The following is a 57,671-nucleotide window of genomic DNA, read 5'->3' on the forward strand; positions in this document are numbered from 1 at the left end:
ATGCTATCAGGTTTTTTGTGATAGGCTAACAATTGTCCTATGGCTACTGCTGTACAACCTACAGGAGGTTCGTCTGTTCTTGACTCACAATATAAAGGAAGAGCATCGTTATAACTACCATTTTGTCCCCATAGTGTTTTAATTAAAGGTGCTTTAACCTCCTTCGTTTCCCATTCGCCATAAACAATTCTTCTTTCTTGACCATCTCCAGGATCCTCTATGCTATCAAAATAACAGATTCTTCTTGGTCTTTTGCCTTTGCTCTTTATTTTCTTTCCGTTCTCATCAAAGTAGCCCTCAGCAATGAGTTCTGCTTGTTGTTCCTTAGAAAGTTGCTTAAAAATAGCTTCTTCGGCTTTGGTAACGAGTTTTTCTTTATTGGCTTCAAAGGCTTCGCGCTGTTCTTCTATATATGCTTGCATATAGCTAAACAGGATTGCCTGTCCGGGGTTAGAAATGGTGTCGCCGAGATGTCCGTAGGAATTGTAAGCTAACACGCTGGGAACACGCCTATCGGCTGAGGTAACTACATAACCTTGGTTATTAGCAAAGTTTACAATGTACACATCGGCTTGTTCGGGTTTTGCGTTGCCTTTGGTGGGTACGTAAGGCTTGCGAGTGTTGCCCTTTACTACCTCAATTGAGCCAATTTTTAAGGGAGCTTTGGTAACGATACCCTCTACTTCACGCATTTGCATAGCGGTAGCAAGAGCGGTTTCTTGGGCTTCCTCCGTCGAAATATGGGTTTGCCCTGTGAGAGCCACCCAACCTAAAAGTCCATCGTTGGAAGCCTTCGTTTCAGTACTGGGTAATACTGAAATATCGGTGTCGGTTGCGAACGGGGCGTCTGCCTCTTCGCGTTGGCAGGAAAAGAAGAGTCCTGCAATGGTAAAAATAAATAGATGTTTTTTCATATAGGGTTAGTTTTTAGGATTGCGCGACAAAGGTAGAAAATAATTAGCAAATTAGCAAATTTGAGAATTAGAAAATTATACAAAATATAGAAAAGGCAGATTTTTCTACTAAAAGTGAGAATTTAGTATTTTTCTATAAGCTTTATTGCTTTTTATTTGGATATGTATTGATGATGATTTCGAAGTATTTAGGGTTGTAAAGAGTCGTCATAGTGGTGAAAAGTTGTTGGCGTTGGGTTTTATCGGTAGGGAAAGCGACGAAATGAAGGTCGTTGTCTAAAATTTGGTAGATGAGTTCGGTGCAATAAAGTTGAGAAGGCTCATCGATAGTGCCTAAATGGTCGAAAGGGATTTGAGCTTTGAGGTAGTATTCGGCGCGTTGCACTACAGCACGACCTTGATCGGGGGTGCTGTGCAAAGGGCGCACGATCAAGATTTTCTCGGGCATTGAGTATTTAAGAAAAGCGTTTAAGGGCTGTTCTTGCATACCATCGATGTTGCTTACATCGGAAGAGAGGGAGTGAATTACCCACCAATTGCCATTTTTGCGGCAGAGAATACCACAGTGAGTAACATCAAAACGACCGTCGTTAAGACGTTTAGCAATCAGATCGCTGAATATACCATAACCACGCCTAAGAATGATATCGCCCTCTTGTAGAGAATTGAGTTGGGAAGGGGTAAGACGGAGGGAATGCTCATTCTCGGCAACTTGTTTTTCTTCACTTCGATGGTCGATATAGAAAAAAATGCGAAAAGCAGCGTAGGAGAGGAGCAGGAAGACTGCGAGAAAAAAGAGAAGTTTTTTCATTGTCAGAAGGTTAGGTATAAAAAGAACTTTGCCAAAGGTGCGAGCCGCACGGGCAATGCGAGCCGTAGGGGCAGGGAACTTTGGCAAAGTTGTAGTTTAAAAGTGTTGTAATCTTACTTGTTAGTAGGGGTAGTGGTTTGTGTTTCTACATCAGCAGGCATATCGGGGGCATCGGGGTCGATATTAGGCTGCATTTCTGGCATATTGTGGTCGTGACCATCGCTGTGGTCGTGAGCGCCACCGCCGTTTTCTTTATTTTCTTTGTTCATAGAAACAATCCATTTGCCGTCTACTTTTTTGAGGTCGAGGGCGTTTTCTTTGCCGTTGCTATCTTCGGTAGTGTAGAATACTTTAGCTGTATCGCCGTTTTCTTCAACTTTGGTAATTTTAAAACCTTTGAACAATTGTTCGTTTTTAGCATCGGATGAAGGTACGGATTTCATAAACTCGCTGAATGATTTGAGCAATTGAGAGGTTTGAGCATCGCAATATTTGCCAGCTTCATCAAAATTGTTAGCGTTTACAGCTGTCATAAATTTCTCGGCAACGGTTTTAGGGGAGTTGCCAGAACAAGAGGTAAGCATTAGACTTCCGATAAGGAAGAGAGATAAGAAAAGTTTTTTCATTTTATGAGTGTTTTTAATTTTTTAAATTTAAGCGATGACTAAAACATCCTCTTCTTTCTCTTTATCTTCACTATAAAAAGAGAAAGTTTCAGAATTATGCATTGTTTCTTCATCTTTGTCTCCAATTTCTTGAAATCCATAACGGAGAGACAAATCGTACAACTCTTGTGGGGTAGTACGATCGAAAAAATCATCTATTTTTTCTTTTACATCTGATAGTTTCATTTGATAACTCCTTTATTTATTACTTTTGTTGATTTGATATTTTTATGAGGGTTGTAAACAGCACATATAGTACAGTTACAAGTTCTTAAATTAACCCTATATTTTCTTTCTTTTTCAAATTTAATATAGAAATTTCCTTTGACAACATCAATGTCAAAAACTCTTTCACCTCTCATTAGGTTAATCAGCAGTCCATCATAAAAATTTAATCCTTTACCTAATTCTTTTAGTTTCCCAAAATATTTATCTAGAAAATAGAGTAATATACTTATTCCTTCTTCTGTTGTGAGGTCTAAAAAGCGTTCTCTCTGAACCTTTATTTGAGATTCTAGCACTACATATTTAGTGTATTTATTTGTTTTATTATCTTTATCCCAAGAAGCTGCTATAGCCCATTTTTCTGCTAAATCTATTGTTTTTGAAGAAACTCCTTTGACAAAAAAGTAAACACCATCACCTAACCAATGTTCATCTCCTTTTGAAATTTGATAGTTAGATTTTAGTATTTTATTACAATTTTCAAAATTTGTACCATGGTGACCTATCATACAAATATCTTCCATAATTTTATAAAGTGGTAATGTTTTTTTTAATTGATGGGGCAAAGGTAATAAAAAAATACGAATTACGAGTTACAAATGACGAAAAAAATAGGCTGTCTTTTTATGAGACAGCCTATTTTATACGGAATTATATCGTTAGTTAAACGTTTATTTTACTTTTTCTACAATAGCTTTGAACGCTTCGGGGTGGTTCATTGCCAAATCGGCAAGAACTTTACGGTTGAGCTGGATATCAGCTGCTTTAAGTTTACCCATAAATTGAGAGTAAGACAATCCGTGCAAGCGAGCCCCTGCGTTGATACGCACAATCCACAAAGCGCGGAAGGTTCTCTTCTTGTTACGGCGGTCGCGGTAAGCGTACTGCATTGCTTTCTCAACAGCGTTTTTGGCTACCGTCCAAACGTTTTTTCTGCGGCCAAAGAAACCTTTGGCTTGCTTCATTATTTTTTTTCTACGAGCTCTACGAGCTACAGCATTTACTGATCTTGGCATAAATTCCTTTTTTTTTAATTTTTGTAGCAGGTGGTTTGTGCTTAAAACAAACTCTTAGGGGTACCTACTCCACGGTTATTAATTTCCTACTATTTAAACAATTATTTTAAGCCTAATTGTTTCTTCACGCTTGCTTCGTCGTTAGAGTGAACGAGCGTAGCGTGGGTGAGTGCTAACTTGCGTTTTTTAGCTTTCTTAGTTAAGATGTGGCTTTTGAACGCGTGTTTTCTCTTGATTTTACCAGAGCCGGTGAGCTTGAAGCGCTTTTTAGCTCCAGATTTAGTTTTAATTTTTGGCATTTGCTTAGATTTTTATTGATATAATTCCGTCCTCCCCCTGCCCCTCCCAAGGAGGGGAGTTATGGGAGTTTATTTTTGCCCTCATTTTTATCCTCCCCTTGGGGGAGGGTTAGGGAGGGGATTACTTTTTCTTGGGTAAGGGTGCGAGGAACATCGTCATACGTTTTCCTTCGAGTTTAGGCATTTGTTCTACTTTGCCATAGTCTTCGAGGTCGGTGGCGAGGCGCAAGAGGAGGATTTCCCCTTGGTCTTTATAGATGATAGAGCGACCTTTGAAGAATACGTAGGCTTTTACTTTAGAACCTTCTTTGAGGAACTTTTCGCCGTGTTTTTTCTTAAACTCATAGTCGTGGTCGTCGGTTTGAGGGCCGAAGCGAATTTCTTTGATCACTACCTTAGTAGCTTTCGCTTTTAGCTCTTTATCACGCTTCTTTTGTTCGTAAAGGAATTTCTTATAATCGATTACCTTACAAACAGGAGGCGTGGCGTTTGGTGAAATTTCCACCAAATCGAGTTCTAATTCATTAGCAATTTCTAATGCTTTGCGAGTGGGGTATACGCCTCCTTCGACGTTTTCCCCTACCAAACGCACCTCAGGAACGCGGATGTCGCGATTGATACGATGAGGTTGTTTGTCATCTCTGCCCGGTGTGTTACTTTTTTTTATGATGGCTATTTAAATTTTATCCCCACCCCAACCCTCCCCCGAGGGGAGGGAGAAGGGCTATTGGAATTGTTTAATACTCTTGTTAACTTCGTCGTTGATGAGTTTAGCAAAGGCTTCTACGCTCATACTGCCTAAATCTTCACCACCGCGTTTGCGCACTGATACGGTGCCTTCTTTCTCTTCATTCTCGCCGACAATGAGCATATACGGAATTTTTTGGGTCTCAGCTTCGCGTATTTTTTTGCCCATAGTTTCAGCACGATTGTCTATCAGGGTGCGAATATCGGAATTTTCTAACAATCTCAAAACTTTTTGAGCATAATTTTCATATTTTTCACTCAATGATAGTACAATAGCTTGATTTGGGTTGAGCCATAATGGGAAGTTTCCAGCGGTGTGTTCCAATAAAATGGCTACAAAACGCTCCATACTTCCGAAAGGCGCACGGTGAATCATTACAGGGCGGTGCATCTCGTTATCAGCGCCTTTATACCAAAGGTCGAAACGCTCTGGGAGGTTGTAATCTACCTGAATGGTACCGAGTTGCCAGCTTCTGCCTAAGGCATCTTTCACCATAAAGTCGAGTTTAGGGCCATAGAAAGCAGCTTCGCCTGTTTCGATTACATAGCTCAAGCCTTTTTCTTTCGCAGCGTTGATGATGGCATTTTCGGCTTTTGCCCAATTCTCATCACTACCGATGTACTTGGTAGGGTTTTCGGGGTCGCGCAACGATACTTGTGCGGTAAAATTGTCGAATCCAAGAGAACCAAATACATAGAGCACCAAATCAATTACGTGTTTGAACTCGTCGTCTAACTGTTCAGGAGTACAGAAGATGTGTGCATCGTCTTGGGTAAAGCAACGCACACGGGTTAAGCCGTGTAACTCGCCACTTTGCTCGTAGCGGTATACTGTACCAAACTCGGCGAAACGCTTTGGCAAATCTTTATAACTCCAAGGGTGTGAATTGTATATCTCGCAGTGATGCGGACAGTTCATCGGTTTTAGTAAATACTCCTCGCCTTCGTTAGGGGTAGCAATGGGTTGGAAACTATCTTTCCCATATTTATCCCAGTGACCTGAGGTTACATACAAATTCTTATGACCGATATGCGGGGTAACTACCTGCTCGTAACCGGCTTGTTTTTGGGCTTTGCGCAAGAAGGCTTCGAGGCGTTCGCGCAAGGCAGCTCCTTTGGGTAACCAGAGCGGTAAGCCTTGTCCTACCTTGTTAGAGAAGGTAAAGAGTTCGAGTTCTTTACCGAGCTTGCGGTGGTCGCGTTTTTTAGCTTCTTCAAGCAGTTCGAGGTATTCGGTGAGTTCTTTTTGTTTAGGGAATGAGATACCATACACACGGGTGAGCTGTGGGTTATGCTCATCACCACGCCAATAAGCCCCAGCTGCGCTGAGTACTTTTACGGCTTTTACAAAACCTGTGTTGGGGATATGCCCCCCACGACAAAGGTCGGTGAAGGTGCTGTGGTCGCAGAAGGTGATAGTACCGTCTTCGAGGGCTTCGATAAGTTCGGTTTTATACTCATTTTTGCCTGCGTAGTACGACAAGGCTTCGGCTTTGCTCACGGGGCGCATTTTAAATTCGTGTTTACCACGAGCAATTTCCAAGAATTTAGCTTCGATAGCAGGGAAATCTTTTTCGGAAATAGGTTTGCCGTTGAAATCGACATCGTAATAGAAACCATTAGCGATGGCAGGCCCTATGGTGAGCTTGATACCGGGGTAAAGTTCTTCGAGCGCTTGTGCCAAGATATGCGCTGAAGAGTGCCAGAAAGCTCTTTTACCTTCGGGGTTATCCCAAGTGTATAGGGTGAGACTACCGTCCGTCGTCAGTGGGGTAACGGTTTCTACAGTCTTGCCGTTGAAAGAGGCAGAGAGTACGTTACGCGCCAACCCCTCGCTGATGCTTTGTGCTACTTGAGCAGGGGTGATACCACTTTGGTATTCTTTTACTGAACCGTCGGGTAGTGTAATTTTAATCATTTTTATCGTTGATTTTTAGTATTGTTGAGTTTGAAAGTGCAAAAGTACGAAATAATTATGAATTACGAGGTATGAATGAGGAAAAAAAATTAGAATACTATAAACTCATCACCTTTTGCTAAAGCGTCGTATCGCGTTTGGTTAAAGCGATACAAAAAAGGCGAACGGTGTTTGCCTATATTTCTCTTCTCGTCCAATTTTTCTATCAGTCCTATATTAGTCATTTTCTTTACAAAATTCCGGTTGTCTAACTTCTTTCCTAAAATTGTTTCGTACAGTGATTGCAGCTCTGGAATGGTAAACTTTTCAGGAAGCATCTCCTTTCCTATGGGGCTAACGTGTGAAAAGAAACGCAAGCTCAACAGCGCTTGGTCTATAATTTCTCGGTGGTCAAAAGCCATTTCGGGGAGGTTGGTAATGTCCCACCATTGGCATTCTTCGGCATAGAAACTACCTGTAGGTTTTACTTCGTAGTAATCTACTAAAGTAAAGAAAGCTACGGATATAAAATTATCTAACAACCAATGGTCAGTAGTTACCTTTTGTCCGGTAATAGTTGTTAAGAGTTCTGGGGTAAAGTGAGTATTTTTATTTCTTTCGGGGTTGCTAAAGGCAAAAAATTGATGTAAATGAAGTTTTTTTAAGTTTGTACGGTAGCGCACTACCCTATGAGCTGCTTTCTCTAAAGTTTCATCTTTTTTTACATATCCCCCAGGTAATAACCATTTTTCTTGAGAGGTGTTTTTAAAAAGGAGTACTTTTAATTCTCTTTCGTGGTAACCAAATATTACGTTGTCTACGCTTATATTTCTATAAAAAATCTTATCGCCGTTGAGGATATCATCTAAGATAATGCGTTCTTTTCTATCCATTGTTTATTTTTTTTAGGTTGCAAAGGTATGAATAATTTGCTAATTTGCCAATTTGTAGATTAGCCAATAATCGCTGTGTTATTCAGATAAGTTTTTATTTGTTTCTGTTGAAAAATTAATTTTAACACATTACAATTCCATAAAAAAACAAAAAGAAACTATATATTACGTATTTTTTACGTAAAATAATTTCATTGTAAATAATTGATATATAATTTATTAAATTACACATGTTATAGATTTAACAAAATAAATATATTGCGTATATTGTACGTAATAAATTCTTTTATACCTTTGCATCGAAATTAAACAATAACAAATATAAACAAACAAAAAGGTATTTTATTTATCACACGAAAAATCTCATAACGAATTAATACATTACCGATATGAAAACGCTCATAACAAACTTTACTTCGCTTTGCCTTTTGGCTGTTACCTCAGCCTTTGCGCAAGAGCCCGTCACTCAGCCAACGGATACTATAGTACCTGTGGTTACTATGGATACCGTGCCTCCCGCGCCTAAAGTAGATTCTTTACCTTCTACTTCTCCTGTTGCACCTAAAAAAGATATTTTAGGTAAAGATGTGAAAGAACGCGATACCGAAAACCGCAACGTAATGCTCAACGCCAGTAGTGCTACCACTCCTCGTCAGTTGAACATAGGCTTGCCTTTTAACGGCGATATTCTTATCCTTGAGAACGACATTCCTGTAGTATACACCTTTTGGACACAAATACCTACCACCGCGTGGCGCTATGATAGCACCGTAGGGCGCATCGGGATGATGTCGTTCCAAGATGGTGCTCTTACTTATGGTAAAGTGGGTTATATCGTTACCTCTTGGGACAGAGAACCTGGTCGCAAGTTGCAAGGTTATGCTTCTACTTATTTTACCAATTATGGTAGTAGTCATCTCGACGCTTCGGTAACAGCACCTATCGGCAAAAAAGGTTGGGGCTTTATGGCAGGCTTCAACGAAACTTTTGAACGTGGTAGTGGTGGTAATTACCAATTCACTCCTTTCCAAGACCGTTTTGAAATGTTTAAAATAGGAGTCTCTAAAAAGTACAACAAAGGTTTTGTGCGTGCTTACTACAAACACGCAACCGATATACCGATGCTCGGTGCTTATAGTCCTTTTGTGTACGAAGGTAAAGGTAAAACTAAAGCTATAGATGGTTTTGATTTAGGTAGAGATGTGTATATGCCTAATGATGGTCTGTTTCCATATAAAGACTACAACACAGGTGAAACCAAACTTGGCAACCTCAATTCAGATGAAGCCTCTAAAAACATCACCAATGCTATCTACCTCACTGGTGAACACCACTTTAATAATGGTTGGAAACTCAACTACGCCAATATGTATATGAATTCCAAAGCTGCCTTTACTATTCTATACCCTTTGAGTATGTTTATTACCGACCCCGACCAACAAGCACAACAAGGTATGACTTTTAAATACGTAGGTACCAATAAAGAGTACAACGGTGCGGTACAACTCAATTCAGTGCAATACTACCCTCAGGTAGAAATCAACACTTGGATTACTCGTTTAGAGGCTACTAAAAAATTTGACAAACACAGTCTGAGATTAGGAACTACTTACCAATATTACCGTGCTCCTGAGATACAACACAATGGTTTGTTCTATCAAACGGTAGAAGCGAATCCTAAACGCTTAGATGCTTATGTAGGGGGAGGAATGGTTAATATTACCCCTCAATATGGTATTTTAGGAGACTCTTATGGAGGTTATAGAGTAACAAGTGATAAAAAGTTAGCTTTCTATGCTTCTGATGATATCAAACTGAACGACCGTTTTGATATTGGTTTTGGCGCTCGCATTGAGAGATATTACGACTATAGTACTCGCGATCCTTATACAAATCAATACGTACAAAACCGTGATCTTATAAAGAAGAAATTCAAGGACTGGAACAAAGTAGGCTATTTCAACTTTGTAGCCAAAGTGTCTAACGAGTTCGGTTTCTTGGGTGATATTACTTATAACGATTGGGCTGCACGCTATTGGGATAATGCTAATAACGAAAAAGACACTAATGGTAATAATATCTTTGCAACTCCTCATACTACTACCCAAAGCGTACTGAACTACGGTGGAGGAGTGTATTGGAATCACGGTGATCTCATCAGTTTGGTATCCAAAGTAACTCGTATCTATAAAAAGAACAATATCGCCTCTGAGTCTATCGTAAATCCAGCTAATCCCCGCGAACAAAAAACTTTCTATCCTTTGTTTTACGATATTGCTACCCTTGGTTGGACTACCGATATCGTCTCTAAGCCATTTAAGAATTTCAACTTGCACTTCCTGCTCACACTCCAAAAACCAGAGTATAAAGACTATGAGTACAGTGCCTACGGGGTAAGCTATAGCTATAACGATAAAATCATTCCTGAGCTTTCAAAAACTCTTATAGAAATAGACCCCAGCTACTTTATGCTCAAAGGCGACCTCCGCTTGTGGCTCAGTTTCCGTTACTTTGGCAAGCAGTACGGTAACCCTACCAATGCGATTTCGTACAACGGCTGGTGGGAAAGCTTTGGAGGAGTAGATTACAAGCTTAACCGCAATATTGACCTCAAATTCCAAGTAGTAAATATTTTGAACGAAACAGGTATCAAAGGTGCCCTTGTGGGTGCTAATCAAATTCTCGACGATACTAATTACATAGGTCGTAAAATTGTAGCAGGTGCTATTCGCCCTCGTACTTACGAACTCACTCTTAATTTCAAATTCTAAAACAGTAACATTTTTAATATTTTATCATTATGAAAAACATTCAAAAACTTTTAATCGTAGCAGTCCTCTTTTTTGCAGGATTTGCAGCTGCACAAGCACAATCTGAAGCCGAAAAATTTTTTGTAGGCAAATGGAAACTGATGGTCTATGGACTTCCTAACGGCGACAGCGAGATGGTTCTCAATATCACCAAAAATAGCGATGGTACTCTTGGTGGTACTATCGGTGGTGACGATGCCAATGCTAACAAACTCACTAAGGCTGAGATTGAAGGCAATACCTTCTATGCCAATTTCATCGGCAACGGTTATAACGTTCCTCTTTATATAGAGAAGAAAGGCGATAAAAAAGTAGAAGGCAGTATGAACGATATGTTTGATATCGAAGGTACTAAAATCAAGTAGTCTTTCTTAAACTAAAGGAGGCGCTTGCCTGCGCCTCCTTTTTTACCTCTTATTTCTTAGCTTATGAAACGCTTATTTCCTTTAATACTCTTGGCAATCACCCCACTCAAGGCACAAACTCAAGCCGAGAAATACTGGTTGCCGTCGGTAACTTTCTCTGCTGAAAGCTTTGCACATCCGGCACCTCAGTTTGCTCCTTTTACTCGTTGGTGGCTACCAGGGAACGATATCACTCCCGAAGAGCTAAAACGGGAAATCAATCTCTTTGCCGACAATCACTTCGGAGGAGTCGAAATCCAACCTTTCGCTTTAGTAATGCCCACGCGTGGCAAAGGTCGTGCCGACCGTATAATGAGCTACGATACTCCTGCTTATTACGAGAATATCAAGCAAATGCTCGCTGAAGCTCAAAAACGCAACCTTATCGTCGATTTCACCAACGGCAGTGGCTGGCCTCCTGGTGGGCCACATATCGCTAAAGAAGAAGGTAATCTTACTCTTGAATTTGGCATTGCTAATCTGGGTGCGCAACCTATTGCTCTGCCAAGAGCATCACATTTAGATGACCCTACTGCTAAATTGGTAGCTGTATTGGCTGGTAAATTTCTAAATGATACTACTGCTACCGATAAGACCTTCCGTATAGACCCTAAAACGCTCATCAATATTACCGATAAAGTAAAAAACAACACTATACAATACAGCGCTCCCAAAGGGTGGAAAGCCATCGCCTTTTGGTCGGTGCCTACTCAGGAAACGCCTATGCTCATCGCCAAACGCGAAGCGGGCTACGTGTTCAATCATTTCGATTCACTACAAGTAAAGAAAAATTACGACTATCTCTTTGGTGAACGCACAGGCTTAGCTCCTTATTTTGGCAAACCCGTACGTGCGATTTTCAACGATAGTTACGAGTTCAAAGCCAACAGACATTTCTCTGATGATTTTATCCGCTTTTTCAAACAACAACGCGGTTACGACCCTACCCCTTACCTGCCTGCTAATATGTGGCGTGGTTATAACAATATGTACGAACGTATGGCACACCCAGCTAATGCTCCCTATTTTAGTTTAGGAGCCGACGATTGGCGCTTGCGTTACGACTACGATCTTACCCTTAGCGACTTATTGCAAAAGCACTTTTTAAATAGCTCTAAACATTGGGCAAATGCTCGCAACCTCTTGCACCGCACTCAAACTTACGGATTTAATATGGATATAATGGCAGCGGCAGGCTTGGCTTCTATCCCCGAAGTAGAAACTATGCTTTTTTCCAAAGGTTCTGAAAATGGTTATAAACTCATTACTTCAGGGGCACACTTGTACAATCGCCCTATCATTAGTTGTGAAACAGCCGTTTATTTTAAACGCGCTTATATGACCACCCCTCACAAACTCAAGCTCACTTTCGATAAACTCTTCAGTAGTGGGGTAAACCAAATTATCTATCACGGTACTCCCTATCGATATTTCCCTGAGGGCTACCCAAAAGAAGGGTGGTATCCGTTCTACAATTCAGCCTTAGGTATTGACTTTTCATCGAATATCAACGAAAACAATCCTTTCTGGAAATATATTAGCCAAATCAACCAATACGCACAGCGCGCTCAATACGTATTGCGTTCTGGCAAACCTCACGCCGATGTGCTGATATACTATCCTTTCTTAAACTACAGCGAAGAAGTTGCCAACCCGCGCGAGGTAATGATAGCAGGTGAGTTGAAGGGTACTGAGCCTCCACTTCCTGCCGAAAACAAAAATGTAGCCTACAGTCGTGCTATCGATACTGAATGGTTAAAACAGATAATGCCCCTTATTGATGAACTCAACCAGCTTGGCGTCACTTGGGATTGGATCAACGATGCTTCTTTGCAAGAACTTTCATTGTTACACAACAAACGCCTCAACATACGAGGCAATGAGTACCAATCGCTCATATTGTTTCAGTTGCCATATATCCAACTCAAGAGTGCTGAAAACTTACAAAAGTTAGCTAAAAAAGGAGCAAATATATTGTTGATAGGCGATGTGCCTACCCAGCAACCTAACTATTTCAATTATCAGAAAAACGATATAAAAACCCAAAAAGCAATGCAGACACTCGCTAAAACTATTGGCAGCCATCATATCAAAGAGCAAGCAGAAATGCTAAACAATTGGTATCCATCTATTCAGTTGCCTATTACATATATGCAGCCTAACCCCGCCTTGCGTCAGCAACGCCGTAAGCTCTCAGAAGGCAGTTATGCACAATTCATCTGGAACGAAAGCGACAGTTGGCAAGAGGTACACATTCAAACTGAAAAAGGGTTGGAATACGCTTATTGGCTCGATGCTACCGATGGCAGTATCCGCGTTGCCAATCTCGAAAAAGGTGCTTACCGCTATCAGTTGCCACCTTATAGCAGTATTTTCTTTATGGCCTCCAAGCAGACGACCGAGATGCCACTCAGCTCAAAAGTGCTTTACAATCCATCAGTTGCCAAAGCTATAGCTACTCCTGAAAAGTGGCATATACAAGCAGGGACTATAAAAGTGGAAAACACCGCTCTTTTCGATTGGAAAACTCATCCACAGCTGAAGTACAACAGCGCTCCTGCTGTTTATACTACTGAGTTTGTAATCAACTCACTCAGCCCTTCCAAACACTATTTCCTCAGCTTAGGCAAAGTATATTACGCTGCCGATATAGTAGTGAATGGTAAAAAAGTGAGCCCAGAAGTGTTTATGCCTTTTGTAAGCGATATTACTCCTTATCTTCAACAAGGTAGCAATACTCTCGAAATTACTATTACGAATGCCGCTTACAACGATTTTGTAGGGCAAGCTGAAAAAGGAGAAAAAGTATTCAAAAAGCTCAAAGGCAGTGATACTATGAGTGCTGGACTTATAGGCCCCGTACAAGTAATGGAACAATAAATTTAAAATATAACAGCTATGAACAAGATAACAACCTTTACAGCAATCTTAGCCTTTTCGCTAAGTTTTGCACAACAAACCCCTCAACTCAACAAAAACAATATCAAAGAGGTGGTAAAAGCAATGACTCTCGATGAAAAAATACAATTCGTGAGCGGTATTGGTATGAGTGTTTCGCAAAGTAGCGATGGTCCCGTTGCGGGTAGTATTGGAGGAAAAGTGCCTGGAGCAGCAGGTGCTACAGTTGCTATGCCTCGTTTGGGTATCCCTTCAGTAATAATGGCAGATGGGCCTGCAGGATTGCGTATAGACCCTACGATCGTCAACGGTGAAAAAATCTATACCACTGCTTTTCCTGTAGGTAGTTTGATAGCGAGTACTTGGAATACCACACTCACCACTTCGGTAGGTAAGGCGATGGGCAACGAGGTAAAAGAAATGGGAGTAGATGTACTTCTCGCCCCCGGTATGAACCTCATTCGTAATCCACTCTGTGGTCGCAACTACGAATATTACTCTGAAGACCCTGTGCTCAGCGGTGAGATGGCTACTGCGGCGGTAAATGGTGTTCAAAGTCAAGGGGTAGGTGTATCTGTAAAACACTTTGTAGCTAATAATCAAGAGTCTAATCGCAATAGTGTGAGTGCTTTGGTGAGCCAGCGCGCTTTACGTGAACTCTATTTGCGCGGTTTTGAAATCGCTATCAAAAAGTCTAATCCTTGGACGATAATGAGCTCCTATAACAAAATCAACGATACATACGTTTCTGAAAATCCCGAGTTACTTACCACGATACTACGCGACGAATGGAATTTTAAAGGTATGGTTACTACCGATTGGTTTTCAGGGCGCAAATATGCTAACCAAGTGAAAGCAGGAAATGACCTACTAATGCCAGGGCGCAAACAAGAAGCTAAAAAAATAAAAGAAGCTCTTGACGAAGGTTCTCTCAAAGAAACAGAACTTGATCGCAATATCGAGCGTATCCTGCAACTCGTCGTTAAAACCCCTGTATTTGCTAACTATCGTTATAGTCAGCATCCCAACTTTATTGCCAATAGAGCCATCGCTCAACAAGCTGCTGAAGAAGGTATGGTTCTTTTGAAAAACAAGGCTGCTCTTCCGTTGGCAGCGGGCAAAATCGCTCTCTTAGGCAATGCTTCTTACGATACTTTCGTAGGGGGAACTGGTAGTGGTGAAGTACAATCAGCTTATACGATTTCTTTTTACGACGGACTTAAAAAAGCAGGTTTTTCGTTAGACGAAAACCTCAAAAAAGCTTACCTCAGTTACATCACCGAAGAAAAGGCAAAGCGCCCTAAACGTGTGAGTATCTTAGATGTTATCAAACCTGTAGAAGAGTTTCCTATAAGCGAAGAACAACTTCAACAGATGTCACGCAATTGTGAGGCAGCCATCATCACTATTGGACGAAGTGCCGGTGAAGGCTCCGATCGCAGTCTCGAAACTGATTATGTTCTCAACGACAAAGAGCTTGCCCTTATTAAAGCTACCGCCAGCGCTTTCCACGCTCAAGGTAAAAAGCTCATCGTGGCTCTTAATATCGATGCTTTAGTAGAGGTTACTTCTTGGCAAGACCTCGCCGATGCGCTACTCATCACTTGGTTACCTGGTCAAGAAGCGGGGAATGCTTTTGCTAATATCCTCACCGGCAAAACCAATCCTTCAGGTAAGTTGCCTCAAACGATGGCGCTCTCTTATAACGATATCCCTTCGGCAACTGCTTTCCCTGGCACCCCAAAACGCAGTCCTTCCGAAAGTGTTTACAACGAAGGTATTTATGTAGGTTATCGCTATTTTAGTTCTTTTGGCAAACCTGTAGCCTATCCGTTTGGTTACGGACTTTCGTATACCCAATTTGAAATGAAAAAGCTTAAAGCGCCTACTAAATTCAGCAAAAAACTCAGTTTAAGTGTAGAAGTAACCAATGTAGGTGAAGTAGCTGGTAAGGAAGTAGTGCAAGTATACCTTTCAGCTCCTGCAAAGTCTATGGATAAACCAGCCTTAGAGCTCAAAGCTTTTGCAAAAACTGAACTACTCAGCCCTAAACAATCACAAACATTCAGTTTTACCCTCACCCCCGAAAGTCTTGCTTCTTTTGATACTGCACGCTCGGCTTGGGTAGTTGAAGCAGGTACTTACACTGTAAAAGTAGGCAATTCAGTCGAAAATATTTTGCAAACAGCAACTTTTACCGTACCTAAAGAAATTGTAGTGCAAAAAGTAGCTGATGTGCTCAAACCTAACAAAGCGTTCGATGAACTAAAGAGATAAAAAATGAAAAGCGTATTTCTCACAGGTGCTACAGGCAATATGGGTAGAGAAGCAATGAAAGAACTCCTCAGCCGTAGCGACCGTTTTCAAATAAAAATATTAGTACTCCCTCACGAAAAGAACAAACCTTTAGTGCAAGAATGGGAGCAGAAACCCAATGTAACCATCGTTTATGGCGACCTTACCAATTACGACGATGTGCTCGAATGCGTTACAGGTGCCGACTATGTGTTGCACGTGGGAGGTATGGTTGCCCCTATGGCTGATTATCACCCAGCCCTTACCACCAAAGTGAACATTGGGGCAGCAAAAAACATTGTAAAAGCTATCCAGAGTCAGCCTAATAAAGATGTCATAAAACTCGTTTATATAGGCACAGTGGCTCAAACAGGCGACCGCAATCCTCCTATCCATTGGGGGCGTACTGGCGACCCTATCAAAATAAGTATTTACGACAACTATGCTCTTACTAAAACCATTGCCGAACGAGAGGTGATTGAATCTGGACTCAAATATTGGGTGTCGCTTCGCCAAACAGGGGTGCTCTACTTCGATTTGATGAAGAACACTAACGACCCTATTATGTTCCACGAACCTTTGAATGGCGTATTCGAGTGGGTAACTGCACGCGACTCAGGCAGAATGCTCGCCAATGCCTGCGAAGACAGCGTGCCTGAGGATTTTTGGTGTCGTATTTACAACATCGGGGGAGGTGAAAAATACCGCTCTATGAATTGGGAATATATGCAAATGACTTGTAGCTTAGTAGGCGTAAAGGACTTTCGCAAGATATGGGAACCTAATTGGTTTGCTACCCGCAATTTCCACGGACAGTGGTACCTCGATTCCGATGAACTCGAAAAATACCTACACTTTCGCTCTGGGTCGTTAGAAGAATTTGTTGCCGAAATGAAAGAACACGCACCTAAAGCTGCTAAATTAGCAAAATATATCCCGTCGTGGGTAATTAAAAACTTCGTGTTTAAACCCGTTGCCAATAAGCCTTTTGGCACTTTGTATTGGTTCAAACACCATCGCGAAAACCGCATCACTGCTTTCTTTGGCTCTAAAGAACAATGGGAACAAATCCCCTCTTGGGAACACTTTACTTTTGAGCAGGCGTCTAAAGAACCTAAAAAGTTAGATCACGGCTACGACGAGAGCAAACCTAAAAGCGAATTAGACCTCAGCGATATGCAACAAGCAGCAGCCTTCCGCGGAGGTAAATGCCTCTCTACCGAAATGCAAAAAGGAGACCTCAAAACAAAATTGGAATGGGAATGTGCCTGCGGTCATCACTTTCAGGCGAGCCCTACACTTGTTTTGCTCGGCGGACATTGGTGCCCTGAGTGCCTCCCTATGCCTTGGAATTACGACGAGGAAGCCAAACGCAATCCTTTCTTTGCACAAGTTTGGACACCCCTTCACAATCCCGATGAACACAACGTATACGAGGCTTCTATCTTAGATGAATAACAATTTAACGCTATGAAAAACCTATTCCTTCTTTTTGCTTTTATCAGTCTTTCGGCAGTAGCTCAAACAGTAAACCCTGAGTTGCTCACTAAAAACTGGCGCGCTTTCTGGGTGTATGTACCCAATACTGACCCCTAATGACTATGGCGTATATCACTTCCGCAAAGTGCTCTCGCTCGAGGCTAAACCTGCTACTTATGTAGTTCACGTCTCTGCCGACAACCGCTACAAATTGTTTGTAAACGGTCAGTTAGTCTCTTTAGGTCCCGCTCGTGGTGACCTCTACCATTGGCATTACGAAACAGTAGATATTGCCCCTTACCTACAACAAGGCAACAATGTGGTAATGGCTACCGTGTGGAATGATGGCAAGCAAAAACCTTTGGCGCAAATCAGCTCACGGACAGCTTTTATACTGCAAGGTGATAGCAAAGCTGAAAGTGCTTTGAATACAAATGCTTCTTGGAAGTGTGTGCACGATACTGCTTATGCGCTTGTAAAACCCAACGCTATAGGCTTTTTTGTAGCTCCTTATGGCGAGTTTATCAATATGAACAAAGCTGTGCTCAATAGCGAAAACCCTGAGTACAACGATAGTCATTGGGAAAAAGCTGCTACTATAGGCGCAGGGCTACCTAAAGGAGTCAATACGATAGGCGCTAACGACTGGATGCTCGTCCCTTCTGCCATTCCTCAAATGGAACGCACACCTCAATACGGACTCAAAGTCAGAAAAACTGAAGGGCTCACTCTCCCTAAAAAAATGCCTGTTGGCAAACTCAACTTTACCGTCCCTGCAAACACAAAAGCTACTATACTTTTAGACTAAACTTTCAATACCAATGCCTACCCCGTATTGCAATATAGCGGTGGCAAAAATGCGACTATCGCGCTCAAATATGCCGAAGCTCTTTACGATAACAATTACGATAAAGGCAACCGTGATGAAATTGAAGGCAAAAAGCTACACGGGGTTACCGACAGCCTGATTGCCAATGGAAAAAAGCAACAAACTTTCACCCCCTTATATTGGAAAACCTTCCGCTATCTACAACTCTCGGTACAAACGGGTAGTGAACCTATTACTATCGAACAACTCTACAGTCTCGCAACGGGCTATCCTTTCCAAAGAGCAACAACTTTCTCTTCCGATGATCCACAGCTCACTCAAATACTAAATATCGGTTGGCGCACCGCTCGTATGTGTGCGATGGAAACTTATATGGATTGCCCTTACTATGAACAATTACAATACATAGGCGACACCCGTATACAAGCGATGATTACCTACTACAACACTACCGACGATCGCCTTGCACGTCAAGCTATCAACGCAATTAGCGATTCTCGTTTGGCAGAAGGTGTTACCCAAGGGCGCTATCCTGCATCGGGCGATAATATCATTTCTACTTTTTCACTGATGTGGATAGGAATGTTGCACGACTATTACCTCTATCGCCCAGATAGTAGTTTTGTAAAACAGCACCTGCCTGCAATGCACCAAATTCTTTCTTTTTACGAAAGTTATACCCAACCCGATGGCACCCTCAAGAACGCCCCCTATTGGAAGTTTGTAGATTGGCCTGAGAATGCCAAAGGCTGGAAAATGGGGGAACCTCCTCTCAATCCCGATGGGGGTAGTGCCGTGTTAGATCTCCAACTGCTATGGGCATACCAATGGGCAAATGAGTTAGAAATGGCACTTGGCAATAGGGGTTTACAACAGATGTACCAACAGAAAGCTGCTCAATTAGCTCAGAGTATTCGCGACAAATATTGGGATAACACTCAACAACTTTTCGCCGATACCCCTGCCAAAAAGAACTACTCTCAGCACGCTAACACTTTGGCGATTCTCACCGGTATTGTAGAGGGACAAGCCGCTCAAGACCTTTTCAAACGAATGATGGACTTCCCTAATATTACACGGGCTTCTATCTATTTCCGTTACTATGTAAATCAGGCACTTGCCAAAGTAGGTTTAGCCGATGAATACCTACAACAATTGGACGTATGGCGCGATTATCTCAAACTTGGTATGACTACTTGGGGTGAAGATTCTAATATCAAAGCCACCCGCTCCGATTGCCACGCTTGGGGTGCCAGCCCCAATATAGAATTCTATCGTATGCTATTAGGCATAGATACAGCTGCCAAAGGTTTTTCCGAAGTGAAAATAGCCCCTCATTTAGGTACTCTTAAAGAAGTGTCTGGCTCTATGCCACATCCTTATGGCACTATCAAACTAAGTTATAAATTGGATAAAAAGGGAAGGCTCAATGCTAATATCACCCTGCCCGAAAAGCTCAAAGGTACTTTTGTATGGAAAAACACAACAAAAGAACTCAAAGCGGGGAATAATACTTTTATAATGTAATTAACTGAAGTCTTATGAATACAACCCTCAGCATCCTTCTAATGGCAATAGGCAGTAGTATTTGTGCCGCCAGCTTTTATGTGCCTATAGCTGGATTTTCTTACAAGATGTACACAATGTACCCGTAAGTTCTTTATGGCAAGAAAATGAGGGGAAAGCCATAAGAGCGTTTATCAAAAAAGGAAGTACTGCCGTAATAGTGCTAAATCTATCGTACAAGGGATACGTATGGGCAAAATGGTAGCCATCAACGATGCTCAAGTAGCAGAACTGCGCGAGTATTTTAAGGCTGTGATGAGAATCTGCTAAATTAAAGAGGGTGTCCAAAAAGTCTCAAAATCACTTTTGCGTCGCTACACTTTGCCAAAGTCTGAAACTTTGGCAAAGTTGATTACTCTGATTATCAACAACTTTTGTAGTATGTTATGTAGGAAAGCCAGCGATAGCTGGGTATGTGCTGCAAACGCCCACATAAATAAAACTTTTCAGACAGCCCCGATTTTTTTTATTATTTGCACTTTGCGGTGTAATCGTTGATGAGTGCTATGAGGCTTTCTTTATTTGTGGTGTTATAGTCAGCGGGGTTAATTGCAGGGCATTGGAGATAGTCTGATACAAGTTTTTGCACCTCTTCAGGAGTTTTAATACGTCGGAAAGAGTCTTTATCACCTACATACAGAGCAGGTTTGCTACCTATTTTGATGAGGTATGCCTCGGGCATTTTAGGATGTGAAAGCACGTAATTACCGTTGTTAGCATAGAGAATTTCGTAGAAATAAATATTTGTTTCACCTTCTACCTTAAAGATATAGCCCACTTCACGCCCGCTATCAGTACCTAAGAAAGTTCTATCACCTACCCCGAAAATTACGTTATCGGCGGCATTGTATTTAGTTTCTTTACCATCAGTAGTTTTAAGTTTTACTATATCGTTATCTACATTGGCAAAGACTACATCTTTATCGAGTATTGGAGCAATTGATTCAAATTCAATAGTGATAAGTCCATTGAGTTTATTGCCTTGGGAGTCTAACACATAACCCTCTACATTGTATAAATTTACACTCTGTTTGCGAGCTTCAGCTATTCGCTGTTGTTGAAATGCGTTTTGAGCTGCTTTTTTATCTTCTTCATATTGGGCGAAGTAAGGAGCCATATCGCCAAAAGGATAACCGTTGGCATAGAGCTTCATCACTAAGCGTTTTTCTAAGTCACTTGAAAAACCGATGAGAGGCACAAATACGGGGAGTGTTTTGCCATCAAAAGTTTGGATAAGATAATATTCTTTATCTACCATTGAGGTAAAATTAGAAGAGGCAATTTGTCTACCCGTAATGTCATAGAAAACAAATTCATAGACAGTCATAGCTCCACCCATAGGAGTGATTTTTTTAGAGTAAGAACCTATCTTCATTTCTTTTCTAAAAATATTTCCTTCTTTTACTAAAATCTTATCTGTATTTTCTAATCTATCTTCAACTTTGATTTCAGCAGTTACTTTCTCAAAAATAGGATCCCATTTTTGAGAGAATTGGCGGTCTTCGGGAGAGAAGAAAGCTTTTACTACTTCAGGGTCAATGCCTTTAACAGTAAGCAGACCAGTGTTAGATTTGAGCATATTATCCACAATAGCTTTTTCACCCGAAAAGGTAAATTTTAGTTTATCGGGCAAGGGGATTTCCCGCACTTTACCATTGTTGCCGGTGAGTTCCACCCAGCGATGAGGAGCACGATTGTTTTGAGCAGTTTTTTCGGTGAGTACCGCTTTGTACATAAAATTACCGCTAAGGTCGCTAAACTCGTACTTACCCTCTTTCTTTTCTAATTTGGCTACGGGAGTACCTTCAATTTGCAACTCTCCCTTTTTTACTTTATAGTCTTGAGCCTTGAGGCTAAAAGTAATACAAGACAATAGGTATAATAAAAATATTCTTTTCATTAAAGTGTATTTTTTGTTATTTGTAACAAAAGTATAAAAGAATTAGAAAATGAACAAATTATGAAGATGAAAAATGTAGACTAAGAACTATTGGGAGTTTTGCTAATTTTGAAATAAAACCTTCTGCGCTTTCTTAATTCATCTTATAACAATTAATTCTTGTAGAAAAAAGCACTACTATTTTTTCTAAAAACAGAAAAATGCCACAATTCCCTTCGTTTATAATCCGTATTTCGTAATAATTTTGTACTTTTGCCCGAAATTTGCAAAGAGTAAGATTACTATATTTCTTACTTCTTATCTCTTACCTAAAATAAATGAGCAAACTACTTATTCTCGGAAGCATCGCTTTCGACCAAATAGAAACACCTTTTGGAAAAAGCAACGCTATTATGGGGGGCTCGGCTAACTATATTGCATTGGCTGCTGCTCAGTTTGAAATCCCTGCTGCGGTCATCTCTATCGTAGGCAGCGACTATCCGCAAGAGTATCTAAACCTACTAACTGAGCGTCGTATTGATGTGTCGGGCATTGAGATTGTACAAGGAGGCAAAACGCTTTTTTGGAGTGGCAAATATCACAACGATATGAACCAACGCGATACCCTCGACACTCAGTTGAATGTTATCAACGATTTTAAACCCGTAGTCCCTGAGGCTTTTCGCGATGCCGAAGTACTTCTGCTCGGCAACCTCCACCCTACCCTACAAATGGACGTGCTCAACCAAATGACTCAGCGCCCCAAATTAGTGGTTATGGACACGATGAACTACTGGATGAACCACACTTGGGATTTGCTAATGGAGGTAATCGCTCGCGTAGATGTGCTCACTATCAACGATGAAGAAGCACGCCAGCTTACCAAAGAGTATTCACTTGTGAAAGCTGCTCAGTGCATTATGGCAATGGGTGTGAAGTATGTAGTGATTAAAAAAGGTGAACACGGTGCACTCTTATTCTACGACGATAAAGTGTTTTTTGCTCCTGCCTTGCCTTTAGCCGAAGTATTTGACCCCACAGGTGCTGGCGACGCTTTTGCTGGTGGTATGGTGGGTTATCTCACTAAAACTCGCGACTACTCGTTCACCAACTTGAAAAACGCTATCGTTCAAGGGGCAAATATAGCCTCGTTCTGTATCGAAAAATTCGGTACTGAACGACTGCTCACCCTCACCCACAGCGAGCGAACTGCCCGTTTACAACAATTTAGAGACCTTACACAGTTTGATATTCAGGTGTTAGGGGATAGGTGTTAGGGGATAGGGAATAGCAAGCGACTCATTACTAACAACTAATGAAAAAAATACTGCTTTTTATATTGTTATTACTTGCGCAAAGTGCTTTGGCACAGTTCTATACAGGACTGATGGCTGGAGGGCGCATTCCGTTGGGGAGTAATAAGTTGGAAACCCTTACCATTGTGCCTTTGGGGGTTCAGTTTCAGTTGCGCGAAAGTATGGAATATGCTGTGAGTCTGTCATTAGGAGGGGCTATGGGAGGAGCAAAATTTCTGGTGAGTTATACTTATCCTACAGATGATTATATCGTGAGCCCTAATCCGCCTTACGCCCCTGAAAGAGTGTACAAAACAGAAGTGTCTGACAATAATAGTTTTTTAAATATTTTTGGCACTTTGGATGTGGAAAAAGTATTGTGGTGCGACAGAGGTGATAATTATGAGCTCAGTGCTTTGCTCTCAATAGGGCTCAATAGTTTCAGTTTAAAGCCTAAAAAAGAACTGCCCACCAAACCTGAACACGAGAAAACGCAAATGATATTCAGCATAGGTTTGCGCAATTCGTTTGTAGTGAGCCAAGGACGTGATATACTTCAGCTGAATGTGCAATATTGGATAGAAAATCATACTGTAAAAAATCATACCCCTTCATTGAAAGGGAATTATCTCTCTTTAACTTTTTGTTATACAGGAGCATTTTTTAATTAACAATATAAAGTAACTTTTAAATGTTTTATTAATAGCCCCCGACTCACTTACTCGGCAATTGCCGACAATCCCGAAGGGGGACAATCTGAAAAAAGAGACTTTATTATAACTCACAATGATAACAATATACTGTTTTTAACTTTTTATTCGCTTTAACACCTAACACTTAAACAATGATATACAAAAGAAGTAGCGAATTATTCGCAGCTGCACAACAAGTACTCCCTGGTGGAGTGAACTCTCCCGTACGCGCTTTTAATGCTGTAGGGGGACATCCTATTTTTATAAAAGAAGCCCAAGGCGCTTATCTCACCGATGAGGACAACCGCAAGTACATCGATTATATTGCCTCTTGGGGGCCTCTCATCTTAGGCCACGCCTACGCCCCTGTAATTGAGGCAGTAACTGAGCGCGCTAAAAAAGGCACCTCTTTTGGCATTCCTACTGAAGTAGAAGTGCAAATCGCCGAATTGGCGGTTGCAATGGTGCCTAATATCGATAAAATCCGCTTTGTGAATAGCGGTACAGAGGCTTGTATGAGCGCTATCCGCTTGGCACGTGGCTATAACGGTAGAGAGAAAATTATCAAATTCGCGGGTTGCTACCACGGACATTCCGATGCTTTCCTCATTGAGGCGGGTAGCGGTGGTGCCACTTTTGGCAGTCCAAATAGTCCTGGCGTGACCCAAGGCACGGCTAAAGATACACTTTTAGCAAACTACAACGATTTAGCCTCCGTAAAAACCCTTTTTGAAGCCAATCCTCAGCAAATTGCTTGTGTGATTATCGAACCTGTGGCGGGCAATATGGGCTGTGTGCCCCCTGCCGAAGGATTTTTAGAAGGATTGAGACAACTATGTACTGAAAATGGGGCGCTTTTGATATTTGATGAAGTGATGACCGGCTTCCGCTTGGCTAAAGGCGGAGCACAAGAAGTCTTTGGTATCAAAGCTGATATTGTTACCTTTGGGAAAGTGATTGGCGGCGGACTCCCCGTAGGGGCTTTTGCTGCTAATAAAGAAATTATGGGTTACTTAGCTCCTGAAGGGCCTGTATACCAAGCGGGAACCCTTAGCGGTAATCCTTTGGCGATGAGTGCTGGTTTGGCGATGCTCACCGCTTTGAATGAACAGCCCGAAGTGTTCGATAGTTTAGCGAAAAAAACAGCTTACTTGCACGAAGGATTTGATAATGTGCTAAAACGTGCGGGCATTCCTTATCAAATCAACAGTTTTGGCTCTATGTTTACCCTTTTCTTTAACGAAAACCCCGTAACCGATTTCGCTTCTTCGGCTAAGAGTGATACAGCGCGTTTCCGCAAGTATTTCCACGGAATGTTGCGCGAAGGCGTTTATTTGCCACCAAGTGCTTTTGAAAGTTACTTCCTCAACGATGCGCTTACTTACGAAGATCTCGATAAAACCATTGGCGCTCTTAACAGAGTGATTATGGAGCTGTAGGAAATTAGAAAATTTGGAAATCCTGAAACCTAATACCTAATAACAAACTAATGAAACCATACCTTTACCTTTTGGCATTTGCCTTTGTAGCTTGCCACAGTCCGTCAGAGCAAAAAGAGCCAGCTACAGAACAACTCACTAATTATGTAAACCCCTTCATCGGTACCGATGGCACGGGGAATACCTACCCTGGGGCAATGACGCCCTTTGGGATGGTGCAACTCAGTCCGGATATTGGTATCCCAGGTTGGGATAGAATTTCGGGCTACTTCTACCCCGATAGCATCATTACCGGCTTTTCACACACTCACCTTTCAGGTACGGGGGCTGGCGACCTCTACGATGTACTCATTATGCCCACCAATAGTAGATTTAACGAGCGCATTGAGGCAAATAACCTCCTGCCTTTCTCCTATTTCTCTCACAAACACGAAACTGCTACCGCTGGTTACTACAGCGTTGATTTGCTGAGTTATGGCATCAAAGCCGAACTCACTGCTACTCCGCGCGTAGGCGTTCAACGCTATACTTTCCCTAAGGACGAACAATCCAAAATTACCGTAGATTTAGGTTATAGCATCAACTGGGATAAACCTACTGAAACTTATTTGAAAGTGGTGGATAACACTACTTTGGAAGGTTATCGCTTTTCTACCGGTTGGGCGCGTAACCAAAAGGTGTATTTCGTCATCAAGCTCTCAAAACCCTTTCTTGATAAGGAATTTACTGAAGAAAAAGAAAACGGCAAAGCTAACCGCTCTAAAATGGTACTCCGCTATGCTACTGCCGACAATGAAACTATAGTAGTAAAAACAGCGCTTTCTATGCACAGCATTGCAGGCGCTTATAAAAATATGGAAGCCGAAGCACCTCATTTTGCTTTCGACGACTATCGCGAGGCGGCTCGTAACCTCTGGGAACGACAATTACAGAAAATTACAGTAGAAGGGGGAACTGAAGAGCAAAAAACAATTTTCTATACAATGCTCTACCAATCGATGTTGGCGCCTAATCTCTTCAGTGATGTCGATGCCCCTGAAAAGCGTTACGATACTTTCTCACTTTGGGATACTTTCCGCGCGGCTCACCCTCTTTATACCTTGTTGCATCGCGAGGCATCCGCCGATTTTATCAAGAGCTTCTTAGCACACTACCGCGAAAATGGCACTTTACCGGTATGGAGTATGCAAGGCGGTGAAACTAATATGATGATAGGCTATCACGCTGTTCCTATTATCGTAGATGCTTATTTTAAGAATATCCCGATGGATATCCCCTTAGCTTATGAGGCTTGCAAACAAAGTGCGATGGTGAAAGAACGCGAAATCGACCTTTATCAGCAATATGGTTATGTGCCTTACGATTTAGATAAATCAGGAGAAAATTGGTCGGTGTCTAAAACCTTAGAGTACGCTTACGACGACTGGTGTATTGCGCAATTTGCCAAATCACTCGGCAAGGAACAAGATGCGGATTACTTTGCCAAACGCGCTGAAAATTGGCGCAACCTCTTTGACAAAGAAACAACTTTCTTTCGCCCTAAAGATAGTAAAGGACAGTTTATCAAGCTTTTCAATCCTAAGGAGTACAGCAAATACTTCTGCGAAAGCAATGCTTGGCATTACCGCTGGTTTGTGCCTCATAACATTCTCGGCTTGCGTGCTGCTATGGGAGGGGTAAATGCTTTTGAACAGAAACTCGATTCGATGTTCACTTTAGCCGTTACTCCCGATGAAAAATTGCCTATTTTCAGTACCGGAATGATAGGACAATACGTGCACGGTAACGAACCAAGTCATCACGTGGCTTACCTCTATCATTTCACGAACCACCCCGAAAAAGTATCTCAACGCGTTACCGAAATATTGAATACTCAATACAAAAATACCCCCAGCGGGCATTGTGGCAATGAGGACTGCGGACAAATGAGCAGTTGGTATGTACTCTCTGCCTTAGGCCTCTACCCTCTCAACCCTTCCGATGGCAGGTATTATCTAACCACTCCTTTGTTCGATAAAGCTACCCTTCACTTAGAGAACGGCAAAACCTTCACTATCGAAAAGGGTAAAAAGGCAGGCGAAATACGCTTCAATGGCAAGCCATTTCATAGAAATTACATCAATTACGACGAAATTTTAACCATTAACAATTGACGATTGACAATTAACAATTAAAACTTTTTCAACTTTTTCTTGCTTTTGTCTTTTTTTGTTTATACCTTTGACGTCTCAAACAATCGTAAGTATTAGAATGTTGAACGAAACTATTATATTATGAATGAATTAACAGAAAAAGACCGTCAGCTACTCATCAAAAAAGGTATTACCGAAGCAATGCTCAATGCCCAAGTAGCACAATTTAAACAAGGAGTACCCCCTATCCAGCTCTACAAAGCTGCTGTGATAGACGATGGTATCATCCCGTTTAGTAAAGAAGAAGCTGCCAAATACGCTGCTATCTACCAAAAACGCAAACAAGGCAACACTATCCTGAAATTCGTACCTGCCTCAGGAGCGGCAACGCGTATGTTCAAATCGCTCTTCGCCTTTAGAGACGATTTCCAGCCCGACCGCGAATCGTTTGTAGCCTATATCGGTAGAACTGGCAATAAGGAAGTAAAAACTTTCTTTGATGGGCTTGAACGCTTTGCTTTCTACCCTCTCCTCAAAGCAGCTATCGACAAACAACACCCCGACTTTTCCTCACTAAACGAAGATATCCAAAAACACATTATCGTCAATACCCTCCTTAATGAGGATGGTTTGGGCTATGGCAATATGCCCAAAGGACTACTCCCTTTCCACAAACACTCCGAGAAAATTGCTACCCCTTTTGAAGAACACTTCCGCGAGGCAGTGCTCTACGCTTCCGACGAGCGAGAAGCTCACTTGCACTTCACTATTACCGAGCAACATACCGAAGCTTTCTACAAAGAACTCAACCTCATTAAACCGGTGCTCGAAGAGCGTTACAACATCACTTTTGATGTAGATTTCTCTTACCAAAAACCAAGCACCGACACAGTTTCGGTAACCGAAGATAACGAGCTTTTCCGCGATGAAGAAGGCAATCTCCTTTTCCGCCCTGCTGGTCACGGCGCCCTGTTGAGCAACCTCAACGACATTGATGCTGATATCATTTTTATCAAGAATATCGACAATGTGGTAGTAAAAAAATACACCGATGAAACGGTGTTCTACAAAGAAGCTCTCGCGGGTAAACTATGTGAAGTACAGGACGAAATTTTTAGAATCTTACGCCGTATCGACAATAATAAGATTAAGAAAAAAGAGGTGAAACACATCCTCGATTTTCTAAGGGAAATCAATATCACTGTTCCTGATTACATCTATAAATTCCGCCGCCAATACGCTATGGAGTTCATCAAAGAACAGCTCAATCGCCCTATACGCGTGTGCGGAATGGTGAAGAATGAAGGGGAGCCTGGTGGAGGTCCGTTCTGGGTGAAAGACGGTGAGGGCTATAGCCTCCAAATCATCGAATCTGCCCAAGTAAATATGGCGGATGCTAAGCAAAAGGAGATCTTCCAACAGTCTACTCACTTCAACCCTGTAGATTTGATTTGTGGCACTAAAAACTATAAAGGCGAGAAGTTCGACCTACAACAATACGTAGACCCTAACCAAGCCTTTATCACCTCCAAAACCTATATGGGTCGTCCGCTAAAAGCATTAGAACTCCCCGGTTTGTGGAATGGCTCAATGGCACATTGGATTACCCTATTCGTTGAAGTGCCTATCATCACCTTCAACCCTGTGAAAGTAGTAAATGACCTGCTCAAGAAAACCCACCAAGGGTGAGGGGCAGGTGTCAAGTTTTAGGTTTCAGGTGTCAGGTTTTATTTGTCAATGAGGCTGTCTGAAAAGTTTTATTTATGTGGGCGTTTGCAGCACATACCCAGCTATCGTTGTTTTTCCTACATAACATACTACAAAAGTTGTTGATTACATAACATTGAGGTAAAAACAGCTCGATGAATAAAGATAAAAGCACTGCTCTTTAATTAGAGCAGTGCTTTTTAATTCTGTAGTAATCTTTTTATATTTTCTTCTTTCTCAATATACTCTTTAAAAAGCTGAACAACAAATAGAAGAATAATATTGGTACAATCAGTTCGCCGAATGAGACTAAACTAATAGTAGCATTCTTGTCCCATAAACTTTTGAGGAAATGATGTAAGTTCTGTGGAAAGTTTAATATAGAATGTGGGTTTTTAAAGAGTACGTAATACACAAACAGTACAATAAAACTATAGCTTATTAAACCGTAGACTAATAAGAGAAAATCTATTTTCGTCCACTGTACCTTTTTACCTTTGATCATTCTGAAAACATCACCTATTTTGCGGAAAGAGTGTTGCAAAAGGTTAGGTTTGTTAGTAATATCTGAGAGTATCCAATAACCATCGCTTCTGAGAAATGGATTGAGATTAAAAAAAGTATGTAAACAAACAATAATAGCAATGAGGGTCAGACTTATTTGTCCTAACAATAACCCTACTAATGAGAGCAAGGTACAGAAAATGATTTCAAAATACATTCCTGCACAATTTACTACCACCCGTTGCCATTTTTTGAGTCGCCATACATCAGTAACATCGGCAAAATAAACAGGAGTAAACAGATAGAAACCGCCGCCAATTCCTCCGTGTTCTGCCCCAAAATGGCTTGCTGCAGTAGCGTGCCCCAATTCGTGAAAGGTAACGCTTATAGCCATTACTACCAAAAAGAAAATAACACTTTCCTGCACTTTAAAACTCTTATAGCCGTCTAAAAGTAAATAAAGTTCTGTTCCTATCATCACTGCGCATAATATCAAAAGAGGAAAAGCTATTTTCTTACGAAAAAGAAAATGTAGTGAAGGGGTGATTTTAGCAATAAAACGCTTGCTAAAAATGATAAAACTCAGCTTGAGATAGGAAGGCTTTTGATAAGGTTTTATTTGTTCTTCTTCGCCTACTAAGAGTCCATACTTTGAGAGTTTGTTGTAAAGAAGAAAGTGCAGAGCGTTTACTGTAATTTTCTTTTCAGATTGCTGGTTGTGTAGTTCACATATCTCTTGAAGAGAGCGCTCATTGTCAATGAGTGAAAGGAGATCATAAGTATCTTTATTGATTTTCAAATAATGCTTATGCAGGGTGTTACAGAGAATAAACTCGTTATCGCTGAGTTTATTGAAAGTAATAGAGGGATTAATATGTGGAATTTTTTTTTGCATTAGAAGCAAAGGGCTTTAAGGGCGTAAGCAGTAGTAAGCGTTTCGCTTTTATAAGGTTCGTACGCTTTAGGTTTGATAAAGTTCATAGCTTCCCACCCTCCTGAGGTATTTTGAGTAGCAAGCAATTGTTTTTGTAGGATTATAGCAGTTTCATCAGTATTGAGCCCCACTGTTTTTAAAGTGAGTAAAGCCAATGCCATAGAAAGGGGTTCAGTAGGGAGATGAGTTTTGATATAATTGATAGCACGTTGTATCTGGTTTGTATATTGGTCACCAAAGCATTGCAACAAGCGCACACAAACGTAGGTACCGTAATAATTGCCGTAATACCAACGACTCTCCCAATAACCTTCTTCTTTTTGTTGAGAGAATAAATAACTAATTCCTTTTTGGATAACAGACAAATAGGCTTTTGGGTCATAAAGATAGAGTGCATACAAGAAGTTAGCTACTACCTCCACATCGGGACCTGTACCCCATTTGCTTTCGTTGAAATACTGTTGTTTTTGCTGTAGAGATGTTAGGTTGTGCTTGGGGAGTATCCACGTTTCAATGCCCCCATTCGCACAACTTCTACTATTGATAGCAGTATCAATGGCTTTTTGACAGTGCTTAGCAATCTCATCTTTTTTGCCTATATGAATAAAGAACTGCATTATTTGCGCCAAATCGTCAATATCAGGAGCTATTTCTTGTACGGTGGGGAAGTATTGCCAAGCACCTACTTCGGGATTGATACGCTCCATAAAGTAGTGGTATTCCTCCTCAAAGAAAGATGTAATGGGCAACCGGTATCTTTGAGCAATAGTGTACAAGCAATCGTCTAATAGTGCACGCTGGAAAGTATCGGAAGTATGTACCTGACAAGTGTTCTCAAAGCCTTCGGCATTACCTAAGTACATAGTATGTTTCAGTTCAGCGTAATGCTGACGGAAATCTTGCTCTATAAAATTCAAGCCTTTGTGTATGCTCTCTTCTTTTACTGCTGAAAAATTGAAAAAAGGGGCAGTATTTCGTTCTTTTTTAAGAGCAAGAGTGGTTTTTAGCACCGCCAAATAACCTTCGGTAGTTTCCAAATAGCTTTGGATAGTGGTAATCATCTGCTCAATAGTTTGCAACCACCCGCTGGGAATATTCAGCTCAGTTACTACAGCTTTTGCCTTTTCAAACTGCACAATAGCTTCTTTCAGCAAGTCTTGCCCCACGCCTTTTACAAACAAATATTTGTGAAGGGTGTTAGGCTCGTGTTGTGCTCCTGCAAAATCTACTTTTTGTTGTAACTGATAGACTGCCCAATTGAATTGCCCACGGCGTACATCACGTGCAAAATCCTTTACATCGTCATAGAGCTGAAACCCTACTGAAAAATAGCGATGTGACAATAATAATTTTTCGTACACAGCCTTGTTTTGAGTGTTGCTTTGTACCCAAAGGCTATCTATAGCTATTTTGCCAAAAGCCGACTTGTCATCTGCTAAGCTACTGTATTGTTCAAACGATACCTCAGGGGTAGTAAGCAGGTGTTTTTCGGTTTGTATAGCCTTAAAATACTCCGCTTTACGCTGTTGCCATAGTTCCCAAAAAGGCGATTTATAACCGTAAATACTCGTGAGGATTTTAATTGTTTCCTCTTGCAAGGCAAGCATTTCCACCAATGCTTTGGTATCGCCCTCATCTACTAAGGCGTCTAAACAAAGCACTGCATTGTAATAGGTATAGCCCGCTTTGCAGAGCAAATGTAAGGTTTCAGCACTTACAGTAGGAAAATAAGTGTGAAACAAAGCGGGGTAATGCTTGTAAAATTCTGGAGATTTCTCGGTGGTAGGCATAAGGCTATTGGTTTATAAATTCTTGTTCTTCTTTGGTAAGTAAAAACTTGGCTTCACCTTGTTTATGAGGGGTAACATATTCAAAGAAAGGTTTTTCTACGTCTATTCTATCTTCTTTTTTGATATGTTTGTTTTGTATACCTGTGCGTAAAAAAGATTGCTCAATATTAACATAATCTTGCTTGTTTTCATACTGAAACATACAACTCATTTTTGCAGTAAATGAACTAAATAATAATTTATTGTTATAAGAGGTAAAGGTAAGTTCCCAAGTGCCTTTGTTATTAATTGTCTTATATGGTATCTTTTTCTTTTCTGACACTCCCTCTCCATTTATAGGTTTTTGAGTGAATGCAATTCGCTTGATAGCATTAGTAGTATTATCAAAATAAATTACTGAATTTGCAAATTGTATTATTTCTTTATTGGAAATGATGTCAGAATCAAAAGTTACAATAGTATGCTCTTTGTCTTTTTCTACTTTTTTGATTTGTATATTCTTAGCATTATACAAAAACACTAAATATGGATTGAGATGAAGATACTGAAAAATAAAAGCAGGTTTAAAAAATGCTGAATTAGTTCCGTCTTCAAGATTAGAAATCTTGGAATAATCAGTATTTTTAAGGTGTATTCGTACATTTTTATTTAATGGTTCTTTAGGTTGATACACATAATTCTTACCCCACCAGTCTAATTGTATTTGGTAAAGTCTTCTTAGAGTATCATTTCTTATCATCTTTTCTCTATAGGTACACTCCAATATCTTAGACTTAGTATCATACAGTTTAAAGTAATTATCAATTACATACTTCACTTTTTTCTTCAAATCAAAATTATACAACACTACTTCGTCAAGTTGTATTTCCTGAGGATTGAGATAGAGGGTTGCTTTGGCAAAGGTTTTATTTGTAAAAATCTTTTTAGTTGCATAGCCCATATGACTTAAGGTAAGCGTATCATTTTCTATAGTAATACGCAATTTACCTTCCTCATTGGTAATAGTGCCGTTGAGAGAGCGTGCGTAATAGGCTTCTACATTGGAGATGGGCTGCTTTGTAGAGGCATCAAGCAAGGTGAGTTCGGCTACTTGGGCGGGTAAGGCTGTGGCTGTGAATAAAAGGATAAGGAATAGTGTTTTCATATAGTTATGTTTTTTAATAATATAGGGTAACTAAGATGATCCTTAATTACCCTATGTACTTAAAGTAGCTTAAAAAAATCCATTAACTTCTAATAGATATTCAGGTGATCTATCTGGCCCAATAGTTGCCTTAGCGGATGCACTACCACTTTTAAACCAACCTAACTCATAGCGTTTTTCAAGTTCCTCAACTTCAAACGCATTTACTAAAGCTTTTTCGTCAAGCTCAAGAGCTTGCACTTTGTTTACATTTGTTTCCATAACTATTTATATTTTAATACTGGAAATCAAACCTTCTTTGGGTAAGGCATCGGTTACTTCCTTTTTACGGTACAAAGATAAAGAAAAGTATTTTAAAGTAACCATAAGAAATATATAGTTTAACGCAAATTTAACAGTAAATTCTTTATAAAATAAACAATTGCAAAGGTATAATCTACTAAAACTCGCAAAACTCTTAAATTTTTGAAGAAATGATATATTTGGGAGGTATTTTTTTAACAACTTAGCAAGGATAGTGTAGAAATACTACTTTTTTAGTGATAAAACAGGGAATTTTTTTACGAAAATTTCAACGTAAAAAATTCTAAATTGAATGTATTATTTGATGTTTTCCTCTATAAATAATGTATGTGTAAGAAAAATAATTTACAAATTTGAGGTTTTATGTGATTTTGTGTTTTATGAATTAGTGTGTATAGTATTTTGTGTAAGTTTGTTATGTTAAATGTTTAGATATTATGGCTATTGGTTTATAAAATCTTGTTCTTCTTTAGTAAGTAAAAACTTGGCTTCGCCTTGTTTGTGAGGGGTAACGTATTCAAAGAAAGGTTTTTCTACATCTATTCTATCTTCTTTTTTGATATGTTTGTTTTGTATACCTGTGCGAAGAAAGTTTTCTTCAGAAAAATAAATATATGTTTTTTCTTCAAATTCAACTCTTACTTTTGCTTTTACTGCAAAAGAGCTGAATAATAGTTTGTCTTTATAAGATGTAAAAGTAAGTTCCCAAGTAGCAAACTCTGGAGTTGATTTATAGGGTATTTTTGATTTCTCAGAAAACCCTTCTTTTGTATAAGGAACTTGATTAAAAATAATCTTCTTAATAGCGTTAGTTTGATTATCAAAGTAAATAACAGAATTAAACACATTTAAATCAAATTTACCAAAGTCAGCATCAAAGGTTACAATAGTATATTCGTTATCTTTTTCTACTTTTTTAACATCAATAGTTTTAGCATTGTATAGAAATACTAAATAAGGGTTTAAGTGAAGATACATTATAAGTCTCTTTTGTTCTAATGATAATTCATTAGAAGTATCCTCTTCCTTACCTATTATCTTAGAGTAATCAGTGCTCTTTAGTTGTATATGTGTAAATTTATTCAATGGTTCTTTAAACTGATAGACATAATTCTTACTCCACCAATTTAGTTGATTCTGATAAAGTCGTATTAGCTTATCATTCTTTGTTGTTTTTTCTTTATAAGTACACTCCAATATCTTAGCCTTGGTATCATACAATTTGAAGTAATTATCTAAAACATACTTTACTTTCTTTTTCAAATCAAAATTATACAGTACTACTTCGTCAAGTTGTATTTCTTGTGGTGTGAGATAGACTGTTGCTTTAGCAAAGGTTTTATCTGTAAAAATCTTTTTAGTTGCATAGCCTATATGGCTTAAGGTAAGGGAGTCGTTCTCCACCGCAATACGCAATTTGCCTTCCTCATTGGTAATAGTGCCGTTGAGGGAGTGTGCGTAATAGGCTTCGACATTGGAGATGGGCTGCTTTGTAGAGGCATCAAGCAGGGTGAGTTCGGCTACTTGGGCGGGTAAGGCTGTGGCTGTGAATAATAGGATAAGGAATAGTATTTTCATATTGTTATGTTTTTACATTACTTTAGAAATTAGATATCACACGGTATTCTTTTGTGTTGTGGGGTTTGTTGATAAAATCGCGCATTTCATTGGTAAGGGGGAGCTGGTTTTGAGTCTCCCAAAATTCTTTGTTATAGGGCACTTCTAATTTAAAGAGCTCTTTTTTGCCATTTACATTGGCTTTAAAAGTATTGAGGTCTGAAAAAGGGTGGGTAACAATGAGCTCGAAACTTACATCATATACTATTCTTTCACCTTGTGTGTAGAGTTCTACCTTTTGAGTCATTACTCCATTAGAAATAAAATACTTATTATTCTTAGAATCTTTTTCGCATTTCTCTCTCAGATAGTAATTAATAGCTCTATACTTTCCTGCTAACTTTTTAGTAAAAGGTATTTTGTCAATCACTTTAGGATTGATTTTATAAAGGCGTTCTTTGATAGCATAATCATCAGTGTTGATAATAAAAAAGCCTATTCCTTTTAAATAATCCTCTTCATTTTTAGAAGTATGACTTACCTGATGATGTGTTTCATCTATAACTTTAAGGAATGAAAAACGGTACTCCTTTGGATCTAAGAAGAAGTAATTACTATACCAATCAAAAAGACCATCTAAGGAAAGAAGTTCAAAATCATCTGTCCGTAATCCTTTCTTTTCTATACCGAACTTCCTCATATTCAGAATCTGAAAAGCATATTCTTTTTTCACACCAAACAATTTATCTCGTTTGATACGACCTCTAAAATCTTCTATTTTCACAAGTTCACCATTGCGTTTGAGGATACAACGCAAAAAGAAATCTTCAACAAAAGGTTCCATAGGGTAATTGATAGTGGCGTGATTATAGGCTTCTTGTATAATGTTTTTGTTAGAAAGGGTTACTTCGTCTAACTGAAAAGGTTTTGGGGTAAGGTACAAGGTGTCTTTTGTACGACTCAGCACTTTGAAAGTAGTTTTGAGGGTTTCATAGCCTAACATTTTGATAGTTATGCTATCGTTGGCTGAATAGAACACAAAGTGCCCATCGTCATTGGTAACGGTATAATCGTTTGCATTATGGATGGTGGCACTTTTTAAAGGGGCTTTAGTCTCCTTATCCGCAAGATATTTGGAGAGGGTATTCTGAGAAAAAGATAGTGGAATTAGGGTTATATAGGTGAGGACTGCGATTATATTCTTTTTCATATTTATAAGGATTAGTAATTTTTGAGGTGGCTTTTTGTTAATTATCAATTGTTAATTGTTAATTGGAAAGGTCTTTCCCGATATCTTTTCGCCAGTAAGCACCTTCAAACTGTATTTTACTGATATTGTTGTAGGAACGTTGTAAGGCTTCTTTGAAATCATCACCTAAAGAAGTTACAGCTAACACACGACCGCCAGCGGTGAGGAGTTTACCGTTTTTAAGGGTGGTACCAGCGTGGTATACAGTGCTATCTGTTACTTTTTCAGTGCCTGTAATCTCTTTTCCTTTCTCGTAATCCTCAGGATAACCTCCTGATACCATCACCACCGTAGTAGCGCTCTGCGGGGTTACTTTCAACTCTTGTGAAGCCAAAGTGCCGTTGTACAACGACTGGAATAACGGGATGAGGTCGCTTTCTATACGTGGCAATACGGCTTCGGTTTCGGGGTCTCCCATACGCACATTGTATTCTATCACGTAAGGTTCACCGTCTACTTTTATGAGTCCGATGAATACAAAGCCTTTATAAACAATGCCTTCCTTGTGCAATCCTGCAATAGTAGGTTTTACGATGCGCTCTTCAATCTTCTGCATAAAGGCTGCATCGGCGAAAGGAACGGGTGAAACAGCCCCCATACCGCCCGTGTTGAGCCCTGTATCACCTTCACCTATGCGCTTATAATCTTTGGCAGTAGGCAATATTTTGTAGTTTTGCCCATCGGTGAGTACAAAGCAGCTGAGCTCAATGCCTTTGAGGAATTCTTCAATTACCACTTTGGTACTTGCTTTTCCAAATTTCTCGTTGATGAGCATCCGGCGTAATTCGGCTTGTGCTTCTTGTAAATCTTCGAGTATCACTACCCCCTTGCCAGCAGCCAAACCATCAGCTTTCAGTACATAAGGGGCTTTCATCGTGCTGAGGAAAGCGCACCCTTCGTCTACTGTCTCCTTGGTAAAACTCGCGTATTTAGCTGTAGGGATGTTATGGCGCACCATAAACTCTTTGGCAAACTCTTTACTGCCTTCAAGGGTAGCACCCTGCTGTGAAGGACCTATCACTTGCACGTGAGAGAGTTCTTTATCGTTGGCAAAGAAATCGTATACCCCTTGCACTAAAGGGTCTTCGGGACCTACCACTACCATTGCAATCTGTTTTTCAAGCACAAAGGCTTTGATCGCGGGGAAGTCGGTAGGGTTGATCGCCACATTGGTAGCTACGGTGTGAGTACCCCCATTACCAGGGGCGATGTATAAGCTGTCGCAAAGCGGACTTTGGTGTAGTTTTACGGCAAAGGCGTGTTCACGACCGCCAGAGCCAAGGATAAGTATATTCATTTTGTTAATTTGGTGCGAGCCGCATAGGCATATAATCTATCAATTTGTCAATGTGTCGATTTGTCAATTAAATAGCACCGCTACTCATTTGCTAATTTTCTCATTTGCTAATTTTACAATACGGTATCGGTTGCATCTTGTGTTGGTTAGCACGATTGAGACGGGTGTATATCTCAAATACTTCGCGCTCTCTACCGCTAAAATCTTCCGCTTTTTTGCCTTGTTCGGTTTGGAGCATTGCCCATTCCAGTTCATCATAAGAGGCTTTGAGTTGGTCTTCATCGCTGCGGTCGTCGCCAAAGAGACCGTCGGAAGGTTTTGCTTTGAGGATACTTTGCGGAATTTGCAAGTATTTGCCAAGTTGATATACTTCGCTTTTCATCAGGTCGGCAATAGGACTAATATCCACACCCCCATCGCCGTATTTGGTAAAAAATCCTACCCCAAAATCCTCAATTTTATTACCCGTGCCTACCACTATATAGCCTTCGAGTCCTGCAAAATAGTAGAGAGTCGTCATTCTTAGGCGCGCACGAGTGTTGGCAAGAGCCATTTCATAAGTAGATTTATCGGTAGGGGGTATTTGTGCTACAAACTGGTCGAATACAGGAGTGAGGTCGGTGCGCAGGTTGCTCACATTGGGGTAGTGAGCTTTGAGGAAAGCGATGTGCTCCTCAGCGCGACTCACGTGACTTTCAGCTTGGTGAATGGGCATTTCGAGACAGAGCGTTGGCAAACCCGTACGCGCACAAAGCGTAGAGACGACTGCCGAGTCTACCCCGCCCGATACACCTATAACTAAGCCCTTTACACGAGCATTTTCGGCATAAGTTTTTATCCAATGAACGATTTGTGATGCTATGTTTTCCATTTGAATTGTATTTTATTTTGACCAAAGGGATAAAAAAAAGACACACCCTGGTACGCTATCAAAGAGGAAGCGTGGTGTGTACTATCAGCGCAAAAGTACAATATATTTTTATAACTACAAAATTTTTATGTGTTTTTCTGAAGAAAATAATTTTAACTAATTGAAATATAGTGAGATTCTAATACTATGTCTAAAAAATATCTTCAGTATTAAGTTTTAACGTAGGAAATTTTACTGAGGTGATGTTTTTGCCTTCTACAATAGGAGGCAAACCATAGTATTTGTCTCCTTGCAAAACATACACGTTTATTTCTTTGCTCTCGGGACGCACTATCCAATATTCAAGTACACCAGCTTCCTCGTATAGATGAAATTTAAGGTCTAAATCGCGCGTGGAGTTATGAGGTGAAAGAATTTCTACCACTAAATCGGGAGCTCCTACACAACGCTTGCCATCAGCTAATTTTTCTGGATCACACACTACACAAAGGTCGGGTTGCACTACTGTATCTTCTTTGCCATTAGCGTTAGGTAAAATTACATCAAAAGGAGCTGTGAAGAGTTCACAAGTCTTTCCTTTGAAGAAGTTGTATAACTCCCCCGATAGTTTGCGTGATACTCTTTGGTGTGTAATGGCTGGCGCGGGGCTCATTTTAAAAATCTTCCCCTTGATGAGTTCTAAGCGCTCTTCAAACTTCCAAAGTACATAATCGGCGTAAGTATAAAGACCATTAGTTACATCCAACTGATTGATATTGGTAATTTCCATACTCCTCTTGTTTTAGAATCGCGACAAAGGTACTAAATAATTGCGAATAACGAAAAACTTTTATACTTTTGCGGTATAAATTAGTAAAGTTGCTATCAAACTATGAAAAAACTCTTTGTTTTGCTGTTTTTCTGTAGTATTACCGCTCAGGCACAGCTCTCGTCATACCGCTATAAACAAGCACTTGAAAATCTCAACCAAAGCGGTTGGCATTCTCTCACTTTGCCCATTACTATCTTCGACCGTATGGAGAGTTATAACGATTTGCGCATTTATGGCATTTCGGTTACCGATACTATTGAAGTGCCTTATATGATAGTTGATACAGTGGTCGCTACTCAAACTATTACGCACTTTGCTGTAAAGAACGACAAAGCGTCTAAACATACGATTATTGATGTCAAACTTCCCGAAATTTTGCTTCTTGGCAAAGTGGCAATTCACCCTGCAGCGACTTATGATTATTATCGTTCTGTGAAGATTTTGCAAAACGAAACTACTGATGATACCTATCTGAGCAATGTGGCTAAAGGGGTACTCAATTCTAAGGGGAATAACACATATACTTTTTCGTCACAACTGTTTAAACATCTGCAAATTGATATTGATAACCAAGATAATACCCCTCTTGCAATTTCTGAAATTACCCTCTTTCCTATCACTTATAAACTCACAGCGCGTTTCCCCGATACGGCTCATCACTATTTTTTAGTGTATGGCAAACCTAACGACATAGCGCCTCAGTACGACATCACTCATTTTGTAAAGAATATCCCTAAACAACTTCCCTCAATTCATTACAATGAAACTGTAGAATATGTAAAGAATCAGCCTATTACTGTAACGACTTCAGTTACTAAAAGCCCTACCAATGGTACTTTTATGTCGGCTAAGCCACTTCTATGGGCAATTATGGGGATTGTTGTGCTACTCATCTTTGTTTTTTCAGTGAAAATGATGAGAAACAAATAATATAATAATTAAAAAATAACAATTAAAAATTAACAAGTTGTTTCAATCCTTAATTGATACTATTACCTGTTAATTGTTACCTATTAATTGTTACCTGTTAATTGTTAATTGAATAGTATTCTTTTTCTGTAACGATTACGTGGTCTAAGAGTTTGATATCCAAAGTATCACCAGCGTTTTTCACACGTTCTGTGAGTTCTATATCCTCTTTGCTGGGGGTGGTGCTCCCCGAGGGGTGGTTATGTACTAAAATCAGTGAGACAGCGCCTTGTTCTAAGGCATTTTTGAAGAGTAGTCGTATATCCACAGTAGTATGAGTGATGCCCCCTGAAGAAAGTCGGCATTTGTGAATCACGCGGTTGGCACTGTTGAGGTAGAGCACCCAAAACTCCTCGTGAGGCAGGTCGCCAATAAGGGGTTGCATCAAGGTAAAAACGTGTTGAGGAGCTTCAATTTTAGGTTGAGGTTCAGGAGTTTCGGCAGCGCGCCGGCGACCCATTTCGGTGGCGGCGAGAATCGTAATTGCTTTGGCTTCACCAATCCCTTTGAAGGCAGTGAGTTGCGCCAATGTTTGTTTGCCCAAAGCCGTGAGACTGTTGCCTACTGAAGCTAAAATACGTCTGCTCAAAGCAACAGCACTTTCATTGGCAGACCCTGAACCTAATAAAATTGCCAAAAGTTCGGCATTGCTCAAAGCTGTTTTCCCTTGAGCCATCATTTTCTCACGAGGCTTATCGGTATCTTCCCAGTTTTTGATAGTCATAATTTTAGTTGTTAGTTATCACATAAACTTCAGGTATTTACATAGCCTTTGTTTATCTTCTTTGTTTTTTACGTTGTGATTGATTTTTCAGTGTAATATAAACCATTGAGCATTAGCTGAATTGTTACTCACATACCTGTCACCTATTCCCTATTTTATTCGCCAGCCAACTTACGTAAAACAGCTGAAAACTGTGATATAGCATAATTGGTAGCAGGAACATTACTTTGTTGTCATCGGGAATACCCAAAACCATCATAAAGAGACTCCCGTGTACCAACGATTTTTTTGAACCACAGAAAGTGGTTGTAATCGTGTCCTCACGACTGAAGTGCAAACGCCTTGACGTCCACCCCAAAAGGTGATACACTATAAAAAACAAGCCTACTGCAGCTAAGGCAATAATTGCGAAAGTAATAGGCGGCACACTGCTAAACACGCGATTTACAAAAGCTGTTGAAAAACTCTCGTAAACGATGAGTAAGATAATGAATCTGTCAAACTTACCGATGAGCTTGCCATAGCGTTCTATAAATTTCTTGCACAGCGGATTGAGCAACAAACCTAACACAATGGGCAACAATACTTTCAGTAGCAATTGTTGAATGATTGCCCCTTGATCTACAGCTGCTCCGCTACTGTTTTCCAAAAAAGGCTGCATCAGCATAGGGGTAGCAAAAATACCGATAAGTCCCGAAATAGAAGCGTTGAAAATCGCTGAAGGCACATTCCCTTTGGCAATAGAAACCATCACCACCGATGATGAAACCGTAGAAGGCAAGCACGCCAAAAAGTATATCGAGAGCCATAACACGTAAAACTCAGTGCCTTGTGCTATCTTGTAGAAAGGCATTACCAAGAGTGGAAACAGTACAAAAGTAGCTACCTGTACTAAGAGGTGTAACTTCCAGTTTTTGATGTCGTTCAGCACCTCGCGGAGATTTAGTTTGAGTCCGTAGAGCAGGAAGATAATCACAATTCCCCAGTCGATAAAAGTACCAAGGTTGAAATAAGCATTATAACTTTCGCGATAAGGGATAAGATAGCCGAGGAACACCATTGCTACCAAGAGCCAAAGAAAAGCGTTTTTAGTAAGTATTTTGTTCATTTGCTATAAGTTTGATTTTGCAAAGCTAAGAATAATTTTGCAATTGAAAGCAGAAAACCCTATAAAACAACAATTAGCGCCCTTAAAAAACTACCTCGCATAATTCCTCAATGTTTGAAAATGAACCCTTATTACTCTTAAATTAACATTTTAACATTAAAGATTGTAAGATTTAACAGTAATTTAACATAATGGGGGGGGGGTAAAATTTGTATCTTTGCCCCGAAATATTTGCTTTTATTTTAAAGTCCTGATTTTTTTATCTCCTTTCATCTATTCTCTGTAAAGAAAAATCAGGCGATTACAAAGAAAAGTAGGGGATACTCTTTTCTCTCTTATCCCCGCTTTTTCTTTGTAATACTACAACGAGTATCACTCCTTAATAAAAAAATCTTTTTTTATTTGTTACTTTACAAAAAACTTCCTACATTTGCGCGATATTAGAAAATAGAAATTAGGAAATAGGATTTTTTCTTACTTCCTACCTCTTAACTCTTAACTGAAAAAAATATGTTTCAAAAAGGAAAAGTAGCTCAAGTTATTGGTCCGGTGGTAGATGTAGAGTTTGCATCGGATAAACAACTGCCTCGCATTTACGATTCTTTAGAAATCACCAAACCCGACGGCACTAAACTTATATTAGAAGTACAATCGCACATAGGCGAAGATGTAGTACGCGCTATCTCTATGGACTCTACCGAAGGGCTTAGCCGTGATACCGAAGTAATCGCTACCGGTAGCCCTATCAAAATGCCGATAGGACACGATATTTATGGTCGCCTCTTCAACGTAATTGGCGACGGTGTGGATGGTCTTGGCAACCTGCCTAAAGATGGCGATAACGGTTTGCCTATCCACCGTGAAGCCCCTAAATTTGAAGAACTTTCCACTACTACCGAAGTGCTCTTCACCGGTATTAAAGTCATCGACCTTATTGAACCTTATGCCAAAGGAGGTAAAATCGGTCTGTTTGGCGGTGCTGGTGTAGGTAAAACGGTGCTCATCCAAGAGCTTATCAACAACATCGCCAAAGGTCACGGCGGTTTATCAGTATTCGCTGGGGTAGGCGAACGTACCCGTGAAGGGAATGACCTCCTCCGCGAAATGATTGAATCAGGCATCATCAAGTATGGCGATGCATTTGTAGAATCAATGGAAAAAGGTGGCTGGGACTTGAGTAAAGTAGATAGAAATGCTCTTAAAGAATCTAAAGCAACTTTCGTATTTGGACAAATGAACGAACCCCCTGGAGCACGTGCGCGTGTAGCTCTTTCTGGACTTACCATTGCTGAGTACTTCCGCGATGGCGCTGGTGAAGGACAAGGTAAAGACGTGCTTTTCTTCGTCGATAATATCTTCCGTTTCACCCAAGCAGGTTCTGAAGTATCTGCTTTGTTAGGGCGTATGCCTTCAGCGGTGGGTTACCAACCTACTTTGGCTACCGAAATGGGGGCAATGCAAGAGCGCATCACCTCTACCAAACACGGTTCTATCACCTCAGTACAAGCGGTATATGTACCTGCCGATGACCTTACCGACCCTGCTCCGGCAACTACCTTTGCCCACCTCGATGCGACCACCGTATTGTCGCGTAAAATCGCTGAGCTCGGTATCTACCCTGCAGTAGACCCACTCGACTCTACTTCGCGTATTCTTACCCCCGAAATTCTTGGTAAAGAACACTACGAGTGTGCGCAACGTGTGAAAGAACTCTTGCAACACTACAAACAATTGCAAGATATCATCGCTATCCTCGGTATGGAAGAACTTTCCGAAGACGACAAGATTGCAGTAGCTCGTGCACGCCGTGTACAACGTTTCTTGTCACAGCCTTTCCACGTAGCCGAACAATTTACCGGATTACCAGGGGCTTATGTAGATATCAAAGATACTATCAAAGGCTTTAATATGATTCTCGACGGTGAACTCGACCACCTCCCTGAAGCTGCCTTCAACCTTAAAGGTACTATTGAAGAAGTAATTGAAGCTGGTGAAAAAATGCTTGCTGAAGCGAGTTAATTAGAATATCATATACTTTGTCAAAGTCCTTAATTGCGCCTGTGCGGCTCGCACCTTTGACAAAGTTTTAAACAATAACAAAAAAAGCCCGTGCGGCTCGCACTTATGACAGTAGAAATCCTCTCTCCCGAAGCCCTTTTGTTTAAAGGTGAAGTAACCGCAGTGAATGTTCCTGGGGCTAAGGGACCTTTTGTAATATTAGACCACCACGCCCCTATCATTTCAATGCTTACCGCGGGCGAGGTTACCCTTTTTGAAGGTAAAAAAGAACTGAAATCTTTTACAATTAGCGGGGGCACTTTGGAGTGTAATCACAACAAGGCTGTCATCCTCGCCGATTAGTAGTGTAGTAATTCATATAAAAAAATCCCAAGTATTATTTTCAACAATACTTGGGATTTTTATTTTCTATTCCTTATATCCTAACCCTCTATCTCCTACAAAAAGTATCCTCTCTTCAACACTTCCTTTTAAAATTTGATATTTTATACCTCGGTCGTCTAATTGTTTTTGAAAGAAAGTAAAAACACTTTCACGTTCGTAAGGTTTGTCGCGTAGGTCGTCGGCTTGCCAAGGTACATCTATATAGGTAAGGAAAATAGCATCGTAATGATGAGCAAGAGCAGCGTGCTCTATCAAAGGGTCGCAGTAGCCATAGTAAAGATACGAATAAATCATCAGTTCTAACAGACAAGTATCACAGAATAACACTTTATTAGCTTGCTCAATGCGCTTGTTTTCAAGAGCTATTTGTCCGCGGGCGATAGGCAGTAGGTCATCGGGGGTACAAGTGAGGTGCTGGGTATCCCACTTGTGCTGCAAATAAGTGCGCATATACTCCTCAACCCATACGGTTTGGTAACGCTCGGCAAGGATACGACTCAGCGTAGTTTTGCCCGTACATTCAGGACCTATAAAGACGATACGTTTGAGGTCACTCTCTCGTTGCGCAAGTGTTTTTTCCATTCTATATAGCCCATTATGGCGATGATAGTGAATAATAAATACTGAAAAGAAGTGAAAAGCATTCCTTTTTTGAAGTAGAGCGGCACCGAAATAAGATCTCCGAGAATCCAAAAAATCCAATTCTCTATCTTGCGTTTTGCCATTAGCCACATTCCTACTAAGAAAATGGCAGTAGTGAACACATCAACATATTCGGTAGGGAGGAAGTTGTGAAAACCTAAGGAAATGCCCTGCATTGAAAAATCGTTTTTGATATAAGGTTTGAGGTAATATACTATGGTTACAAAACTCAAACTAAACAAGCCTAACAGACTGCAAATTTGCCAATCACGGCGCGTAGTAATCGAAATGGTAATTACATTATTCTGTGCGTTCTTTGCCCACAACACCCAGCCGTAGATGCTCATTGCTGTATAATAAGCATTGATGAGCATATCACCCCACAACACATAGTGCCATAGCAAGTATACAAACAACACCGTGCTGATAATACCCGTAGGGTATACCCAAATATTTCCTTTTTTAGCATACCACACACTGAGGAATCCAAAGATAACCCCAATAATTTCGAGCACCACCAAATGTGTCTCTACTCCTCTATATTGCGCAAAAAAATCAGTCATTCGTCATTCGTAATTTGTCATTCGTCATTAGAAAAACGGTTTATACTCGTGGCGGTCGGATTTTACGATTTTTATGTACATCAATCCGCGTTCTACCAGCTCGAGTGCTTCTTCTATTTCGGTAGTGAGCACGCTCATTACTTGGGCGTAGTCGCCATACACTTGAGTGCTAAGAGGATTTTCTTGCACGATAAGCCCAGAGGCGCGCAATTTTTTGATAAAATGAATGATAGGTTGCTCGAAATCATCTTGCAACGGACTGAAGGTAAGTTCTACTGATACTTTCATACTTATTATTGATTAATAACAAAAAAGGCTGCCTGATGTAGGCAGCCTTTTGCAAGTGCGGGTGAAGGGACTCGAACCCCCACGCCGTGAAGCACTAGATCCTAAGTCTAGCGTGTCTACCAATTTCACCACACCCGCAAAATGATGAACTTTTGTTTGATTGACGCGGCAAAGGTACAACAGTTTTTTGAATCTGCAAATTTTTTTAAGATTTTTTTATCTACTGCCAATTCCTCAAGTGATTTTTTCAACTTCCCTTACTAATAGAACAAATCTTTAGTTTTTTTAACCTTTAGCAATCATACTATTTGTTAGCTAAAAATTGCTATTTAAAAAAAACTTTGTACTTTTGCACTTCACTAAAACTAATTGATTATGTCTTGGTTTAAAAGAACAGCAAAAGGAATACAAACCTCAACTGAGGAAAAAAAAGATATCCCTAAAGGATTATGGTATAAATCTCCCAGCGGTAACATCGTAGAACAGGACGAGTTAGCCACCAACTTCTACGTAAGTCCCGACGATGGTTACCACGTGCGTATAGGCAGTAAAGAGTACTTCCAAATATTGTTTGACAACAACGAATTTCAAGAACTCAACCCCGAAATGACTTCTAAAGACCCTCTCAATTTCGTGGATACCAAAGCCTATACCCAACGCTTAGAAGAAGCTACACAAAAAACAGACCTTAAAGATGCCGTACGCACGGCTGTCGGTAACTCCAAAGGCAAACCTATAGTAATAGGCTGTATGGATTTCGCTTTCATCGGGGGCTCTATGGGAAGTGTAGTAGGTGAAAAAATCTGCCGCGCTATCGACTATGCTATCAAACACAAACTCCCCTTCTTAATGATTTCTAAATCAGGAGGCGCCCGAATGATGGAAGCTGCCCTTTCACTAATGCAAATGGCTAAAACCTCTATCAAACTCGCTCAGCTCGACGAAGCCAAACTGCCTTACATCTCCCTCTGTACCGACCCTACTACGGGAGGTATTAGCGCTTCATTTGCAATGTTAGGCGACATCAACATCGCCGAACCAGGTGCCCTCATAGGCTTTGCAGGTCCGCGTGTAGTGAAAGATACCACAGGACAAGATCTCCCAGAAGACTTCCAAACTGCTGAATTCTTACTCGAACACGGCTTCTTAGACTTCATCGTAAACCGCAAAGAACTCAAAGACAAGGTAAATCTCTACATCGACTTAGTGATGAACCGCCCAGTGAGATAAAGGGTAACCCCAAAAAGACCAACAAACCAATGAATCTACCGAAATACGATATTTTGCCTGATGAAACAAACCATATTTATGAGTTTATCAGTGAAGGGAAGAATGGTAAAATTTATAAAATGGTAAAATTTCAAGAAACAAACCTAACAGATGTTTATAATTTAGGGTTTGGAGATAAAGACCCCCTCACAGAAGAAATAGATGATATGGTTGTTTCTGATAATGGTGATATGGAAAAAGTATTAGCAACTGTAATTTCTATTATCTATGTTTTTACTGAAAAATTCCCTGACAAATGGGTGTATATACAAGGTAGTTCACCTGTAAGAACAAGATTGTATAGAATTATAATTGCAAAATACCTAAGTCTTATCAAAAAAGATTTCTTTTTGAAATGCTGGCTAAATGGTGAATGGGAGGATTTTCTGCCAAATGTTATTTACCAAGGATTTGCTATAAAACGAAAAAACAATTAATGACTATGAGTACAGAAGAGAAAAAAGAGTTAACACAAATGGAGACACCTAAACGTAAAGTGCAAAAGGAAACTCCTTATTATGTATTGTTAGAGCCAGACCCGTCATTGAATAAATATATTAATAAGGTTTTGTTTCCTAAAAAATTAGACCTTGCTAATAAGGCTTTGAGTCTCTCCGGAGCTCCTAAGATTTAGGTATCAAGAGTTTCCCCTCATATACCCAACTCCAAGTACTCGCTGACTTTACCTAATAAAAATGACAACATTCAAAGCACCCAGTAACATCGCCCTCGTAAAATATTGGGGCAAAAAGGGAGAACAACTCCCCGCAAACCCCTCTATTAGTTTTACACTTACGCATTGTTATACCGAGACTTCTATCGATTACGAACGTAGAAGTGAATCTTCTATAGCTTCAGGCGATTCTTTTTCTTTTAACTTTAGCTTTGAAGGACAACCTAAACCGTCATTTCACCCTAAAATCAACACTTTTTTTGAGCGTATTCTTCCTTATCTGCCTTTTTTAAAGGATTATCACTTCAACATTGCCTCTCACAATTCATTTCCACATAGTAGTGGTATTGCCTCTTCAGCGAGTGCTATGGCTGCCCTTTCGGTATGTTTGATGAAAATAGCTAAAGAATTAGGCGAAACTTATACCGAAGAAGTCTTTTGGCAAAAAGCATCTTTCTTAGCGCGCTTAGGTTCGGGTAGTGCTTGCCGTAGTGTAAAAGGCAGTATCGTTGTATGGGGCGAACACCCTGCTATTACAGGCAGTTCAGACGAGTATGGCATTACCTACCCCCTACCCGTTCACGAAGTTTTTCAAAATTACCAAGATACTATTTTACTCATCGACCGCGGTCAGAAACAAGTGAGTAGCACCGTTGGGCACAACCTGATGCACGGTCATCCTTTTGCCGAGGCTCGTTTTGCACAAGCCAACGAGCATATAAACCAACTCGTTAGCAGTTTTGCTTCCGGTGATTTAGACCATTTTATGGAGGTTGTTGAAAGCGAAGCCCTCACCCTTCACGCGATGATGCAAACCAGCATTCCATACTTTATCTTAATGCGTCCCAACACCTTAGAAGTTATTCAGCGTATTTGGCAATACCGAAAAGACACCAAAGTACCCCTCTGCTTCACTCTCGATGCAGGCGCCAATGTACACTTGTTATACCCTAAAACTTCTATTACAGAAGCAAAATGGTTTATAGAAGAAGAATTAGCGCAATTCTGTGAAGGACGACTCTACATTCACGACGAAGTAGGTCAGCTTATTTGAGATAGCAAGATAGGTAAGGCACTCCTGTCAATCTCTTTGCTGGCAGTAAGCAAGGTTACCATTTTGTGTGCTTTCAGCGTTTCGCAAAAAGCAGGAAAATCCACATTGTGTTTTAGTTCTTCGGTATAATCCTTTTTAAAAGTGTCGAAATCACCGTCTTGGTGATAGCGTTTGCGCAATTCGGTGCTTGGGGCGATTTCCTTTGCCCAAAGGTCTAAAGCAAGTGCTTCTTTTTTAATGCCGCGTGGCCAAAGGCGGTCGGCAAGTACTCTAAAACCATCGTTAGGGTCGTTTTCTTCATATACGCGTTTGAGATGTATTTCCATTGTTTATCTGTATTAGTTCGTACAAAGGTAGTGAAAAAAGTAAATATTTCGTACTTTTGCCGCTGATTTTTCAATATAAACAATGACTACCCACCCACAACATCTTCTCAAACGTCTTTTAATTTGGCGTGTAAAACATATTTCCGATAGGCATTTTATCCTCATTCTCAGCGGGGTAATAGGTATTGCTACAGGCTTAGCGGCTTTGGCAATGCGCTCGTTCACGCACCTTATTCAGTGGCTGTTAGACGGTAAACTCGCACAAACAATTACCTACGGTTTTTATTTTATCCTCCCGATGTTGGGTTTTGCCATTGTGTATTTGGTAAAAAAATATGTAATACGCCACGATGTAAATCACGGAATTCCCTCAATTCTCTATGCAGTAGCGCATCAAAAAGGGATAATGAAACGTTATCAGGCGTATGGCAGTATCCTCACTGCGCCTATCACTATTGGTTTTGGGGGGTCGGTAGGGCTCGAAGGGCCTATGGTAGTAACAGGAGCAGGCATTAGCTCTAATATCTGTAGATTTTTTCACATCAACCAATCTAACCGAATGTTGCTCTTAGCGTGTGCCTGTGCAGCAGCTTTGGCAGCTATCTTCAAAGTGCCTATTGCAGCCATATTGTTTGCTATTGAGGTTTTTGGCTTAGATTTAACGCTTTCATCGCTCATACCACTGTTTATTGCTTCCCTTTGCGGAGTATTCACCTCTTATTTCTTCTTTGGTAGTGAAGTGCTAATCCCAATGACGATTACACGTGCTTTTTCATTGCAAGGCATTCCGTTTTACATTCTTTTAGGGGTTGTAGGCGGACTGATGTCGGCTTATTTTACCTATATTTATGAAAAAATCAACGCTGCTTTCAAAAAAATCTCCTCCCCTTGGCTCCGAATTGTGGTAGGTGGAGCTCTTTTGGGGTTGCTTATCTACATAATGCCACCACTTTACGGCGAAGGACACGAGATTATCAATCACTTGAAAGAGGGTCACCCCGAATTATCACTGAGTAGCAATATTTTTGGTTGGGATTTATCCAATGCGTGGGTGATTATCCTACTTTTGGCAGCGCTCACCTTTGCCAAAGTCGTCGCTACCTCGCTCACCTTTGGTGCAGGAGGTGTTGGGGGTATCTTTTCACCTATGTTGTTTATGGGCGGAGTGATGGGCAACTGCTTCGCGCGGATTATCAACGAGTTTCCTATTTTGGGTTACAAGGCAGCTTTGCCTAACTTTACTTTGGTGGGAATGACTGCCCTAATGACGGGCGTATTGCACGCACCACTTACAGCCGTCTTCCTCATTGCCGAAGTAACCGGAGGTTATTCGCTGTTAGTACCAGCAATGCTCACCGCCGCGGTATCGTTTTCGGTAGCCAAATATTTCAATAAATATTCTATTTACACAATGGAATTAGGTAGAAAAGGGGAACTCATTTCGCAAAATAAAGACCAGTCAATACTCACTCTAATGGACTTCGACCAAGTGGTGGAACACAATTTCACCCCCGTATATACCGATATGAAACTCCGCGAGGTAGTGTACAATGCTGTGCGCGAATCAAACCGCAACATCTACCCCGTACTCGACCGCGAAACGGGTACGCTACAAGGCGTAATCCTGCTCGACGACATTCGGCACTTAATTTTTGAAACCGATTATTACGACAAGATTCCTGCCGTAGAACTAATGCAAAAACCACCTGCTATCATAGAAATGGGCAAGGACAAAATGAGCACTGTAATGGATAAGTTTCAGCACACCGGCGCGTGGAATCTACCCGTAGTAAAGGACGGTAAGTACGAAGGCTTTGTTTCCAAATCAAAATTACTGAGCATCTATAGGCGAAAACTAATCTATTTCACCCAATAAAATATTGCTTTATCAAAATAATTGTATAACTTTGCCTTTGCTATTTAACACCTTACAACTATGAACCCAGAAATCACACAAAAATTCTCAGATAAGTTCCTCCCCGAAGAAAAGGAAATCATAGCCCTTATTGAAATACGTACTAATGGAGCAAGTTATTATAACGGAGCTTGGGTGCCTTCTAACGACCCTTTAGCTTACATAGATGTAGAAACAGGAGAACTTTTTTATAAAAACACTCGCATAGAATGGCTTGTTGAAAAAGATTGGAAACATTTCTTTCAAGCACAAAAGGCATTCCGCCTAAAAGTACGCCCTATAAAACCCGAAAACGCTTCTAAAGTTTTCCAACACACATTTATGTTGGTTGAAATAGTAGAGGAGAATGTAATAGAGCCTCGTTTTGAGGCTATTTTAGAAGAATATAATACCGAAGTAATCTATGAAGACGATGATTTTTCACTCGAGCTCAACAAAATATACGGCAATTTTGAAGGAGGAATGTATTATGAAGAGGAAGAAGATGGACTTTCACTAAATGTTCATACCGATGATATTGAAAAACTAAAAGAACTCCTAAACCTTTTTAGGCAGACAGCCCTTACCAACTTCAAAGCGTGGATAGAACATCTCAAAACCTTTGCAGCCGAAAAACTTACTGATTTAGCCAACGAATGGCAAAAAGAAGAAGATGCCAATGCTCCTGAGATTACTCCTAAGCACTTTGCTGAGCGTATGAGTATAACAGAGTTAGTTCTCTTTGCTGATGAGCGTTTCTGTATCTATTTTGACGACGACGATATGTTCTGGGGGCACGCCATTACCGTATATGGCAACCTCAACGGCAAGCTCGAAGAGGCTACTATTGAGGGGTAGAATGATTGATAAAGAAATAAACCCTATGGACTCACAGTTTCTCATATACCAAAATCAAGAAGGAGATGTTAAGATAGATGTACGCTTTCAAGATGAAACAATATGGCTTTCATTAGACCAAATGGCTACTCTTTTTAGCCGTGACAAATCTACTATATCACGACATATTAAAAGCATTTTTGAAGAAGGAGAACTATACAGAAATTCAGTTGTTGCAAAATTTGCAACAACTGCCACCGATGGTAAAAAGTATCAGGTAGAATATTACAATCTCGATGTGATCATCTCAGTAGGTTATCGAGTAAAATCACAACAAGGAACGCGTTTTCGTATTTGGGCAACTCAGCAACTCAAAGAGTATTTAATCAAAGGATTTGTGTTAAACGATGAACGTTTTAAGCAAGGTACTGCGATGAACTACTTCGACCAGCTCCAAGAACGCCTCCGCGAAATACGAATCTCTGAACGGTTCTTCTACCAGAAGATTAAAGATATATACAAAACCAGTATAGACTACAACCCTCAAGATGAGCAAACCATAATGTTCTTTAAGGTAGTGCAAAACAAACTCCTGTGGGCGGTTAGCCAGCAAACAGCCGCCGAGATAGTCTATAATCGTGCCGATGCCTCTTTGCCCCTTCTGGGAATGCAATCCTACGACAAAACAGCTACTGCCACTATTAAAAAAAGTGAAGTAAGCATCGCCAAGAATTATCTCAACGAAGAGGAAATAAAGCTTTTGGGCTTGCTTGTAGAACAATATTTAGCTTTCGCCGAAACTATGGCACAACAGCAAACGCCTATGTATATGAAAGACTGGATAGCCCGCTTGGATATTATCCTGCGACTCAATGGCAGAGAGCTCTTACAACACGCTGGTAAGATTTCACACCAAATGGCTATAGAGAAATCTGCTCAAGAGTATGAAAAATACCAAAATAAGCAACGCCAAATAGAACGTGAAAACAGCCTTAAAGAATTAGAGGACGACCTGAAACAATTAACAAATTAACCCTTTTCTTCCTTAATCTAAAAAACAGTGATTTCAAAAAATACCATAGATAAAGTATACGACCAAATGCGGGTGGAGGAAGTCATCGGCGACTTCGTCCAACTCAAGCGTGCAGGCTCTAATTACAAAGGATTGAGTCCATTCTCCAACGAGCGGACGCCTAGCTTTATGGTCTCACCCGTAAAACAAATATGGAAAGACTTCAGTAGTGGCAAAGGCGGAAATGCTATTGCTTTCCTGATGGAGCACGAGCATTTCACCTACCCCGAAGCCATTCGCTATTTGGCTAAAAAATACCATATCGACATTGAGGAAACCCAGCAATCTTCGGAAGAGAAAGAAAAAGCCGATGAGCGCGAGAGCCTCTATATTGTCTCAGAATACGCCCAACAATATTTTCAAGACACCCTCTTCAATACCGAAGCCGGTAAGGCTATCGGTATGACCTATTTCAAAGAGCGCGGTTTTACCGAGGAAACAATCCAAAAATTCCGCTTAGGCTTCTCCCCCGACGAGTGGACTGCCTTCACCGATAACGCCCTTGCCAAAGGCTATCAGTTAGAGTTCTTAGAAAAAACGGGGCTCACCATCGTCAATGGCGATCGTAAGTTCGACCGCTTCAAAGGGCGTGTAATGTTTCCCATTCACTCTATGAGCGGACGCGTATTAGGCTTCGGAGGGCGCATCCTTACCAACGACAAGAAACAAGCTAAATACCTCAACTCTCCCGAAAGTGAGATTTACCACAAGAGCAAAGTGCTGTACGGCATCTTCTTTGCCAAACAAGCCATTGCCAAAGCCGATAACTGCTATTTGGTTGAAGGCTATACCGATGTAATTCAAATGCACCAAAAGGGCATCGAAAATGTGGTAGCATCCAGCGGAACAGCACTTACGCAAGACCAAATACGGCTCATTCACCGCCTTACACCCAACATCACAGTGCTCTACGACGGCGATGCTGCAGGCTTACGGGCTTCTATTCGCGGGGTAGACCTCATCTTGGAGCAGGGTATGAACGTGAAAGTCTGCACCTTCCCCGAAGGAGACGACCCCGATAGCTTTGCTCGCAAAACCGCCTACGAAGACCTTGTACTATACCTCGAAAACAACGCCACCGATTTCATTCGCTTCAAAGCCTCCCTCCTAATGCAAGAGGCGCAGAACGACCCTATCAAAAAAGCCGAAACCATACGCGATATGGTAGAGAGTATCTCTAAAATCCCTGACCTTATCAAGCGGGAAGTATATGTGCGCGAGTGCGCTACCATTATGGACATCTCGGAGCAAGTGCTTTTCTCTACTTTGGCGCAAATCCTCAAAAAGGACTTTTATGAAGGACAAAAAGTAGAGCGCAAGCAAAAAGCCGCGATGCAAGTAGTGCAAACTCCCGAAGAAGCACAGAAACGCACCGTAAACCGCTTAGAAGTCTTAGAGCACGACCTCATCAAAAACCTTTTGCTCTACGGCAATAGAGAATGCGTATTCACCGATACCATACTCGTGGAAGAAGAAGACGGCACCCTCAAAGAACAGCAGGTACAGCAAACGCTGAAAATCTACGAAAAGATATTCCTCGAACTTCAAGAAGACGAAATAGAACTCGCCAACCCCGATTTCAAACAAATCTACGAACTGCTGATGGGCAAACTCAGCGAAAACCCTAATTATGACGTCAATCGCATTGCCAACGAGTTGCCTATAGAACTAAGTGAAAAAGTATCAGGAATGTTGTTAGACGACGAAAACAATCAGCTACACAATTGGAGCAAACGCGACATCGTCCCCAAAGCAAAAGATGCGCATCTTGAAACTATTGTAGGCGATATCATTCTCAACATTAGGAGTTTGTTAGTACACCACCTCATCCAAAGTCTTACGCAGCAAATGGCACAAGCTAACGAGGAAGAAAAAAAAGAACTTTTAGAGAACATAATGAACTACATCCAGCTGCAAAAACTCTTAGCCAAACGCCTCAATATTGTAGTGAATTATTAGTCGTTAGTAATCAGTTTGAGACTCTCTTACCTCTTATCTCTTACCTCTTACCTAAATATCACCAGCTTTTTTCTTAGAAAAATATCACTTTGGAACGATTTTAGCTACACATTTTTACGAAAAGCAGAAAATTATCTTTTTTATGAAACGCCTATTATTCTTTAGCGTGTTGAGCGCTCTCCTTTTTGCAGCTTGCAACGATACTAACAACGGTAAAAACGATACCTACTTACCCCCTTCAGTGGGTCCTATCAACAGTGTAGCTGTGGTGATTGACAACGACTTATGGGAAGGCACCATAGGTGATACCATTCGCCGTTACTTCGCTGCCCCTGTCGACGGGCTACCTACCGAAGAACCTACCTTCACTCTCCATCAAATCCCCCCCCAAGTATTTGAAGGCAATACCCGCAATAGCCGCAACATCCTCATCGTTCAACGCGGTGATGAGAAAAAAGCGTTTGTAAAAGAAAATCTCTTCGCTAAACCTCAAGTAGTATGTGTAGTACAAGGCAAACAAGTACGCGACATCGCTTGCAAGGTTGAAGAATACCACAAAGAGTTTGTCAATGAGTTCAAAAATAATGAACTTATCGAAACACGCAAACGCTTTGATAACTCCCTTAGTAAAGACAAACAAGTAGAAAATACCTTAGGCGTTAAATTCACTATGCCTAACGTGTTTAATATCCAAAAGTACGGCAACAACTTCTTTTGGATGGAACGCCCTATCAAAGGCGGTAAAGCAAGCATCATCCTCTACGAAATGCCCCTTGGCAGCATCCCTACCGATGAGGAAGGTCGCGCCAAAGCTATTGTGAAAATGCGCGATTCTATAGGCGAAAAATATATCCCAGGACCCGAAAAAGGTATGTATATGGTTACCGAAACCTACCTTGCTCCCAGCATCAGTGAGGTGATGATCAAAGGACATAAAGCCATTGAAAGCAAAGGCTTATGGGAAGTAAAAGGCTTCGCTCTTGGAGGTCCTTATATCAACTACATCATTGAGGATAAAGCCCATAACCGACTCTTAGTAGTGGAAGGTTTCCTATATGCTCCAGGAGTCGCCAAACGCGATATGCTCTTTGAACTCGAAGCGATTGTCAAATCAATTGAATTTACTCGTTAGTAACTAACTATGAAACACTTTACAGAACGTTACTCCCGCGAACAATTTCAAACTAAAAGTGACATCCTAAGCACTTATCACTCATTAGATAGAAAAATTAATTACTCCCCTTATCTTTTGAGAAGCCTAAATGATTTTCAAAAAGCTTACTTCTTTGCAAAATTTGATAAAAAAGAACTCCCTACAGAACTTTGTGTACGTAGCGCAAAGTTTAACTTCGCTTTACAAGTATGGGAAGTAGCCCAAAAACTCACTCAGCAATGGTACCCTTTCCATCTCAATCATGAATGGGTAAAAACTAAAGACCCTCTAAAAAAATTAGTTTTTACCCACAACAAAAGAGCTGAAGCTGAAAACTATTTTAAAGAAATGCTCATCGCCCTATGCGACAGCCCGCTAATCATATCTTCTGAAAGCATTTATTTCTCCCAAAATAACGAGACCTTACAACTGAACGCTTGTGTAAATGAACCCGAAATCAACAACAACATTATAAATAAAATTGCTGACCAATATCGAAACAACAAAACATCTTACTTCTTCAATCAATATAACTGTAGGTTTTCTTATGATGAGATAAAAGACTTTTTTGTATATTGCGATACCGAACTTTTAACTCTCCTCTACGCCAAAGAAACAACCCCTACCCTCACAAAAGAAGAAAATAAACTCTTTAATGCTGTAGATAATTTTGATTGGAAAAATATTGAAAAAACAGTCTCCGAAGGAACAAACATCAACTGCATCAACCACTTAGGATGTACTCCCTTTACCCAATTATTCGATTCTGCTACTTGCAAAATAGCCGAAAACACACCCAACGCTAATGAAGATCTAATTATACAGCAAACTATCTCTTTAGCCGACAAAATGCTTTCATTAGGTGCTGATATCAACTTCTTTGGTTATGATGGCATCAATGCGCTACAAGTTACCTCATATACTCACAACCCTAAACTGATGAAATATCTACTCAGTAAAGGCGCTAATCCCAATATCAATTATTTCTTAGAAGATGGCAACCTCTCCATTATTTCCTCAGCGTTAGACAATATCCTAAGTGACTATGGCATTGAAATAAACGAAGATGAAAAAACAAATTTAGACGCTTGTAAAAGTTTGCTAATAGACGCAGGAGCTATTCGCGAAAAAAACTAAATTCTAAAATCCAAAAATTTCTTCATTATTCATTGTTAATTATTAATTGTTTTATACCTTTGCACCACAAACAAGTAACAGCTAATAGGTAGCACTTTACCTCTTATCTCTTACCTCTTAACTAATAGAAACTATGCTAAGTATATTTTTAGGGGTCGTAGGACCTTGGCAAATCATCATTATTGTAGCCCTTATATTATTGCTCTTTGGAGGCAAAAAAATCCCTGAACTAATGCGCGGTTTGGGCA

General features: G+C 40.5%; 54 protein-coding genes and 1 tRNA gene (2 of these 55 cut by a window edge). 27 read left to right on the top strand and 28 right to left on the bottom strand.

Going from position 1 to position 57,671, the window contains the following annotated elements; all coding sequences use genetic code 11:
- From CBG49_RS01680 to CBG49_RS01725, 10 genes are all read right to left on the bottom strand, one after another.
- A protein-coding gene (locus tag CBG49_RS01680) for a C10 family peptidase (RefSeq protein ID WP_088593109.1) crosses the window boundary here: on the bottom strand, positions 1 to 914 show its 5' portion. Its footprint begins 697 nt before the window's first position; 914 of the gene's 1,611 nt are visible here — the first part of the coding sequence; the start codon lies at positions 912 to 914; the stop codon falls past the left edge of the window.
- 142 nt (positions 915 to 1,056) lie between these two features.
- Positions 1,057 to 1,812, bottom strand: coding sequence for a C40 family peptidase (locus CBG49_RS01685; RefSeq protein WP_227002929.1), 756 nt, complete (start codon positions 1,810 to 1,812; stop codon positions 1,057 to 1,059).
- A gap of 26 nt (positions 1,813 to 1,838) precedes the next feature.
- Positions 1,839 to 2,351: a DUF4878 domain-containing protein gene (locus tag CBG49_RS01690; RefSeq protein ID WP_088593110.1), complete on the bottom strand. Its 513-nt coding sequence runs from the start codon at positions 2,349 to 2,351 to the stop codon at positions 1,839 to 1,841.
- A gap of 27 nt (positions 2,352 to 2,378) precedes the next feature.
- Positions 2,379 to 2,576, bottom strand: coding sequence for a hypothetical protein (locus CBG49_RS01695; protein WP_088593111.1), 198 nt, complete (start codon positions 2,574 to 2,576; stop codon positions 2,379 to 2,381).
- Positions 2,573 to 3,139, bottom strand: a complete 567-nt coding sequence (locus tag CBG49_RS01700; RefSeq protein WP_088595234.1) for a hypothetical protein — start codon at positions 3,137 to 3,139, stop codon at positions 2,573 to 2,575. The genes CBG49_RS01695 and CBG49_RS01700 overlap by 4 nt, the downstream gene beginning before the upstream one ends.
- Positions 3,140 to 3,286: 147 nt before the next feature.
- Positions 3,287 to 3,631 carry a 50S ribosomal protein L20 gene (gene rplT, locus CBG49_RS01705; RefSeq protein WP_002674637.1) on the bottom strand — a complete coding sequence of 115 codons (345 nt, stop codon included), beginning with the start codon at positions 3,629 to 3,631 and terminating at the stop codon, positions 3,287 to 3,289.
- Between the two features lie 101 nt (positions 3,632 to 3,732).
- Complete coding sequence (gene rpmI / locus CBG49_RS01710; protein ID WP_002674635.1) at positions 3,733 to 3,930, bottom strand: 50S ribosomal protein L35; 198 nt, start codon at positions 3,928 to 3,930, stop codon at positions 3,733 to 3,735.
- 121 nt (positions 3,931 to 4,051) lie between these two features.
- The gene (infC, locus tag CBG49_RS01715) at positions 4,052 to 4,549 is read right to left on the bottom strand and encodes a translation initiation factor IF-3 (RefSeq protein WP_040361428.1); all 498 of its coding nucleotides are present in this window, start codon (positions 4,547 to 4,549) and stop codon (positions 4,052 to 4,054) included.
- A 105-nt stretch (positions 4,550 to 4,654) separates the two neighbouring features.
- Positions 4,655 to 6,595: a threonine--tRNA ligase gene (gene thrS, locus CBG49_RS01720; protein ID WP_088593112.1), complete on the bottom strand. Its 1,941-nt coding sequence runs from the start codon at positions 6,593 to 6,595 to the stop codon at positions 4,655 to 4,657.
- Positions 6,596 to 6,684: 89 nt separating this feature from the next.
- Entirely contained in the window at positions 6,685 to 7,467 is a 783-nt protein-coding gene (locus CBG49_RS01725; RefSeq protein ID WP_088593113.1) for an NUDIX hydrolase, read from the bottom strand.
- Positions 7,468 to 7,856: 389 nt separating this feature from the next.
- On the opposite strand from CBG49_RS01725, the gene CBG49_RS01730 reads away from it, so the two are divergent.
- The 8 genes from CBG49_RS01730 to CBG49_RS15975 all read left to right on the top strand — a co-directional run bounded on the left by CBG49_RS01730 (position 7,857) and on the right by CBG49_RS15975 (position 19,709).
- Positions 7,857 to 10,238, top strand: a complete 2,382-nt coding sequence (locus CBG49_RS01730; protein ID WP_157668344.1) for a porin family protein — start codon at positions 7,857 to 7,859, stop codon at positions 10,236 to 10,238.
- Positions 10,239 to 10,267: 29 nt separating this feature from the next.
- Positions 10,268 to 10,642: a hypothetical protein gene (locus tag CBG49_RS01735; protein WP_088593115.1), complete on the top strand. Its 375-nt coding sequence runs from the start codon at positions 10,268 to 10,270 to the stop codon at positions 10,640 to 10,642.
- Positions 10,643 to 10,705: 63 nt separating this feature from the next.
- Positions 10,706 to 13,561, top strand: coding sequence for a glycosyl hydrolase (locus CBG49_RS01740; RefSeq protein WP_088593116.1), 2,856 nt, complete (start codon positions 10,706 to 10,708; stop codon positions 13,559 to 13,561).
- Between the two features lie 18 nt (positions 13,562 to 13,579).
- A complete protein-coding gene (locus CBG49_RS01745) occupies positions 13,580 to 15,856 on the top strand; it encodes a beta-glucosidase (RefSeq protein ID WP_088593117.1) in 2,277 nt (758 codons plus the stop codon).
- 3 nt (positions 15,857 to 15,859) lie between these two features.
- Positions 15,860 to 17,332, top strand: coding sequence for an NAD-dependent epimerase/dehydratase family protein (locus CBG49_RS01750; RefSeq protein ID WP_088593118.1), 1,473 nt, complete (start codon positions 15,860 to 15,862; stop codon positions 17,330 to 17,332).
- Between the two features lie 12 nt (positions 17,333 to 17,344).
- Positions 17,345 to 17,470, top strand: a complete 126-nt coding sequence (locus CBG49_RS16265; RefSeq protein WP_257789600.1) for a hypothetical protein — start codon at positions 17,345 to 17,347, stop codon at positions 17,468 to 17,470.
- Positions 17,448 to 18,161, top strand: a complete 714-nt coding sequence (locus CBG49_RS15970) for an alpha-L-rhamnosidase N-terminal domain-containing protein (protein WP_227002930.1) — start codon at positions 17,448 to 17,450, stop codon at positions 18,159 to 18,161. The genes CBG49_RS16265 and CBG49_RS15970 overlap by 23 nt, the downstream gene beginning before the upstream one ends.
- A 27-nt stretch (positions 18,162 to 18,188) precedes the next feature.
- Entirely contained in the window at positions 18,189 to 19,709 is a 1,521-nt protein-coding gene (locus tag CBG49_RS15975; protein WP_227002931.1) for an alpha-L-rhamnosidase-related protein, read from the top strand.
- Between the two features lie 84 nt (positions 19,710 to 19,793).
- Here CBG49_RS15975 and CBG49_RS15705 read toward each other — a convergent pair whose 3' ends face one another.
- Positions 19,794 to 20,036, bottom strand: a complete 243-nt coding sequence (locus tag CBG49_RS15705; RefSeq protein ID WP_157668345.1) for a hypothetical protein — start codon at positions 20,034 to 20,036, stop codon at positions 19,794 to 19,796.
- Positions 20,037 to 20,217: 181 nt separating this feature from the next.
- Positions 20,218 to 21,648 carry a hypothetical protein gene (locus CBG49_RS01760; protein WP_088593119.1) on the bottom strand — a complete coding sequence of 477 codons (1,431 nt, stop codon included), beginning with the start codon at positions 21,646 to 21,648 and terminating at the stop codon, positions 20,218 to 20,220.
- A 317-nt stretch (positions 21,649 to 21,965) separates the two neighbouring features.
- On the opposite strand from CBG49_RS01760, the gene CBG49_RS01765 reads away from it, so the two are divergent.
- From CBG49_RS01765 to CBG49_RS01785, 5 genes are all read left to right on the top strand, one after another.
- Positions 21,966 to 22,904, top strand: coding sequence for a PfkB family carbohydrate kinase (locus CBG49_RS01765; protein WP_088593120.1), 939 nt, complete (start codon positions 21,966 to 21,968; stop codon positions 22,902 to 22,904).
- A gap of 38 nt (positions 22,905 to 22,942) precedes the next feature.
- Entirely contained in the window at positions 22,943 to 23,593 is a 651-nt protein-coding gene (locus tag CBG49_RS01770) for a hypothetical protein (protein ID WP_088593121.1), read from the top strand.
- 173 nt (positions 23,594 to 23,766) lie between these two features.
- A complete protein-coding gene (hemL, locus tag CBG49_RS01775; RefSeq protein ID WP_088593122.1) occupies positions 23,767 to 25,053 on the top strand; it encodes a glutamate-1-semialdehyde 2,1-aminomutase in 1,287 nt (428 codons plus the stop codon).
- A 50-nt stretch (positions 25,054 to 25,103) separates the two neighbouring features.
- Complete coding sequence (locus tag CBG49_RS01780; protein WP_088593123.1) at positions 25,104 to 27,206, top strand: GH92 family glycosyl hydrolase; 2,103 nt, start codon at positions 25,104 to 25,106, stop codon at positions 27,204 to 27,206.
- A 120-nt stretch (positions 27,207 to 27,326) separates the two neighbouring features.
- A complete protein-coding gene (locus tag CBG49_RS01785) occupies positions 27,327 to 28,874 on the top strand; it encodes a DUF4301 family protein (protein WP_088593124.1) in 1,548 nt (515 codons plus the stop codon).
- 238 nt (positions 28,875 to 29,112) lie between these two features.
- Here CBG49_RS01785 and CBG49_RS01790 read toward each other — a convergent pair whose 3' ends face one another.
- From CBG49_RS01790 to CBG49_RS01830, 9 genes are all read right to left on the bottom strand, one after another.
- On the bottom strand, positions 29,113 to 30,291 hold the full coding sequence (locus CBG49_RS01790; RefSeq protein ID WP_088593125.1) for a zinc metalloprotease: 1,179 nt from the start codon (positions 30,289 to 30,291) through the stop codon (positions 29,113 to 29,115).
- Positions 30,291 to 32,120: a prenyltransferase/squalene oxidase repeat-containing protein gene (locus CBG49_RS01795; protein WP_088593126.1), complete on the bottom strand. Its 1,830-nt coding sequence runs from the start codon at positions 32,118 to 32,120 to the stop codon at positions 30,291 to 30,293. Before CBG49_RS01795 ends, CBG49_RS01790 begins: the two co-directional genes overlap by 1 nt.
- A 4-nt stretch (positions 32,121 to 32,124) precedes the next feature.
- Complete coding sequence (locus CBG49_RS01800) at positions 32,125 to 33,264, bottom strand: carboxypeptidase-like regulatory domain-containing protein (protein WP_088593127.1); 1,140 nt, start codon at positions 33,262 to 33,264, stop codon at positions 32,125 to 32,127.
- Positions 33,265 to 33,333: 69 nt separating this feature from the next.
- Positions 33,334 to 33,525, bottom strand: coding sequence for a hypothetical protein (locus tag CBG49_RS01805; RefSeq protein ID WP_088593128.1), 192 nt, complete (start codon positions 33,523 to 33,525; stop codon positions 33,334 to 33,336).
- Positions 33,526 to 34,008: 483 nt separating this feature from the next.
- Positions 34,009 to 35,145 (bottom strand): carboxypeptidase-like regulatory domain-containing protein, encoded by a 1,137-nt coding sequence (locus CBG49_RS01810; protein ID WP_088593129.1) that lies wholly within the window; start codon positions 35,143 to 35,145, stop codon positions 34,009 to 34,011.
- A 22-nt stretch (positions 35,146 to 35,167) separates the two neighbouring features.
- The gene (locus tag CBG49_RS01815) at positions 35,168 to 36,334 is read right to left on the bottom strand and encodes a peptidase associated/transthyretin-like domain-containing protein (RefSeq protein ID WP_088593130.1); all 1,167 of its coding nucleotides are present in this window, start codon (positions 36,332 to 36,334) and stop codon (positions 35,168 to 35,170) included.
- 58 nt (positions 36,335 to 36,392) lie between these two features.
- Complete coding sequence (gene purD / locus CBG49_RS01820; RefSeq protein WP_088593131.1) at positions 36,393 to 37,670, bottom strand: phosphoribosylamine--glycine ligase; 1,278 nt, start codon at positions 37,668 to 37,670, stop codon at positions 36,393 to 36,395.
- A gap of 100 nt (positions 37,671 to 37,770) precedes the next feature.
- Complete coding sequence (gene nadE, locus CBG49_RS01825) at positions 37,771 to 38,541, bottom strand: NAD(+) synthase (protein WP_088593132.1); 771 nt, start codon at positions 38,539 to 38,541, stop codon at positions 37,771 to 37,773.
- Positions 38,542 to 38,731: 190 nt separating this feature from the next.
- Complete coding sequence (locus CBG49_RS01830) at positions 38,732 to 39,310, bottom strand: Uma2 family endonuclease (RefSeq protein ID WP_088593133.1); 579 nt, start codon at positions 39,308 to 39,310, stop codon at positions 38,732 to 38,734.
- 102 nt (positions 39,311 to 39,412) lie between these two features.
- On the opposite strand from CBG49_RS01830, the gene CBG49_RS01835 reads away from it, so the two are divergent.
- A complete protein-coding gene (locus CBG49_RS01835; RefSeq protein WP_088593134.1) occupies positions 39,413 to 40,282 on the top strand; it encodes a hypothetical protein in 870 nt (289 codons plus the stop codon).
- Between the two features lie 97 nt (positions 40,283 to 40,379).
- On the opposite strand, the gene radC is transcribed toward CBG49_RS01835, so the two are convergent.
- Both radC and CBG49_RS01845 read right to left on the bottom strand, forming a co-directional pair.
- The gene (radC, locus tag CBG49_RS01840) at positions 40,380 to 41,045 is read right to left on the bottom strand and encodes a RadC family protein (RefSeq protein WP_088593135.1); all 666 of its coding nucleotides are present in this window, start codon (positions 41,043 to 41,045) and stop codon (positions 40,380 to 40,382) included.
- Positions 41,046 to 41,184: 139 nt separating this feature from the next.
- The gene (locus CBG49_RS01845; protein WP_088593136.1) at positions 41,185 to 42,153 is read right to left on the bottom strand and encodes a bile acid:sodium symporter family protein; all 969 of its coding nucleotides are present in this window, start codon (positions 42,151 to 42,153) and stop codon (positions 41,185 to 41,187) included.
- Positions 42,154 to 42,663: 510 nt separating this feature from the next.
- On the opposite strand from CBG49_RS01845, the gene atpD reads away from it, so the two are divergent.
- Positions 42,664 to 44,172, top strand: coding sequence for a F0F1 ATP synthase subunit beta (atpD, locus tag CBG49_RS01850; RefSeq protein ID WP_009414278.1), 1,509 nt, complete (start codon positions 42,664 to 42,666; stop codon positions 44,170 to 44,172).
- 105 nt (positions 44,173 to 44,277) lie between these two features.
- The gene (locus CBG49_RS01855) at positions 44,278 to 44,514 is read left to right on the top strand and encodes a F0F1 ATP synthase subunit delta/epsilon (protein WP_009414279.1); all 237 of its coding nucleotides are present in this window, start codon (positions 44,278 to 44,280) and stop codon (positions 44,512 to 44,514) included.
- A 66-nt stretch (positions 44,515 to 44,580) separates the two neighbouring features.
- Here the strand turns inward: CBG49_RS01855 and CBG49_RS01860 are convergent, their stop codons facing one another.
- From CBG49_RS01860 to CBG49_RS01875, 4 genes are all read right to left on the bottom strand, one after another.
- On the bottom strand, positions 44,581 to 45,138 hold the full coding sequence (locus CBG49_RS01860) for an AAA family ATPase (RefSeq protein WP_088593137.1): 558 nt from the start codon (positions 45,136 to 45,138) through the stop codon (positions 44,581 to 44,583).
- Entirely contained in the window at positions 45,084 to 45,761 is a 678-nt protein-coding gene (pnuC, locus tag CBG49_RS01865; protein ID WP_088593138.1) for a nicotinamide riboside transporter PnuC, read from the bottom strand. The genes CBG49_RS01860 and pnuC overlap by 55 nt, the downstream gene beginning before the upstream one ends.
- 27 nt (positions 45,762 to 45,788) lie before the next feature.
- A complete protein-coding gene (locus tag CBG49_RS01870; protein WP_088593139.1) occupies positions 45,789 to 46,049 on the bottom strand; it encodes a thiamine-binding protein in 261 nt (86 codons plus the stop codon).
- A 56-nt stretch (positions 46,050 to 46,105) separates the two neighbouring features.
- Positions 46,106 to 46,187: transfer RNA gene (locus tag CBG49_RS01875), tRNA-Leu, on the bottom strand.
- A gap of 237 nt (positions 46,188 to 46,424) precedes the next feature.
- Between CBG49_RS01875 and accD the strand changes: the two genes are divergently transcribed.
- The 4 genes from accD (at position 46,425) to CBG49_RS01895 (ending at position 49,045) form a co-directional block, all read left to right on the top strand.
- Positions 46,425 to 47,279, top strand: a complete 855-nt coding sequence (accD, locus tag CBG49_RS01880) for an acetyl-CoA carboxylase, carboxyltransferase subunit beta (RefSeq protein WP_009414283.1) — start codon at positions 46,425 to 46,427, stop codon at positions 47,277 to 47,279.
- Between the two features lie 29 nt (positions 47,280 to 47,308).
- The gene (locus CBG49_RS01885; RefSeq protein WP_088593140.1) at positions 47,309 to 47,755 is read left to right on the top strand and encodes a DUF6934 family protein; all 447 of its coding nucleotides are present in this window, start codon (positions 47,309 to 47,311) and stop codon (positions 47,753 to 47,755) included.
- Positions 47,756 to 47,760: 5 nt separating this feature from the next.
- Positions 47,761 to 47,952: a hypothetical protein gene (locus CBG49_RS01890; protein ID WP_088595235.1), complete on the top strand. Its 192-nt coding sequence runs from the start codon at positions 47,761 to 47,763 to the stop codon at positions 47,950 to 47,952.
- Positions 47,953 to 48,013: 61 nt separating this feature from the next.
- Positions 48,014 to 49,045 carry a diphosphomevalonate decarboxylase gene (locus CBG49_RS01895; RefSeq protein WP_088593141.1) on the top strand — a complete coding sequence of 344 codons (1,032 nt, stop codon included), beginning with the start codon at positions 48,014 to 48,016 and terminating at the stop codon, positions 49,043 to 49,045.
- Here the strand turns inward: CBG49_RS01895 and CBG49_RS01900 are convergent.
- A complete protein-coding gene (locus CBG49_RS01900) occupies positions 49,033 to 49,371 on the bottom strand; it encodes a DUF488 domain-containing protein (protein ID WP_088593142.1) in 339 nt (112 codons plus the stop codon). The two genes, CBG49_RS01895 and CBG49_RS01900, sit on opposite strands and share 13 nt — an antisense overlap.
- Before the next feature lie 82 nt (positions 49,372 to 49,453).
- On the opposite strand from CBG49_RS01900, the gene CBG49_RS01905 reads away from it, so the two are divergent.
- The 7 genes from CBG49_RS01905 to CBG49_RS01935 all read left to right on the top strand — a co-directional run.
- The gene (locus tag CBG49_RS01905; RefSeq protein ID WP_088593143.1) at positions 49,454 to 51,247 is read left to right on the top strand and encodes a chloride channel protein; all 1,794 of its coding nucleotides are present in this window, start codon (positions 49,454 to 49,456) and stop codon (positions 51,245 to 51,247) included.
- Positions 51,248 to 51,307: 60 nt separating this feature from the next.
- Positions 51,308 to 52,123 (top strand): DUF2262 domain-containing protein, encoded by an 816-nt coding sequence (locus CBG49_RS01910; RefSeq protein WP_088593144.1) that lies wholly within the window; start codon positions 51,308 to 51,310, stop codon positions 52,121 to 52,123.
- 1 nt (position 52,124) lies between these two features.
- Positions 52,125 to 53,135 (top strand): virulence RhuM family protein, encoded by a 1,011-nt coding sequence (locus tag CBG49_RS01915; RefSeq protein ID WP_088593145.1) that lies wholly within the window; start codon positions 52,125 to 52,127, stop codon positions 53,133 to 53,135.
- 27 nt (positions 53,136 to 53,162) lie between these two features.
- Positions 53,163 to 55,133, top strand: coding sequence for a DNA primase (dnaG, locus tag CBG49_RS01920; protein WP_088593146.1), 1,971 nt, complete (start codon positions 53,163 to 53,165; stop codon positions 55,131 to 55,133).
- Positions 55,134 to 55,275: 142 nt separating this feature from the next.
- On the top strand, positions 55,276 to 56,265 hold the full coding sequence (locus CBG49_RS01925) for a DUF4837 family protein (RefSeq protein WP_088593147.1): 990 nt from the start codon (positions 55,276 to 55,278) through the stop codon (positions 56,263 to 56,265).
- Between the two features lie 9 nt (positions 56,266 to 56,274).
- Positions 56,275 to 57,423 carry an ankyrin repeat domain-containing protein gene (locus CBG49_RS01930; protein ID WP_088593148.1) on the top strand — a complete coding sequence of 383 codons (1,149 nt, stop codon included), beginning with the start codon at positions 56,275 to 56,277 and terminating at the stop codon, positions 57,421 to 57,423.
- A gap of 133 nt (positions 57,424 to 57,556) precedes the next feature.
- On the top strand, positions 57,557 to 57,671 hold the 5' portion of the coding sequence (locus CBG49_RS01935) for a Sec-independent protein translocase subunit TatA/TatB (RefSeq protein ID WP_088593149.1). It continues 92 nt past the right edge of the window; the window shows 115 of its 207 coding nt (coding positions 1–115); the start codon lies at positions 57,557 to 57,559; the stop codon falls past the right edge of the window.

It is taken from the genome of Capnocytophaga endodontalis, from assembly GCF_002209445.1.
In the GTDB taxonomy this organism is placed as follows: domain Bacteria; phylum Bacteroidota; class Bacteroidia; order Flavobacteriales; family Flavobacteriaceae; genus Capnocytophaga; species Capnocytophaga periodontitidis.

Excerpts from the sequence above, each read along its gene's own strand:
- CBG49_RS01690 (WP_088593110.1), bottom strand. The coding sequence starts at position 2,351 with ATGAAAAAACTTTTCTTATCTCTCTTCCTTATCGGAAGTCTAATGCTT.
- CBG49_RS01695 (WP_088593111.1), bottom strand. The coding sequence starts at position 2,576 with ATGAAACTATCAGATGTAAAAGAAAAAATAGATGATTTTTTCGATCGT.
- CBG49_RS01700 (WP_088595234.1), bottom strand. The coding sequence starts at position 3,139 with ATGGAAGATATTTGTATGATAGGTCACCATGGTACAAATTTTGAAAAT.
- rplT (WP_002674637.1), bottom strand. The coding sequence starts at position 3,631 with ATGCCAAGATCAGTAAATGCTGTAGCTCGTAGAGCTCGTAGAAAAAAA.
- rpmI (WP_002674635.1), bottom strand. The coding sequence starts at position 3,930 with ATGCCAAAAATTAAAACTAAATCTGGAGCTAAAAAGCGCTTCAAGCTC.
- thrS (WP_088593112.1), bottom strand. The coding sequence starts at position 6,595 with ATGATTAAAATTACACTACCCGACGGTTCAGTAAAAGAATACCAAAGT.
- CBG49_RS01725 (WP_088593113.1), bottom strand. The coding sequence starts at position 7,467 with ATGGATAGAAAAGAACGCATTATCTTAGATGATATCCTCAACGGCGAT.
- CBG49_RS01730 (WP_157668344.1), top strand. The coding sequence starts at position 7,857 with ATGAAAACGCTCATAACAAACTTTACTTCGCTTTGCCTTTTGGCTGTT.
- CBG49_RS01735 (WP_088593115.1), top strand. The coding sequence starts at position 10,268 with ATGAAAAACATTCAAAAACTTTTAATCGTAGCAGTCCTCTTTTTTGCA.
- CBG49_RS01740 (WP_088593116.1), top strand. The coding sequence starts at position 10,706 with ATGAAACGCTTATTTCCTTTAATACTCTTGGCAATCACCCCACTCAAG.
- CBG49_RS01745 (WP_088593117.1), top strand. The coding sequence starts at position 13,580 with ATGAACAAGATAACAACCTTTACAGCAATCTTAGCCTTTTCGCTAAGT.
- CBG49_RS01750 (WP_088593118.1), top strand. The coding sequence starts at position 15,860 with ATGAAAAGCGTATTTCTCACAGGTGCTACAGGCAATATGGGTAGAGAA.
- CBG49_RS16265 (WP_257789600.1), top strand. The coding sequence starts at position 17,345 with ATGAAAAACCTATTCCTTCTTTTTGCTTTTATCAGTCTTTCGGCAGTA.
- CBG49_RS15970 (WP_227002930.1), top strand. The coding sequence starts at position 17,448 with ATGTACCCAATACTGACCCCTAATGACTATGGCGTATATCACTTCCGC.
- CBG49_RS01760 (WP_088593119.1), bottom strand. The coding sequence starts at position 21,648 with ATGAAAAGAATATTTTTATTATACCTATTGTCTTGTATTACTTTTAGC.
- CBG49_RS01765 (WP_088593120.1), top strand. The coding sequence starts at position 21,966 with ATGAGCAAACTACTTATTCTCGGAAGCATCGCTTTCGACCAAATAGAA.
- CBG49_RS01770 (WP_088593121.1), top strand. The coding sequence starts at position 22,943 with ATGAAAAAAATACTGCTTTTTATATTGTTATTACTTGCGCAAAGTGCT.
- hemL (WP_088593122.1), top strand. The coding sequence starts at position 23,767 with ATGATATACAAAAGAAGTAGCGAATTATTCGCAGCTGCACAACAAGTA.
- CBG49_RS01780 (WP_088593123.1), top strand. The coding sequence starts at position 25,104 with ATGAAACCATACCTTTACCTTTTGGCATTTGCCTTTGTAGCTTGCCAC.
- CBG49_RS01785 (WP_088593124.1), top strand. The coding sequence starts at position 27,327 with ATGAATGAATTAACAGAAAAAGACCGTCAGCTACTCATCAAAAAAGGT.
- CBG49_RS01790 (WP_088593125.1), bottom strand. The coding sequence starts at position 30,291 with ATGCAAAAAAAAATTCCACATATTAATCCCTCTATTACTTTCAATAAA.
- CBG49_RS01795 (WP_088593126.1), bottom strand. The coding sequence starts at position 32,120 with ATGCCTACCACCGAGAAATCTCCAGAATTTTACAAGCATTACCCCGCT.
- CBG49_RS01800 (WP_088593127.1), bottom strand. The coding sequence starts at position 33,264 with ATGAAAACACTATTCCTTATCCTTTTATTCACAGCCACAGCCTTACCC.
- CBG49_RS01805 (WP_088593128.1), bottom strand. The coding sequence starts at position 33,525 with ATGGAAACAAATGTAAACAAAGTGCAAGCTCTTGAGCTTGACGAAAAA.
- CBG49_RS01810 (WP_088593129.1), bottom strand. The coding sequence starts at position 35,145 with ATGAAAATACTATTCCTTATCCTATTATTCACAGCCACAGCCTTACCC.
- CBG49_RS01815 (WP_088593130.1), bottom strand. The coding sequence starts at position 36,334 with ATGAAAAAGAATATAATCGCAGTCCTCACCTATATAACCCTAATTCCA.
- purD (WP_088593131.1), bottom strand. The coding sequence starts at position 37,670 with ATGAATATACTTATCCTTGGCTCTGGCGGTCGTGAACACGCCTTTGCC.
- nadE (WP_088593132.1), bottom strand. The coding sequence starts at position 38,541 with ATGGAAAACATAGCATCACAAATCGTTCATTGGATAAAAACTTATGCC.
- CBG49_RS01830 (WP_088593133.1), bottom strand. The coding sequence starts at position 39,310 with ATGGAAATTACCAATATCAATCAGTTGGATGTAACTAATGGTCTTTAT.
- CBG49_RS01835 (WP_088593134.1), top strand. The coding sequence starts at position 39,413 with ATGAAAAAACTCTTTGTTTTGCTGTTTTTCTGTAGTATTACCGCTCAG.
- radC (WP_088593135.1), bottom strand. The coding sequence starts at position 41,045 with ATGACTATCAAAAACTGGGAAGATACCGATAAGCCTCGTGAGAAAATG.
- CBG49_RS01845 (WP_088593136.1), bottom strand. The coding sequence starts at position 42,153 with ATGAACAAAATACTTACTAAAAACGCTTTTCTTTGGCTCTTGGTAGCA.
- atpD (WP_009414278.1), top strand. The coding sequence starts at position 42,664 with ATGTTTCAAAAAGGAAAAGTAGCTCAAGTTATTGGTCCGGTGGTAGAT.
- CBG49_RS01855 (WP_009414279.1), top strand. The coding sequence starts at position 44,278 with ATGACAGTAGAAATCCTCTCTCCCGAAGCCCTTTTGTTTAAAGGTGAA.
- CBG49_RS01860 (WP_088593137.1), bottom strand. The coding sequence starts at position 45,138 with ATGGAAAAAACACTTGCGCAACGAGAGAGTGACCTCAAACGTATCGTC.
- pnuC (WP_088593138.1), bottom strand. The coding sequence starts at position 45,761 with ATGACTGATTTTTTTGCGCAATATAGAGGAGTAGAGACACATTTGGTG.
- CBG49_RS01870 (WP_088593139.1), bottom strand. The coding sequence starts at position 46,049 with ATGAAAGTATCAGTAGAACTTACCTTCAGTCCGTTGCAAGATGATTTC.
- accD (WP_009414283.1), top strand. The coding sequence starts at position 46,425 with ATGTCTTGGTTTAAAAGAACAGCAAAAGGAATACAAACCTCAACTGAG.
- CBG49_RS01885 (WP_088593140.1), top strand. The coding sequence starts at position 47,309 with ATGAATCTACCGAAATACGATATTTTGCCTGATGAAACAAACCATATT.
- CBG49_RS01890 (WP_088595235.1), top strand. The coding sequence starts at position 47,761 with ATGAGTACAGAAGAGAAAAAAGAGTTAACACAAATGGAGACACCTAAA.
- CBG49_RS01895 (WP_088593141.1), top strand. The coding sequence starts at position 48,014 with ATGACAACATTCAAAGCACCCAGTAACATCGCCCTCGTAAAATATTGG.
- CBG49_RS01900 (WP_088593142.1), bottom strand. The coding sequence starts at position 49,371 with ATGGAAATACATCTCAAACGCGTATATGAAGAAAACGACCCTAACGAT.
- CBG49_RS01905 (WP_088593143.1), top strand. The coding sequence starts at position 49,454 with ATGACTACCCACCCACAACATCTTCTCAAACGTCTTTTAATTTGGCGT.
- CBG49_RS01910 (WP_088593144.1), top strand. The coding sequence starts at position 51,308 with ATGAACCCAGAAATCACACAAAAATTCTCAGATAAGTTCCTCCCCGAA.
- CBG49_RS01915 (WP_088593145.1), top strand. The coding sequence starts at position 52,125 with ATGATTGATAAAGAAATAAACCCTATGGACTCACAGTTTCTCATATAC.
- CBG49_RS01925 (WP_088593147.1), top strand. The coding sequence starts at position 55,276 with ATGAAACGCCTATTATTCTTTAGCGTGTTGAGCGCTCTCCTTTTTGCA.
- CBG49_RS01930 (WP_088593148.1), top strand. The coding sequence starts at position 56,275 with ATGAAACACTTTACAGAACGTTACTCCCGCGAACAATTTCAAACTAAA.